Below are 55,559 nucleotides of genomic sequence, written 5' to 3' on the forward strand. Positions count from 1 at the left end.
CCGTCCTTGGCTTCGCCAACCATCTTGCCCATGGTGTAGGCAGTCTGGGCGGCGCTGAGGACGGGGGAGCTGACGGCGACCGTGAGGCCGCTTTGCTTGAATTCGTGGGTTTCGACGGTGCGGCGGACATCCTGACCGGGATCGATGAGGATGCGCTGGGCGCTGACGTTGAGATCCTGTCCGGCGACCAGGTCGCTGCCGCGGATCGTGGCATCCTTGCCGGCGCTGATCGTGAGGCTGCCATCGGTACTGCCGATCAGGCTGCGACTCTGGCTTTGGGTGGTGCCATCCTGGTTGTTCTTGTCGGTCTGCTGGCGCGAGCCGATGGTGAAGCCGATGCTGCCTCCGTTGCCCAGCAACCCCGATTCCTTCACATCCTTGACGTGGCTTTCGCTGTAGGTGTGGGTGGCCGCCTGAATGGTGACGTTGTTGCCGGCGTTGAGTTGGACGTCCTGTGTGCCGACGACGTTGCTGCCACGCACCGTGAGGTTGTTGCCGGTGGTAAGGGCGATGCTGTTGCCGCTGAGGGTACTGCCGACGGCGGTAGTGCCGTTGCTTTGGTCCTGGAGCGTGGTGGTCTTGCTGTTGAGGAAGCCCTTCTTGCTCTCCTGGAGGTTGTAGGTGGATTCATGCCGCTCGGCGGTTTCGGCGACCGTGATGTTGTTGCCGGCATTGAGGGCGATCTGGCCGTTGCTGGAGGTGACGGTGGCCGATTCGAGGAGGAGGTTGCCGCTCGGTGTCGGTCCTGCGCCTTCGCCGCTGGGGCCGGCGCTGAGGTGGATGGCGTTACCGGCGCTCAGCTGGCTGCCGACGACGGTTTCGTCGCGGCGGGTGCCGCCATAGCGGTAGTTGGAACCGGCGGTTTGGTAGCTTTGCGTCTGGTCGTCCTTGACGGCCTGGAGCTTGATGTCGCCTTGGGCCTGGAGGGTGAGGCTGTCGGTGGCGTTGAGGGCGGCGCCTTTTATGGTGGTGTCGCCGCCGCTTTGCAGGGTGAGGTTGTTGGCGTTGAGACTGCTGGTGGCGTTGACGGTGCGGGTGACGCTGCTGCTGAGTCCTTCGCGGCCGCCGGTGGCACTGGCGCGGGTTTCGAGGGCGCCGATGTCGAGGTTGCGGCCGGCCATCAGGGTGGCGTCGCCGGTTGCGTTGAGGTTGGCGCCGTTGATCGTGAGGTCGCGGCCGGTCTGGATGACGAGGTCGCTGCGCGAGGCGAGATTGCCGCGGCTGCCCAGGAGGGTGTTGCTGCCGCTGGCGTCGGCGAGCTGGATGGCTTGCGTGGTGTTGAGCAGGTCGCGTCCGGCCAGGAGGGCGACGCGCCCGCCGTTGACGGTGCCCGATTCGTTGACGATGTCCTGGTTGGCGACGATCAGGGTTTGTGTGCTGCCGTCGATGTTGCCGCCACGGTTGATGACGTCGTTGCCCTGGAGGGTCAGCGAGTTGCCGCGCAGGGTGCCGCTGTTGGTGAGCGTACCGCTGGTCTGGAGGGTGAGGTCGGCTGCGGCGATCAGGGCGCCGTTGGGTTTGAGGTCGTCGGCGTGGACGCGGGCGAGGTAGACGACGGGGGTGAGAACTTGCTGGTTGCTGCCGTCCGGGAGGGTGACGCTGCGCGATTCCAGCCAGACGAGGTCGCTGGTCAGGGCGGCGACCTGGGCGGCGGAGAGGCTGATGCCGGGGGTGAGGTTGTATTGCTGGGCCATGGTAACGCCCTGGTCCATGAGCGCCTTGAACTGGTCTTCGGCGCTGGCGTATTGGCCGAGGGTACGCCGGCCGGTGAGCTGGGCGATCTGGTCGAGAACGAGGCGTTGTTCGTAGAAGCCGTCACCGAGGCGTTTCTGGGTCTGTTCCGGATTGAGGTTGAGCCGGCTCAGCATGTAGTCGCTGCTGATGAAGTTGCCGAAGTTGGCGAAGCGCGGGTCGGTTTCGATCAGGTAGCGGGCGCCCGGTTCGGTGTGTCGGGTGTAGAGGGCGTTTTGCGGCAGGTTGAAGGCCGGGGCGCTCTGGCTGGCTGCGGAGGTGACGCCGCCATTGGGGGCACCGTGGTTCTGGCCGGCATCCAGCGTGCCCCCGTTGCCGCCAGCCGGGACGTTGGCGCTGAAGACGGTCTGGTTGTTGACGCTAGCCGTGTTGATGTTGATCGATTGCCCGGCAGTGATGCTGCCGGCAACCGTGCCGGTTACCGCAGTCTGTGTGCTGAGCGGGTCGGTCCGTTCGGCATAGCGCGGAACGTTGCCGGCCCAGGTCCAGTAACCGGAGGTGCCGCTGGTGGTCGTGGTGCGTACCAGTCCGCGCGAGACGTTGACGACGCTACCACCCGTCACGTCCCCCAAGGCGGTCGTGCTGCCGTTGATGTCGATATTAGCACCGGCGGCGATCTGTCCCTGTTCGTTGGTCAGGGTGCCGCCGAGCGAGACCTTGATGTTGTTGCCGGCCAAGATTCTGGAGTCGGCGCCCTGCTGCGTGACCTGTTCTTCCTGGGTACGGACTTGCTGGCGGCGCCAGGCTTCCCACAGTTCGCCGCGGTCGGTGAGGCCGGCGGAACGGATCTCGGAGGGGCGCATCATGTTCGGCCCCATGCCGGGGTAGAAGCTCAGCTGGTACTGGGTGCCGTTGTTGATAGGGGTCAGCGATTCGTAATAGATCGTGCCGGCATACCATTCCCAGGGCTTGGTCTGCGGCGTGGAGTTGTCATCGCTGAAGAGGTGGAACTGGTAGTCGCCGAAGAACAAGGGGGTCTTGAGCGTAAGCACCTTGTTCGTCGTGTCGTTGGTGTTGAGATTGCCGGCATCGATGGTCACCACCTTGGGGGCGGTGTATTGGCCACGGATGTTGAGCTGGCGGTTGACCCAGGTGTTGGTGCAATCCTGAAGGCCATTCTCGTCCCGAGTGCAACCCCACTCCCAGAGGATGACGTTGGATTTGTTGGCGGCAACTGTGCCGAGATCGGTGGTGCCGATCTGGACGGCGCGACGGTTGGTCAGGTTGGTGACGGCCACTTCCAGATTGCCATCGGTTTCGAGGGTGGACGAGTCGTTGAGGATCGTGGTGGTGCGATCTTGCAGGCGCCCGTTGCCGTCGCGCTGGCTGCTGGCGGCGATGCTCAGATCGCCCATGCTGTAAACGGTCGCGCCGTTCTGGTTGGTGAGCGTGTCGCGCACCCAGAGCTTGGTATTGCCGGTCGAGGCGATCAGTGCAGTAGCACCGTCGTTGGTCAGGCTGTTGGCCGTGACCGTCACATCCCCGCCAATGACCGTGCCGGTGTTGGTGAGGCTGGCGGCGCCGGCGTTGACGGTATTGCCTTCGATGCGCCCGGCGTTGGTCAGGTTGCCGGTGGCGGCCAGAGTGGTCTGGTTGGCATTGATGCCGGCCCCGGACTGGTTGTCGATATGCGTTGCATTCAGGTTGAGGTTATTGACGGCCTCCAGTTGGCCTCGGTTGATCAGGGTGCCGCCCGCCGTCAGCGTCATGTCGCGGTTGGCCTTGATCTGGTTGCCCGTGCCGTTGGTGAAGTCCCCCGCCACGTTCAGGCTCACATCCTGCGCTGCGATGATCTGGCCGGCGCCGGTCACGGTATCGGCAGACAGCGTGATGTTGCGGTCGCTGCCGATCTTGCCGGCACTGTTGGTCAGGGTGCTGGTTTGCAGGCGCAGATCGCTGCCGCTTCCCTGTTGGGTGCCGATTTCGCCGGCGCTGTTGTCGAGGCTGGCGGACGTCAGGCTCAAGGGGCCGGTCGCGGTGATGCTGCCGCTGTTTTGCGCGGCGCCGCTCAGGTTGAGGGTCATGCGGTCGCCGGAGACGATCTGGCCGTTCTGGGTATTGGCCAGGGAGCCGGCGTTGACCTCCAGCTCGCCGTTGCCGCCGATCATGCCCATGCCGTTCACATTGCCGGCATTGCTGTTGGCGATGCCCTGACTGCTGTTGATCGTGGTCTTGCGGGTGCCAATGTTGGCAATGCGGCCACCGGTGTTGTCGATGTCGCTGGCGCTGACCGTCATGGCGCTGGTCGTGCCATTGGCTTCGATGCGCCCGGCGACGTTGTTCAAGGCGCCTTGCGTGCTCAGGGTCAGGTCGCCGTCATAGCTTTTGAGCTGGCCTTGCCGGTTGTCGACGGGGCCGGAGACCTGCAGATTGGCATTCCCGGCGGCGAGCACCTGGCCGCTACGGTTGTCGAGGCTGGTGGCGGTGACGGCCACTTGCCCGTTGCCAGCGATCAGCCCCTGGTCGTTTTGCAGTGCGCCGGTCGTGACGGTGAGCTGTCCGGTCCCGGCGTGGGAGATCCGGCCTTGGCTGTTGGTCAGCGACCCGGCTTGTACGGTCAGGTTGTTGCCATTGCTGGCAAGGGTGCCGGCGGTATTGTCGAGCGCGCCGGTCACGGTAATGCGCGTATCGGCGGTGCCGCTCTGGCTGAGCGTCCCGCTCCGGCTGGAGAGGCTGGCGGCATCGACGGTGATGCGGCCGGCCTGTGTCTGGCCGTTATCATGGTTAACCGCGCCCGTTGCATTGAGCGCCAAGTCGCCGCCTGCGCTGGTCCGGCTACCGGAGAGATCGAGATCGCCGCTTTGCGCTGCGAGTTGCACGTTGCCGTTGGCGCTGGTTTGGCTGTTGGCCAGGTTGATGCCGGCGGCGGTCAGGCTGATATGGCCGCCCGCCACGTTCTGGCCGTTGGCCGTCAGTTGGCCGGAGGTGGTGACCGTCAGGTTGCCGCTGTTCCCGACCGTGCTGTCAGGCTGCACACCGCCCCCCAGTACGCCGCTCGACTGGACGCTGGCGGCCTGGATCGACAGGTCGCTGCCTGCGGCCAAGGTGCCGGTGTTCTGCACGTCGCCCGGCGTAGTCACCTGGACACCCTGTTGACCATAGGTTGTCCCCCCATGGCTGACGCCATCCCTGGCGGTCAGTTGCAGTACGCCGGTGGCGCTGGTGTTGCCGGTGAGCGTGATGCGCCCCTGGCTGTCGATGCTGAAGTCGCCGTTCTGCGCCGACAGCGTGCCGGCGTTGACCACGCCGACCCCCGCTTCCGTGCCGACCAGGCGGATTTTGTTGGCATACATGCCGCCCAGCGCGCCGACGTCGATGCTGACGCTCGGGGCATTGCCCATGCCGGCGATCTGTTGCGTGCTCAGGTTGGCATGGTTGACCTGGTTAGCGCCGGCGATGACGTTAAGCTGGTTGGCCCAGAGCTGGCCGTTGACTGCGACACTGCGGGCGATCAGGTCGAGCTGGTCGGTGCTGCTGCCGTAAAGGCCGGCGTTGTCGATGCGAATCTGCCCGCCGGTGACGCGGTAGGCGTTCAAACTGCCGTCGCCGCCGAAGACCGGGGTACCGGTCGTCAATACGCCCCGGCTGGTATTGATGAAGCCGCAGCCATTGCAAGTGATACCGTTGGGGTTGGCAAGCACTACTTCGGCGCGCGTGCCGGCGACTTCGACATGCCCCTGCAACAGGCTGGGATTGCTGGAGGTGACTTCGTTGAGAATGATCCGGGCCGTCCCCCCGGTCAGGTTCGGGTTGCCGGCGATATAGCCGCCCTGCTGGGTCTGGACGATCCCCTGGCTGTTGTTGAGTATCGCGCCGCGCGATTCGACATTGAATTGCTGGTATTGGTTGTGCGATACACCGTTCGAGTTGGGGGCGACGATCTGCACTACCGGTACACCGTTGAGGGCGGCTTCCACGCCGGGCTTTTTGCTTCCCGCATTCGGGTCCGCCACGATGGGGCTGGCCGCCAGCACCGGTTGCACCGTGCATGAAACCAGCGTGATCCACAGAACGATCTTTTGGAGTAACGAGGGGGCGCGGGTTTCGGTGGGCTCGTTGATGGCGAGGCGAAGAGAGTCGACTGATTTCATGACGGGGAACGGATCGATCAGAATTGGTAGGAGAACTGGAAGCCGGCGGCGGGCCGGCTGGTCGAGAGGGTTTGGGGCTTGTGCAGCGCCCAGCCGACGAAGGCGTCGAGCGAGGCTTTTTTGTATTCGCCGCGAATCCCGAGCACGGTGCCGGTCAATTGCCGTGCAGGCTGGGTTTCGGTGCCGCCGCCACGAATTTCGCCGTGGTCGAGTCCGACATAGGCCGACAGCGGCGTCTTGGGAATGCTGATTTCCACTTCGTTGCGCCAGTACCAGCCTTTGTCGGCGCTCAGCGGGCTGTCGCCGTCGTAGCCGCGCACGGTGTAGCGTCCGCCAATCGAGATCTGCTCGGAGCCGTACAGCCGGGTCTGGGCGGTTTGTCCGCGGAATGCGGCGATGTAGCGCATTGATTGCCCCGCGACCGCGAACGGCACGATCAGGCCAATATCGAGCGTTTGCAGGCGGTATTGCCGGGCGGGGTTGTCTGCGGTCTGGCCGGCCACGTCGCTTTGGCCGTTGAACCAGGTCAGGCCCTTGCGGTAGGCCAGCGTGGCGTCCAGCTGGGCTTTCCCAAAATACTGCCGGTGTATCAGCGCCAATTCACCGCTGGTGACGTTCTGCCGCTGGACTTCGATTTCGGTGTCGCTGATATAGCTCTTGCCGAAGCGCTTGGCGATGCGCGCCTGGACGGAGGTCTTGTTGTTCTGGGCACGATGGATCAGGCGCTGGATCTTGAAATCCAGGGTTTGGGATTCTCCGCTGGAGACGAAGGTCTGGTTCGATCCGTAGACGGTCTGGCGATAGCGGCTATCGCTTCCCGAAAAGGTAAAGGTCCAGTATTCCCAGGGGAATGAGTAATAGACGCTGTTGCCCTTGGTTCCCCGTTCGGAGCCATCCCGCATGACGTCGCTGTTGAGGCCGATGTTGAACAGGTCATTGATGCCGAAGAGGTTGTCGTAGGCGAGATTGATCCCGCTCTGCATCTTGCCGGTAGTGCGGGTGCCGGAGTCGTCAAGGGTGAGCGTGATTTTCCAGGGCTTGTCGCGCTTGAGCTTGATGACGACGTCGCTTTCGCCGGGCTCCTTGCCAGGGACGATTTCCATGTCCACGTCCTGGCTGGGTACCCGTTTCATCTGTTCCAGACCTTGTTCCAGGTCGCGGATGTTCAGCAGGTCGCCGGGACGGGCGGGGAAGGCGGTGCGCCAGGTGCCCCATAGCGCGGGATCGGCGAAGCGGATTTCGCGGATGGTCCCGGCGGTCAACAGGAGACGAAATTCCCGGCTGGAGAGGTTTTGTTCGGGGATGCCCAGCCGGGTGGTGACGTAACCTCGTTCCAGGATCTGGGCGGAGAGCCGGCGATGGATGAGGTTGATGCCATTGCGGCCGATGCAGCGACCGGCATATTGATTCAGGTAGTCTTGTGCCCAGCGAAATTCTTCCGTGCGCGCCCCCTCCAGACGGAGACGCTCAATCGGGAAGCACGGAGCTTCGGTCGGGAGGTCCAGTGCGTGCGAGTCAATGCCGGCCGCAGGTTCCAGTCGGACATCGGGGGCCTTTTGGCGAGCCTGGCGTTCTTCGAATTCGCGCTGGGTGCGGCGGCGTTGCTCTTCGGAGTCCTGCGTGGCGGTATCTGCCAAAGCTGACGACACTGACAAAATTGACAGGCCTAGCGCCAAACACCCTGCCGCAACCGGTTTGCTCAAACCGGCATGGTCTGTATTTCTTTCACACAAAGAGGGAGACGCTTGACTGAGTAACCGCAGAAGAAACACCACTACCACCCTGTTAAAATTACTAGGTTTATCTTTTATTTACAGGCTTTTACACGGCGGCGGAATTTAGTGCGGATGCGCGATACGAACAAGTGAATTAGCAATGGCTAATATTTACAAACGTAAGAATTAAAATAAAATCCGAAGAGAAATAGCGCGCACCACCCAGAACGATGAAGTGGAATAATTGGTCATAATTATTGACCAATAAAGCTTGGGCAGGCGCTGGGGGCAGGGAGGAAAACCACGACAAACCGCTTGAATGATAGGGTTTATCAAGTGCATATCCCAAAAGAGGGGCACCTCGAACGGTGTGGCGAGGCCCGAATCACGGAACGAAAATGACCCAGGTTGTCGATGTGCGCGAAATTTACACGAAAGAAACCAGGGTGATTATTACCAACAGCCCGGAAAATTTATGATGCAGTTACAACACTTTTACGCCATGGCGCACTTGGGAGGGGGTGTCGGGCACGCCATCATCGGCAGCAGGAACCCTTGATCATTCAGGTTTGAGAACTCTTCCAACGGGCAGTCGGGGCTGTCGACCAGCACGCCATTCCGCCAGATGTCTCCAATCCGGAGCATCGGCAAGGTACCAACGGAAACCCAAACCTTGCGCTGGAACTTGGCGGGATAGGTCGATTGGGGAGAAAGGAGAATTTCAGGGGTATCGAGAAAGCTGTCGTCAGTCAGCCGCGACAGATGCAGCAGCAAAGAAGGTTGTTTTCGGCGAATTGAGCGGTCCGGGAAGGCCAAATCGCCGAACCAGTCAACTCGCCAATAATTTTCATCCTTTTATAAGGGCTGAAATCGAAGTTAATTTATTGTTATACAATGGTTTTTACAAAAACACTGTCTCATTAACTTCTACTCGTTAACACCCACCCCTGCCTTGTGCGCCTGCTGATCCGCATGGTACGAACTGCGCACCATCGCCCCGACAGCAGCGTGCTTGAAGCCGATCTCGCCGGCGAATTCCTCGAAACGCTTGAACTGGTCCGGGTGCACGTAGCGCAGCACCGGCAGGTGGCCGTTGGAGGGTTGCAGGTACTGGCCGAGCGTGAGCATGTCGATGTCGTGCGCGCGCATGTCACGCAGCAGGTCGAAGATTTCCTCGTCGGTTTCGCCGAGCCCGACCATGATGCCGGACTTGGTCGGCACTTGCGGGTAACGCGCCTTGAAATCCTTGAGTAGCTGCAGCGAATGCGCGTAGTCGGCGCCGGGACGGGCCTGCCTGTAGAGGCGCGGCACGGTTTCCAGATTGTGGTTCATCACGTCCGGCAGCGCCTGGCCGAATATTTCCAGCGCGAGGTCTGCTCGGCCGCGAAAATCCGGCACCAGCACCTCGATCTGCGTCAGCGGGGAGAGTTCGCGGATTTTCTTGATGCAGTCGACGAAATGCTGTGCGCCGCCGTCGCGCAGGTCGTCGCGGTCGACCGAGGTGATGACCACGTACTTGAGCTTGAGTGCCGCCACCGTTTCGGCGAGGTGTTGCGGTTCGTTGGGGTCGAGCGGATTGGGCCGGCCATGACCGACGTCGCAGAACGGGCAACGGCGGGTGCAGATGTCGCCCATGATCATGAAGGTCGCCGTGCCCTTGCCAAAGCACTCGCCGATGTTCGGGCAGGTGGCCTCTTCGCAGACGGTGTGCAGCTTCTGGTTCCGGAGGATGTCCTTGATCTCGTAGAAGCGCCCGTTGAGTGACGGCGCCTGCACGCGTATCCATTCCGGCTTGCGCAGTTTCTGTTCCAGCGGCACCACCTTGATCGGGATGCGTGCGGTCTTGGCTTCACCCTTGAGTTTGACGCCCTGGAGGGCCGCGGTCGGCTTGCTGGAATCGCTCATTTCACTGCGCCTCAATGCTATTGAGAATCTTTATCGAAAGTTTAGCCGCAATAGAAGCCGGCGTCTCGTCAATATGACCAAAATCGGCCAGTTGGGTCACGGCCAGCCCGGCATAACCGCAGGGGTTGATGCGACTGAACGGCTCCAGGTCCATGTTCACGTTGAACGACAGGCCGTGATAGCTGTACCCGTTGCGGATGCGCAGCCCCAGCGCGGCAATCTTGGCCTCGACGCCCTCGCGCTGCACGTACACGCCGGGGGCATCGACCTTGCCGTACGACTCGATTCCATAATCGGCCAGAAGGTCGATCACGCTCTGCTCCATGCGCCGCACCAGATCGCGCACGCCGAGCTTGCGGCGCTTGAGGTCGAGCAGCAGGTAGGCAACCAACTGGCCGGGGCCGTGGTAGGTGACCTGCCCGCCACGGTCGATCTGCACGATGGGGATGGCGCCGGGGTTAAGCACATGCTCGGGCTTGCCGGCCTGGCCCTGCGTATACACAGGGGGATGCTCCAGCAGCCAGAGTTCGTCGGGCGTGGATTCATTGCGCGCTGCGGTAAAAGCTTGCATCGCCTGCCAGGTCGGGACGTAATCCACCAAGCCCTGCGGCTTGATCAAGGGCGAAGAATGCGAAGCGCGAAGTTGCGAAAACTCGTGGACAACCGAACTCCAATCCCCACTCCCCACACCCCGCTCCCGGCAATTCACAGCAACATCCTCACCAGCGGATGCGCCTTCAGCGCTTCGTCGAGCGCATAGAACTGCTCGATGTTCTGGAAGGTGACCGACAGCGTTGCGGAGTGATAATTGCCGCTGCTGCTGGCGCGCAGAGAGATCAGGGGCTCGGCGAAACCCGGCACGATGCGGGCGGTGAGGTCGAGCAGTTCGGCGCGGAATTGTGCCGCTTCAACACCTTTGTGGCTGATCGCCTTGATCGGCACCAGGGCCGGGAATTGCAACAAATCTTTTAACTTGGGGGTGTCCGTCATTTGGATCGCATCTCGGTGGTCTTGAAGACCTGGTAAAAATCGTACATGCGGCGATAGATGGGGCCGGGTACGCCATTTCCAACCGACCGTCCGTCCAGCTCGGTCACGGCGAGCACTTCCTTGCTTGATGACGAGATCCACATTTCATCCGCACCACGCGCCTCGCGCTCCTCTATTTCGCGCACCTCAAGTGCCATGCCATGGTGGCGAGCGAGCTCCAGCACCACGTCGTAGGTGATGCCGGTCAGCATCTGGTGGGAAGGCGGCGGAGCAAGGAGGGCACCGCGTTTGACCACGAAAACGTTGCTCGCTCCGCCCTCGACCAGGAAGCCGTCGCGGAACAGCACCACCTCGGCCGCGCCGGCTTCGGCGGCAACCTGTTTCAGCAGCACATTTCCAATCAGTGAGCAGGATTTGATATTGCAGCGCCCCCAGCGGATATCCGCGGCGGATACGGCCTTGATGCCGCGCTCGATCAACTCCTGCGCCGGCGGCAACAGCGGCTCGGCATAGCCGAAGACGGTCGGCGTGACCTCGTGCGGAAACGCATGGTTGCGCGGCCAAGCCGGCCCGCGCGATACCTGCAGGTAGACCGACTGATCGCCAAACTCGTGCCGCGCCACGATTTCTTCGACGATTGTTACCCACTCGTCGGTCGTGTGCGGATTGGCAATGCCGACCGCGCTCAGGCTGCGATCAAGACGCGCGAGGTGCTCCCGCAAGCGGAAAGGCCGCCGGTCGTACACCGGGACCAGCTCATAGACGCCATCGCCGAACAGGAATCCGCGGTCCAGCACTGAAACCTGCAACTCGGCCAGCGGGGCATAGCGGCCGTTGAGATAGCCCGTAATATCCGGAATCAGCATGCCATGCTCCTTGTCAGTTATTCTAAATTCAGTTGAACCACAGAGGCACAGAGAGAAACACCCCCCGTGATGCCCTGAGATTGCCAACACCCGACAGGTGAAGGGCGTTGGTCGGATAAGCTGCAGGTGCCATCCGACATGCAAACGTCGGAAGGCGCTACGCTTTTCCGACCTACCTGAACCACAAACGAATCGCGTCGATCAAGCGCCGGAAAAAGCCGCCCTGCTCGACACTTTGCAACGCCACCACCGGGTATTCGGCCAGCGGCTTGCCGTTCAGCGAGACCTTCATCTTGCCGATGATTTGCCCCTGCTGGATCGGAGCGATCAGCGGCTCGGAGAAGAGCAGTTCCTGCTTGAGCCCGGCAGCCTCACCTTTGCCCACCGTGACGTGCTGATCCTGCAGGAATCCGGCCTGAACCTGATCGGCAGCGCCCTTCCAGACACGCGGCGTCGCCAGCGACTGCCCTGCGGACGCGATCTTCGGCGCATCGAAGAACTGGATGCCCCAGCCCAGCAACCGCGCGGATTCCTTCGCCCGCGCTTCTTCGCCACCGGTGCCGACCACGACGGAAATCAGGCGGCGGTTATCGCGCTTGGTCGAAGCGATCAGATTGTAGCCGGCGCTGGCCGTATGGCCGGTCTTCAGCCCGTCGACGAAGGCGTCGCGGTACAGCAGCAGGTTGCGGTTGGGCTGCTTGATCGTCTTGCGGCCGTTGCTGTAAGTGAAGTCCTTCATCGAGTAGATCGGGTAGAACTGCGGGAAGTCGCGGATGATCGCGGCGGCGAGCTTCGCCAGATCGGCCGCGGTGGTGTAATGCTCGGGATCGGGCATGCCGGAACTATTGCGGAAACTGGTATTGGCCATACCCAGGCGCTTGGCCTCGGCCGTCATCATCTGCGCGAATATTTCTTCGCTGCCGGCAACGGCTTCGGCCAGCGTCACACAGGCATCGTTGCCCGAAACCACGATCATGCCCTTGATCAAATCGTCCACGCTGGCGGGCCTGTCCGGCTCCAGAAACATGGTGGAACCGCCAACCTTGTAGCCCTTCATCGAAACAGTGAACTGCTGGTCCAGTTTGATCTTGCCTTCCTTGAGCGACTTGAAGGTCAGATAGGCCGTCATCAGCTTGGTCAGCGAAGCGGGTTCGATGCGGGTTTCGGCATCGTGGGCCGTCAACACCTGCCCGCTCTGGTGATCGAGCAGAAGCCACGATTTGGCTGCCAGCGGCGTGATGGGCGGCGCATCGGCAAAAACCAGGGCCGAGGACAGGGCGGGGACGACAAGAAGCAGGGAGCGCAGATTCATGGTTGATGCAAAAAACTGGACTGGAAAGGTCAGATTATAAGTTCTCGCTCCTGCCGCGCGGCAGGAAATTGCAGCACCGCAACAATCAAGCGCAATTTGCACGCCGCGGGGGCGTATAATGCGCGTTTTTCGACGCTGTCTTTTTCACCCACAGATGATTCGCAAATTGATCGGCAAAGTATTGCGCCGCCCCGGCAAGCAGATTCTCCACGCCAAGCACTACGGCGTTCGCCGCGAGCTGATTCACTCCGCCGCGCTCAAGGTCTGCGACCGCCTGCAGGAAGCGGGCTTCGAAGCCTATATTGTCGGAGGCGCGGTACGCGACCTGATGCTGGGCAAGAGTCCCAAGGACTTCGACGTCGCCACCAGCGCCACGCCGGAACAGGTTCGCCACGTATTCCACCGTTCACGCATCATCGGCCGGCGTTTCCGTATCGTGCATGTGCCGTTCTACGACAGGCACGGCGAAGAGATCATTGAGGTCACCACCTTCCGCGGCAACTCCGACGCCCCGACCGACGAATCCGGTCGCATCATCCGCGACAACGTTTACGGCACGCTGGAAGAAGACGCGCTGCGCCGCGATTTCACGATCAACGCACTCTATTACGACCCGAACCGTGAGGAAATCCTCGACTTCCATCACGGAGAGGCCGACATCAAGGCCAAACGGCTGGCGATCCTCGGCGATCCGGAACAGCGCTACCGCGAAGATCCGGTACGCATGCTGCGCGCCATCCGCCTCTCGGCCAAACTGGGTCTGACACTGGCGCCGGCCACCAAGGCTCCGATCTCCAGCCTGGCCAAGCTGCTCGGCAATATCCCGTCGGCACGCCTGTTCGACGAAATGATGAAACTGCTGCTTTCCGGGCGCGCCTGGGATTGCGTGATGGCACTGCACGCCCACGGCCTGCACCGCGAGCTGTTCCCCATGCTCGACAAACTGCTGGCAAAACCCGATGCGCACCAATTCCTCAAGCAGGCGCTCGACAATACCGACGCCCGTCTGGCGCAAGACAAGCCCGTCTCGGCAGGCTTCCTGTTCGCCACATTGCTCTGGCATGAGGTCGAAGCCGACTGGCAAGCGCGCCAGGCAGCAGGCCAGCATGTTGTCCCGGCCCTGGTCGACGCCATGAACAGCGTGGAAACCATGGTCGAGAAACGGCTGGCCATTCCGAACCGCTACGGCGCAGCCATGAAGGAAATCTGGCTGCTGCAACCGCGCTTCGAGCAACGCGCCGGCAACCGCCCGTACCGGCTGCTGGAACAGCAGCGCTTCCGCGCCGCCTACGATTTCCTGTTGCTGCGCGCCGAATGCGGTCTCGTGGAAAAAGAACTTGCGCATTGGTGGCACGAGTTCCAGTATGGCGATGAAGACTCCCGTTCCGCGCTGATAGCGCGTGCAGCCCAGAAGCCGGGAGACGACAACGGCGCCAAGCGCAAGCGTCGCCGCAAACCCGCCAACCGGAAGAAAGCGGCCCCCGAAAAGGAGTGATGAAACGGTGAGCGTGCAGGCATTCATTGCACTGGGAGCCAACCTCGGCCAACCCGCCAAACAGCTCAGAAGGGCCATTGCCCTGATCTGCCTGCTGCCCAACACCCGGCTCGTCAGTTGCTCCAGCTTCTACTCTTCCGCGCCAGTGGGCTACACGGACCAACCCGACTTTATCAATGCGGTCGTGGAAATCACCACCAAGCTTTCGCCCCACGGATTGCTGGAAGCCCTGCTCGCCATCGAAAGCGCACTGGGCCGCGAGCGACATTTCTCCAACGGCCCGCGCACCATCGATCTGGATCTGATCCTGTACAGCAACCTTGCCATCAACAACGAAGCGCTGACCGTTCCCCATCCGCGCATGAGCGAACGCGCTTTCGTGCTGGTTCCCCTCCTGGAAATAGCCCCGAACATCATCATCCCCGGACAGGGCCGGGCAGAGGAACTGCTGCCCCGAGTCACCGATCAACAACTGCACCGAATTGCCTGATTTTATGTCACAAGCCAATCTTTACGGCGCCACCAGCGCCCCGTCTTCACCACGCCATGGATTACCCGCCATGAAAATCACACTATCCACCCTGAACAAAATGAAGCGCGACGGGCAGAAGATCGCGATGCTCACCTGCTATGACGCCACGTTCGCCGCCATCGAAGCCGCCGCCGGAGTCGACATCCTGCTGATCGGCGATTCGCTCGGCAACGTCGTCCAGGGGCATGCCTCGACCCTGCCCGTCACGCTGGAAGACATGATCTACCACACCGCCGCCGTCGCACGCGGCGCCGGCCCGGCACTGGTATTGGCCGACATGCCGTTCGGCAGTTCGCAGGTCTCGCCGGAAAAAACCTTCGAGAACGCGGCACGGCTCATGGCTGCCGGCGCGGAAATGGTCAAGATCGAAGGCGGCGAAGTCATGATCGAAACCGTGCGCTTCCTTGCCAGTCGCGGCATTCCGGTCTGCGCCCATATCGGCCTGCAGCCGCAATCGGTCAACGTCTACGGCGGCTACAAGATTCAGGGCAAGAGCGAAGACGAGGCCGAAACGCTGCGCCGCGATGCGCTCGCCCTGCAGGAAGCCGGCGCGGCCATGGTGCTGATGGAGCTGGTTCCCGCTGCCGTCGCACAGACCGTGACCGAAGCGCTCTCGATCCCGACCATCGGCATTGGCGCCGGAGCGGGAACGGACGGCCAGGTGCTGGTGCTGCACGACATGCTGGGCCTGTGCCCCGGCAAGAAGCGTTTCCTGCGCAACTTCATGACCGGCAGCTCCTGCATCCAGACCGCCATCGAGACTTACGTCAACGCGGTCAAGAGTGGCGAATTTCCGGCAGCCGAACACTGTTTCTGAACCAACGCGAATTACCCCAATGAAGATCATCCATACCATCGAGGAACTGCGCGCCTGGCGCAAAACGGTCGGCAAAGTTGCTTTCGTGCCGACCATGGGCAACCTGCACGAAGGCCACATGGCGCTGGTACGCGAGGCGCGAAAGCATGCCGATCATGTCGTCGTGAGCATTTTCGTCAACCGTCTGCAATTCGGCCAGGGCGAGGATTTCGACCGCTACCCGCGCACGCTGCAGGCTGACGCCGCGCTGCTGGAAAAGGAAGGCGCAGAAGTGGTTTTCGCGCCGGACGAAAAAGAGCTCTACCCGCGCGTGGTCCAGCAGTACAAGGTCGATCCGCCGGCCATTCAGGACGAGCTTTGCGGCGCCTTCCGTCCCGGACATTTCGGCGGCGTTGCGACCGTCGTCACCAAGCTCTTCAATATCGTGCAGGCCGAGGCCGCCTGTTTCGGCAAGAAGGATTACCAGCAGCTCTTCGTCATCAAGAGCATGGTCGACGATCTCAACATGCCGGTCGAAATCGTTCCGGTCGATACCGGCCGTGCAGCCGACGGACTGGCGCTCTCGTCGCGCAACGGCTATCTCTCCGCCGTCGAGCGCGCCGAGGCGCCGCGCCTCTACCAACACCTGACCCGCATGAAAGCCGCCATCGAAGCTGGGGAGCGCGACTTCGCCAAGCTATGCGAGGAAACGCAAGCCGACCTGACGCCGCGCGGCTGGCAGGTGGATTATGTGGAAGTGCGCCATGCCGGCACCCTGAAACCGGCGATGCACACCGACCACGACCTCGTTATCCTGATCGCAGCGCGCATCGGCCACACACGCCTGATCGACAACATCGAGATCAAGGTTTAACCGGAAGACGGGTGAAGAAAAAGGGCGCCACAGCTTGGGCGCCCTTTTTCATGCAGCAAGTGATTCAAGCGGGTAGCCCGGATGCAGCACAGCGGAATCCGGGAACGCGGGCTCAAAAACAAACCCGGATTGTAGCCCCCCAACGAAAGCCCCGGATTTCACGTTGTTTCATCCGTGCTACGCCCTTTTTCATTCCGCTGGCGAATCGAACCAAGCCTGCAATATCTGCATCGCCGCAACCTGATCCAGCGCCGGTTTCTGGCGACGGCCTTTAAGCCCGGCTTCGTCGAGCGCGGAGGATGCGGCGGCAGAAGTGAAGCGTTCATCGACCAGATGCACCGGCAAATTGAAGCGCCCGTTGAGGCGGTTGGCGAACTTGCGTGCCAGCCGGGTCATTTCATGCTCTCCGCCATCGGGCGAAAGCGGCAAGCCGACGACCAGCGCGCCCGGCTGCCACTGCGCAACCAGCTCGCCAATGCGGGCAAAACGCTTGTCGTTACCCTCGGCGGCAATGGTTTCCAGCGGATGGGGAATGCCCAGCTCGGTCGTACCGACCGCAACACCGATGCGCGCTTCGCCGAAATCGAAAGCGAGCAGCGTGCTCATGCGTGGCCGGCTTCCTCGGAAAGCATGGCCAGATCGATGCCCAGCAATTTGAGCGCGGCATCGTAGCGCTCGTCGGGAGGAAGATCGAAAATGACTTTCGGATCGGCTTCCACAGTCAGCCAGTCGTTGCGGGAAATCTCGGTTTCGAGTTGCCCGGCTTCCCAGCCGGCGTAGCCCAGCGAGACGAACATCCGTTGCGGCCCGCCGCCGTCGCCCACCGCCAACAACACGTCCTTGGACGTGGTCAGCCCCATTTCGTCGGATACCGTGAGCGTGGATTGCCAGTTTCCCAATGGTTCGTGCAACACGAAACCGCGGTCGGTTTGCACCGGGCCACCGAAACAGACCGGCAGATCTGCAACGTCCGGACGGTGCAAAGGCACATCAATCTGCTCGAAGAGGGTGGAAAGCGTCATCCCCAAAGGGCGGTTAACAATCACACCCATGGCGCCGCGTTCGCTGTGCTCGCAAACGAAGGCCAGCGCCCGGGAAAAAATCGGGTCACTGAGATGGGGCATGGCGATGAGAAAATGGCGGGATAGATTCAGGTCCATGGCCTGATTATCGCACAGGAAAAGACGAATACCACCTTCCGGCGCACCGGTTGTAATATCCTGCCATGACTACCGCTCTCGTCTGGCTGCGCCGCGATCTGCGCCTTTCCGACCATGCCGCGCTTTCCGTTGCGCTGCAGGAACATGGCCGCGTGATTCCCGTGTTTGTCTTTGACCGCACGATTCTCGATCCACTGCCGCCCACGGACCGGCGAGTCGCTTTCATCCTGGAAAGCCTGAAGGAAATCCAGGCCAGGTTGCGCGAATATGGCAGCGGCTTGGTGGTTCGCATTGGCGATCCGCGCACGGAAATTCCCGGACTGGCCCACGAGTTTCAGGCTTCGGCAGTCTACGCCAACCGGGATTACGAACCCGCCGCCATTGCACGCGACACGGCCATCGCACAGTCGCTGGCCGGGCAAGGCATCCAGTGGGTCGACGTCAAGGACCAGGTAATTTTCGAACGCGATGAAATCCTCTCCCGGCAAGGGACTCCGTTTCAGGTATTCACCCCCTATTGGCGCAGCTGGCTGCAGAAACTGACGCCAGTCGCCATGGCCGAATATCCGGTCACGCCTTATTGCCGGAACCTGGCCCGCCTGCCTGCCGTACCACTGCCTTCGCTTGAAGAACTGGGTTTTGCCCCCAACGACGAAACGCCTTTTACCCTCACTGTCGGCGAGAGCGGCGCTGCAACCTTGCTCGCCGACTTTGCCCGGCGCATCGAACACTATCATGTCCTGCGCGATTATCCGGCCAGAAAAGGCCCTTCATACCTTTCAACCCATCTGCGCTTTGGCACCGTCTCTATCCGCCAGCTCGTTCGGCTGGCGCTTGCGAATCCGGGAGAAGGCGCAGAATGCTGGCTGAAGGAACTCTGCTGGCGCGAGTTCTACCAGCAACTGCTATGGCACCGGCCCGATCTTGTCGAACACACGTTCCGTCCCGAGTTCGACCGGCTCCCTTTCCCCAACCGCGAAGACTGGTTCGCGGCGTGGTGCGCCGGCCGGACCGGCTATCCGCTGGTCGATGCCGGCATGCGCCAACTCAACCAGACCGGCTGGATGCATAACCGCCTGCGCATGATCACCGCCAGTTTTCTGGTCAAGGATTTGCTGATCGACTGGCGCCGGGGCGAGCGTTACTTCGCGGAAAAACTGCTCGATTTCGATCTCGCCAGCAACAACGGTGGCTGGCAGTGGGCAGCCTCGGTCGGCTGCGATGCCCAACCCTGGTTCCGTATCTTCAACCCCGTCACCCAGTCCCGGAAGTTCGACCCGGCAGGCCACTTCATTCGCCGCTATTGCCCCGAACTGGCGAGACTGCCCGATTCAGCCATCCATGCGCCATGGCTTGCCGCGCCACTTGAACTGGAATCCGCCGGCATCCGGCAAGGACAAGACTACCCCCATCCGCTGGTCGATCACGCCAGCCAGCGCCAAGCCGCTTTGGCCTTATTCAAGGCCGCATCCGGACGTTAACCCGTCTGCAAAAATGCGGCGCCATACGCGCCGCACTGCCGCATGAAAAGGCATTGTTCATGGCAGGCGATTCACTATTCCGCCACCATCGAAGCCGCCCGCGCGGGGGGCAGGGCGCGGCTTTGCCGTGGTAGCCGATGAAGTCAGAAAACTGGCCGAGAGCACGCGCCAATCGACCGAAAGCATCGTGGGCGTGGTGGGAGGAATCCAGGAGCAGCCGCCTACGGAACGTAAAAAGGGCGGCCCGGATCCCCGGACCGCCCTCTCTCCTCCTCCCTCTACCGGGGAGTGCTTCTTACTTGTACATCGCCGCCATTTTTTCCAGCGGAATCGCCTTGATCTTGTCGGCTTGACCGGCAGCACCGAAAGCCAGGTAGCGAGCTTCGCACACTGCTCGCATCGCGGCAATGGCCGGCTTGAGGTAGGTGCGCGGATCGAATTCGGACGGCTTTTCCGCCATCGTCTTGCGGATCGCACCGGTCATGGCCAGACGCAGGTCGGTATCGATGTTGATCTTGCGCACGCCGAACTGGATAGCGCGTTGCATTTCTTCCACCGGCACACCCCAAGTCGGCTTCAGGGCACCGCCGTACTGGCGAATGATGTCCTGCAGGTCTTGCGGCACGCTGGAAGCGCCGTGCATCACGAGGTGGGTATTCGGAATCGCTTCATGGATCTCGCGCACGCGGTCGATCGCCAGCACTTCGCCGGTGGGCGGCGAGGTGAACTTGTAGGCGCCATGGCTGGTGCCGATGGCGATCGCCAGGGCATCCACGCCGGTCGCATCGACGAAGCGTTTGGCTTCGGCCGGGTCGGTCAGCATTTCGTCGCGGCTCAGCGCGCGGTGGGAGCCGATGCCGTCCTCGGCTTCGCCGTGGCCGGTTTCCAGGCTGCCCAGACAGCCAAGTTCGCCTTCTACGGAAACACCACAGGCATGCGCCAGCTTGACCACTTCGCGCGAGACATTGACGTTGTAGTCGAAATCGGACGGGGTCTTGCCGTCTTCACGCAGCGAACCGTCCATCATGACGCTGGAAAAACCGAAACGGATCGCCGAAATGCACACCGCCGGGCTAACGCCGTGGTCCTGGTGCATGACGATGGGCAGATGCGGGTAGCTGGCCAGCGCGCCTTCGATCAGGTTCTTGAGGAACTGCTCGCCGGCATACTTGCGGGCACCGGCGGAAGCTTGAAGGATGACCGGGCTATTGGTCGCGTCGGCGGCCTGCAGGATGGCCTGGATCTGCTCCAGATTGTTGACGTTGAAAGCCGGAACGCCGTAACCGTTTTCGGCGGCGTGATCCAGAACCTGACGCATGGACACCAAAGGCATGGGAAGTCTCCAATCAAGGAAGGTTTATGTTCGACTCAAGAACGGTAAATTATACCGGAATCTGCGGGACAGATTCGCGCCTGCCCCGCCGATTGCTTACCCAGATCAAACTGCGCGCTGTTCGAGAATCTCGACAGCCGGCAGGGTCTTGCCTTCGAGGAACTCCAGGAAAGCGCCACCGCCGGTGGAAATGTAGCTCACCTGCTCGGTGATGCCATACTTGGCTACGGCGGCCAGCGTATCTCCGCCGCCGGCAATCGAGAAACCGCTGGAAGCGGCAATCGCGCGGGCAATCGCTTCCGTGCCCTTGCCGAACTGGTCGAACTCGAACACGCCCACCGGGCCGTTCCAGACAATGGTGCCGGCGGTCTTGAGGATTTCGGCGAGCTTGGCGGCGGAATCCGGGCCGATGTCGAAGATCATGTCATCGGCTTCGACGGCAGCCAGCGGCTTGGTCACGGCCGGCTCATCGGCAGCGAACTTTTTGCCCACGACCACGTCGGTCGGCAGCGGCACGTCGCCGCCGCGCGCGCGGATCTTGGCGATGACCGACTTGGCATTACCCACCAGATCGGCTTCGGCCAGGGACTTGCCGACCTGCTGGCCTTCGGCGAGCAGGAAGGTGTTGGCGATGCCGCCGCCGACGATCAGTTGATCGACCTTGTCGGCCAGCGATTCGAGGATGGTGAGCTTGGTCGAGACCTTCGAACCGGCCACAATCGCCACCAGCGGCTTGGCCGGGGCCTTGAGCGCCTTGCCCAGCGCGTCGAGTTCGGCGGCCATCAGCAGACCGGCACCGGCTTCCTTGGCAAACTTGGCCACGGCATGGGTGGACGCTTCGGCGCGGTGCGCGGTGCCGAAGGCATCGTTCAGGAATACATCGCACAACGCGGCATACTTCTGGCCGAGTTCGTCGCTGTTCTTCTTCTCGCCCTTGTTGCAGCGCACGTTCTCCAGCAGCACCACTTCGCCGACCTTGGCCTGATAACCTTCCCAGGCAGCGATGACCTTGACTTCCTTGCCCAGCACTTCGGACAGGCGCGCAGCTACCGGTACCAGAGAATCTTCCGGCTTGAATTCGCCTTCAGTCGGGCGCCCCAGGTGCGACATCACGATCACGGCCGCGCCGGCTTTGAGCGCAGCTTCGATGGTCGGAGCGCTGGCGCGGATACGGGTATCGTCGCCGATCTTGCCGTCGGCCACCGGTACATTGAGGTCAGCACGAATCAGGACACGCTTGCCGGCAAGCGCGATGTCGGTCATTTTGCGAAAGGCCATGATGGGATTCCTTCTAGGGGAGAATCAGACTGGAAAAACGCCGCCCGGTCTTGCGGGCGGCGTTTCTTTAATTCCGGTTACAGCAGCGACTTGGCGCGGGCGATGACGTTTTCCACCGAGAAGCCAAAGTGCTTGAACAGCGTGCCGGCCGGGGCGGATTCACCGAAGCGGTCGATACCGATCACACCGCCTTCAAGGCCGACATACTTGTACCAGAAGTCGGATACGCCGGCTTCGATCGCCAGACGCTTGACGCCCTTGGGCAGCACGGCATCGCGGTATTTGGCATCCTGCTTGTCGAAGACGTTGGTACACGGCATCGAAACGACACGCACCTGCACGCCTTCGGCAGCAAGCTGCTCGGCCGCCTTCACCGCCAGATCGACTTCGGAACCGGTCGCGATCAGCACCAGTTGCGGCGCACCGGCGCAATCGCGCAGCACGTAACCGCCCTTGGCAATCGCGGCCACCTGCTCGGCAGAGCGTGCCTGGAACGCCAGGTTCTGTCGCGACAGGATCAGCGAAGACGGGGTATGCGCCTGCTCAACGGCATGCGCCCAGGCGGCCATGGTTTCCACGGTGTCGGCCGGACGCCAGACGTTCATGTTCGGGATGAGGCGCAGGGTTGCGACCTGCTCGATGGGCTGGTGCGTCGGGCCGTCTTCGCCGAGACCGATCGAATCGTGGGTAAAGACGAAGATCGAGTTGACCTTCATCAGCGCTGCCATGCGCAGGGCATTACGCGCGTATTCGGAGAACACGAGGAAGGTGCCGCCGAACGGACGGTAGCCGCCGTGCAGGCCGACGCCGTTCATGATCGCCGCCATGCCGAACTCGCGCACACCGTAGGAAATGTAGTTGCCGCCGTCCTTGGTCAACTGGGTACAGCCCTTCCAGTTGGTGAGGTTGGAGCCGGTCAGGTCGGCGGAACCGCCGAGGAATTCGGGCAAGTTCGGCGCCAGCAGGTTGATGGCATTTTGCGAAGCCTTGCGGGTTGCCACGGTTTCGGCCTTGGCTACGGTCTCCGCCACGGCCTTTTCTGCCACCTCGGCAAAGTTGGCGGGCAGTTCATTGGCCATGCGGCGCTTGAATTCGGCAGCGAGTTCCGGGAATTCGGCGGCATAAGCAGAGAATTTCTGGTTCCACGCCACTTCCGTGGTAGCGCCAAACGCCTTCTTGCTCCAGCCGGCATAGACTTCGGCCGGAATCACGAACGGTTCGTGGTTCCAGCCGATGGCCGCACGCGTGGCCGCAATTTCGGCATCGCCGAGCGGTGCGCCGTGGCAGTCGTGCCCGCCGGCCTTGTTGGGCGAGCCCTGACCGATCACGGTACGGCAGCAGATCAGGGTCGGCTTGTTGGTTTCGGCCTTGGCGGCCTCGATCGCGGCATTGAGTGCATCGACGTCGTGACCGTCCACGTTGCGCACCACATGCCAGCCGTAGGCTTCGAAACGCGCTGGCGTATCGTCGGTGAACCATCCTTCGACGTGGCCATCGATGGAAATACCGTTGTCGTCCCAGAAGGCGACCAGTTTGCCCAAGCCCCAAGTACCGGCCAGCGCACAGACTTCATGCGAGATGCCTTCCATCATGCAGCCGTCGCCCATGAACACCCAGGTATGGTGATCGACGATTTCGTGACCGGGGCGGTTGAATTCCTTGGCCAGCAGTTTTTCCGCGAGCGCCATGCCCACGGCATTGGCGATGCCCTGCCCCAGCGGGCCGGTCGTGGTTTCGATGCCCGGCGTGTAGCCGTACTCGGGGTGGCCCGGGGTACGCGAGTGGAACTGGCGGAACTGCTTCAGGTCTTCGATCGAAAGGTCGTAGCCGGTCAGGTGCAGCAGGGCATAGTGCAGCATCGAGCCGTGGCCGTTGGAAATGACGAACCGGTCGCGGTTGATCCATTTCGGGTTGGCCGGATTGTGGCGGTAGTGGTTGTTGCCCCACAGCGCAACGGCGATTTCCGCCATGCCCATCGGCATGCCCGGGTGCCCCGAGTTGGCTTTCTGAACCGCATCCATGGCAAGAGCACGAATGGCGTTGGCAAGTTCTGTTCGCGTGACCATGGACAGACTATCCCTTTCTTTGAAAACGTGGATTTCGGGCCGAAAACTCCAACCCGCTGAAATAGCGCGCATTATCCGGGAAGCGACGGGGTCAAGACAACCGTAAAACATGCCTGTCCGACAAAAAACAGGGGCGAACCAAGGTTCGCCCCACATCAGTCTTACACAAACATTTTATTCAACAACGTATTTGCCCGGCGCGGCCCCTTGATTGGGATGAGCCCGGCTGGAAAGCTTCGGCTTGACCTGGTTGCCGGACAGCCCGCGCAGCCACTCGACCCAGTTGGGCCACCACGATCCGGCCACGTTTTCCTGCCGCTCCAGCCATTCTTCGGCAGTCTCGCCCGGCTGGGCCTCGCCCTGCCAGTAGGTACGCTTGCACTTGGGGCCGGGCGGATTGATGATGCCGATGATGTGCCCGGAGGACGACAGCGTGAACTTGACCGGACCGCCCGTGCGGTGAACCAGCGAGTAGGTCTGCTTCCACGGTGCGATGTGGTCTTCTTCGGCGCTGACCATGTAGATCGGCTGCCTGATCTTGGCCAGATTGATCGACTGCCCCGCCACCTTGATCGCATCGGGCTCGACCAGCTTGTTCTTCCAGTACAGTTCGCGCAGGTAGAAGCGGTGCATTTTCTCCGGCATGCGCGTGGTGTCCATGTTCCAGAAAAGGATATCGAACGCCATCGGCGTTTCGCCGAGCAGGTAGTTGCCGATCCAGTAGTTCCAGATCAGGCTGTTGGGACGCAGCATGCGAAAACTCGACGCCATTTCCTTGCCGTCCAGGTAGCCTTTGCGCGCCATCAGGTTTTCAATGAAGGAAAGACCTTCTTCGTCGATGAACACCTCAATATCGCCCGGGCGCTTGAAGTCGGTCAGCGTGGTCAGCAGGGTCGCCGAATTGACCGGCACGTTGTCCGGATCGTTGCGGTTGGCCCAGGCCAGATAGGTCGTGACCAGCGTACCGCCGATGCAGTATCCGGCCAGATTGACCTTGTCGGAACCGGAGATTTCCTTGGCCACCTCGACGATCTTCGCCACGCCTTCGGTCAGGTATTCATCGAAGCCGATATCGCGCATCGAGCTGTCCGGGTTCTTCCAGCTCGTGATGAACACGGAGAATCCCTGATCGGTCAGGTATTTGACCAGGCTCTTTTGCGGATTGAGGTCAAGCACGTAGAACTTGTTGATCCACGGAGAAACGATCACCAGCGGCACTTTGTGCACGGTTGGCGTAGTGGCTTCGTAATGGATCACTTCCAGCAGCTTGCCGCGATAGACCACCGCACCCGGCGTCGTGGCGAGATTCTCGCCGACCTTGAACGCGGAAAGGTCGGTCATGCTGATATCGCCATTGGCGACATCCTGGGAAAAATTCTTGAACCCGGCGAACAGGCTCTCGCCCTTGCTGGACAGCGCTTTGGCGATCGCCATCGGGTTACTGAAGAAGAAGTTGGTTGGCGCAACCGCGTTGAGCCATTGCCGCAGCCAGAATGCCGAGCGACTGCGCTCCTGATCCGACAGCCCCGGCGTTTCGTACAAGGCATCCTGCAGCCAGCGGGTGTTGAGCAGGTACCATTCCTTGAGCGAATCCCAGAACGGCACTTCATCCCAGACCGGATCGGCAAAACGGGTATCTTCCGGGTTGGGCGGGAAGACGTCGGTATCCGGCTCCCCGAGAAAACGATCCATCGCGAACTGCTGCCAGCGCGCCACATCGCTGGTATAGCGGCCCATGGCGGAAGCCAGTGCATCGGGATTCAATAGCCAGGCCTGTTGCGCCTTGAACCAGATGGAAACCATGCCGAACGGGTCAAAGGCCTGACGCAATTCGTGCTGGAGTGACGCATTGCGCACCGCCTGTTCTTCAAAAAAATGTTTGACCGACATTTTGCCTCCCGTTTCTTTCTGTAAAAAATGCATGTATCCCGAAATATTCAGCTTAGGCGGCAAGCGGTCAAAAAACAAATCACATTCCAGCCAGAAACGGGGGCACCAGCTGAAAAATCAAAGCGTTACCGCAAGCTTACGGGCAATCTCCAGCCGTTCGCTGGTGCCGACGTCCAGCCACAGTCCGTCAAAACGCTCGGCACTCACGCGCCCCAATGCCATCGCAGCCCTGAGCAGGGGGCCAAGCTTGGCGGGTCGATCGGGAGCAATGCCCAGAAAGAGATCGGGGTGATAAAGCCCGATGCCACTGAAAGTCAGCCGGTCCTCACCTTCCATCGCCGCCATGCCGTCTTGCCGCAGCACGAAATCGCCGTCGGGGTGATGATCCGGGTTGGAAACGAGCACGAGATGCGCCAGTCTGGAAGAATCGCGCTGCATTGCTTCGGCCATCGGCAGGATGCGGCCAAAGTCGTAGTCGCAAAAAACGTCGCCATTGACCACGAGAAACGGTTCGCTCCCCAGCAAAGGCAAGGCGCGCGCAATGCCACCTGCGGTTTCCAGCGCCTCGCCCTCGGCGGAATAGGCAAGCTCGACGTCGTAATCCTCGCCGCCCTTGAGTGCCTCCTCGATCATCAAGCCCAGCCAGGCATGGTTGATGACAATCTCGCGAATGCCCGCTGCGGCCAGCCGTTTCAGATGCCAGCCGATCAGCGGGGTGCCCGCCACGTCCAGCAAGGGCTTGGGGCAGGCATCGGTCAGCGGGCGCATGCGTTCGCCGCGCCCCGCAGCAAGGATCATGGCGCGCATCAGAAGGTATACCCCGTGGCCAGTTGTTCGTCATGGACCGCTGCGAGCAGTTTTCGCAAGGCACCGAGCTCGGCATAACGCTCGCACACCTTGCGCACGTACCCCAGTACGCGCGGGATGTCGGCCTGGTACTGTTCCTTGCCGTCGCGGTATTTCAGGCGAGCGAAGATGCCGAGCACCTTGAGGTGGCGCTGCAAGCCCTGCCACTCGAAATCGCGGTAGAACTCGGCAAAGTCGTCGGCCACTGGCAAGCCGGCTTCGCGCGCCTTCTGCCAGTAGCGGATCGCCAGATCCAGCACGAAGGCTTCGTCCCACTCGATGTAGGCATCGCGCAACAGGGAAACCAGGTCGTAGCTGATCGGGCCATGCAACGCATCCTGATAATCGATCAAGCGCAAACGCCCGTCCTTCACCATCAGGTTGCGCGAATGATAGTCGCGGTGCACGAACACCGCGGGTTGCGAAAGGTTGCGCGCCACGATCAGCGCACAACTGCGCTCCCACGCCGCCAAAGCCTCGTCCTCCAGCGTTATGCCCAGTTGCTGGCCGAAATACCATTCGCGGCAGATGTCCAGTTCACGGCGCAGGAAGGCCGCGTCGTAAGGCGCCATCCCTTGAGAATCGACGCTCTTCTGCATCGAGACCAGCAGGTCGATCGCCCGCAGGTACCAGTTGCCGGCGGCTTCCTCCGTCAGCAGCGGCGTGAGGATGCTGTCGCCCAAGTCTTCGAGCAGGGCAAAACCCTGGTCGGCATCGAAGTCCAGAAGCTGCGGAACCGGCGCACCGGCACGTTCCAGAAGCCGGTGCTGCATCAGGAAAGCGTTGAATGCGAACCCTTCTGGAGGCGCGTCCATCACGATATGCGACTTGCCTTTTACGGCGACACGCCAGTAGCTGCGCACGCTGGCATCCGCCGCAGCCGGAACGATCGCCGACACGCCGGCGGGGAAAATCTGCTTCAACCAGTCCGTCATCTGCCGGGAACGGAGGGAACTCACAGGGTTGGTCATGTCTCTATCCGGTCAATTGCTGCTAGAATCCGCGCATTGTACCAAGTGAGCCGCTGCGGCCCCATGCCTGCGTTCAAACCCTGCCCCTTTCGTCTGTCCCTGCTGGCCGCGCTGCTGGCAGGCCTGTCTGCGCCCGTACTCGCCAATCCCGGGGAAAAGCCGGAGCCCCCCACCTTCATCCAGTCCGACGAAGCCAGCGCACGGGAAGGCGAGTTCGCCGAAGCGCGCGGCAACGTCGTCGTCACGCGTGAAAAACTCAAGGTCGAAGGCGACTGGGCGCACTACACGATCCAGGACGACCGCCTGCGCGCCGGCGACAAAGTCACGATGAACAAGGATGGCGACGTACTGACAGGAACAAAGCTCGACATGCTGGTCGAGCCGCGCAAGGGCGACCTGCTCGATCCCACGTTCCAGATGGCAAAAGGCGCGGCACGCGGCGATGCCGTCAAGCTGCTATTCGAAGGCCCGGACCGTTACGCCATCAAACAAGGGCGAATGACCACCTGCGCGCCGGGCAACAACGACTGGTACCTGCATTCGAGCACGCTCGACCTCGACTACAACGCCAACCGGGGGCAAGCCTGGAACGGCTGGGTCGAGTTCAAGGGCACGCCGATCTTCTACTACCCCTGGCTGGATTTCTCGCTCGACCACTCGCGCAAGAGCGGCTTCCTCGCGCCGTCGCTCGGCATGAACAGCAAGAACGGCCTGCAGGTCCAGACACCCTATTACCTCAACCTGGCACCCAATTACGATGCCACGATCTACCCGCGCTACATGAGCCGGCGCGGCATGATGGTCGGAGGCGAGTTCCGTTATCTGGATCTGGATTACACCGGGGTGTTCCGCGCTGAAGGCATCCAGGACCGCATCGACGACAAGAGCCGCACCAGCGTACTGTTCCAGCATGCGCAGAAGATCAATCCAAACCTTGGATTAAGCCTGAACATCCAGAAGGTTTCTGACAACAACTATTTCTCCGACTTCGGCGAAAGACTGTCTGTTTCGTCGCAAAGCAATTTACCACGCGAAGGTACGCTGACCTATTCGCAGGAAACCTGGAACGGCTTCATGCGCTGGCAGCGCTACCAGACGCTCAGCACGCTCACCAACCCGGTCGACAAGCCCTACGACCGCATGCCGCAGTTCTATTTCACTGGCCAACCGCAAATCAAGCCCTGGCTAGCCACAAACATCAGCGGAGAACTGACCGACTTCAACCATCCGGACAAGATCAGCGGCTTGCGCAGCTGGGCCTATCCCAGCATGGCGCTACCTTACAACGAATCCTGGGGCTTCATCACGCCCAAGGTTGGCGTACATGCGACGTCGTACAATCTGCATCAAACCAACGCTGCCAACGCAAACTACACGCGAACATTGCCCATCGCCAGCCTCGACAGCGGCCTGTTTTTCGAGCGCGAGTTAAAGATCGGCAACGGCAATTTCCTGCAAACCTTCGAGCCGCGCGCCTATTACGTCTACATCCCTTATCGCAAGCAATCGAACCTGCCCATATTCGATTCGGGCGAAACCGATCTTTCGTTCACCCAGCTTTTCAGCGAGAACCAGTACTCCGGACAGGACCGCATCAACGACGCCAACCAGGTTACGCTCGCGGTCACCAGCCGACTGTTTGAATCGGATAACGGCATCGAACGACTGAACGTTACCGTCGGCCAGCGTCTTTACTTCGCCAACCAGCGCGTAACACTGACAACAACTGAAAATACTGAAAGCCCGAGTCGCTCCGACTGGTTGCTCACCGTGGGTGCGCGTTTCTGGAAAGACTTGTCCGCCAACTACGGCATGCAGTACAACCAGGCAGACTCCAGCCTGCGCCGTTCCGACCTGACCATGACCTGGCGGCCGGGAGACTACCGCACGCTGAACCTGCGCTATTCGATCAACCGCATCTCCGACACCCGCTCCGCCGACATTTCCGGCCAGTGGCCGATGGGCAACGGCTGGTACGCGCTGGGCCGCTACAATTACTCGATCAAGGACAGCCGCGCACTGGAAACCTTGGGCGGCGTCGAATACAACGCCGGCTGCTGGGCTTTGCGCCTGGCGGCACAGCGTTATGTGACCAGCGTCACTGACACCACGACGTCCTTCTTTGCATTGCTGCAACTGGGCGGCATCGCGGGTATCGGCAGCAACCCGCTCGATACCATCCGGCAGTCCATTCCGGGCTACAGCAACACCTATGCCCCTCCGCGTTTTTGAGTGAGAGACCGACATGAAGCCTTTGCAACACACCCTCGCCATCGCCGCGCTTGCCATCCCGCTTTTCGCCAGCGCAGCCGTCGTCACCGCCGACCGCGTGGTCGCAGTGGTCAACCGCAGCGTCATTACCAAGCTTGAACTCGACGAACGGGTGAAATCGATCCGCCAGAACCTCGCCCGTAGCGGCACACAAGCTCCGCCCGCCAGCGTTCTTGAGCAGGAAGCGCTGGACCGCATGGTGACCGAACAGGTTTTGCTGGAGCAGGCCAAGACATTGGGCATCCAGGTCGACGATACCCAGCTCGAACAGGCGCTGGCCCGCATCGCGCAAAACAACAAACTGACCCTGCCGGAATTGCGCAAGCAACTGGAAAAGGATGGCATCAACTGGAAGCGCTTCGGCGCCGAGATTCGCCAAGAAATGACGCTGGCCTTCCTGCGCGAGCGTGAAATCGACAACAAGGTCATCGTGACCGACTCCGAGGTTGCCGACTACCTGCACCTGAACGCCAACAAGCCGCAGCGCGAATACCGTCTGGCGCAGATCATGGTCAGCCTGCCGGAAAACGCGACCCCCGAGCAAATCCAGGCCAAACGCGCACGCATCCTCGCGGCCCGCCAAGAGCTCGCCGAAGGCAAGGATTTCAACGCAGTTGCAGCGATCTACTCCAATGCCCCCGATGCAGCCAATGGCGGCGTGCTGGGCTGGCGCCCCGCCGGCAGCCTGGCGCCGGCCTTCGTCGAGCTTCTGGACCAGATGCCGGCCGGCGGCATGACCGACATCGTGCGCAGCGCGTCCGGCCTGCATCTCTTCAAGCTGCTCGACAAGCGCGAACAGTCCGACAAGATGGTCATCCGCCAGACCCATGCCCGGCACATCCTGATCCGTACCAACGAGATCGTCTCCGAAACGGACGCCCAGCAAAAGCTGGCCCAGATCCGCGCCCGCCTGCAGCACAACGAAAAATTCGAGGAACTGGCTCGCCTGTACTCCGACGACACCAGCGCCGCAAAAGGCGGCGAACTGGGCTGGATCTCGCCAGGCGAAACCGTTCCCGATTTCGAGCAGGCCATGAACCGCCTCCAGCCGGGCGAGATCAGCCCCCCGGTCAAGAGCCCGTTCGGCTTCCACCTGATCCAGGTGCTGGAGCGCCGCGACCAGGACGTCACGCAGGAGAACCGGCGCATGAAGGTCCGCCTGGAGCTCAAGCAGCGCAAGGCCGAAGAAAGCTATGAAGACTGGGTACGCCAATTGCGCGACAAAGCCTATATTTCCATCCGCCTGAAAGACGAGTAACCCCCATGCCCGAGCGACCTTGGCCCGTTCTGGCCCTCACCACCGGCGAACCTGCCGGCGTGGGGCCGGAACTGGCGTCCCTCCTTGTCCATACCGCTTATCCCGCCCGACTGGTTCTGCTGGGCGACCGCGATTTGATCCGGCAACGCGCGGGCCATGCGGCAGAAGCCTGGCCCGATTACCGCCCCGGAACCGAGGCGCCGGTCTCGATCCTGCACATCCCGCTGACCGTGCCCGCCTGCCCCGGCCAGCTCGATACGCGCAATGCCGGCTACGTACTGGCCTTGCTCGACCGCGCCACGGAAGGGTGTCTCGCCGGCGAATTCGACGCCATGGTCACCGCACCAATCCACAAGGGCGTGATCAACGACGCGTTCCCCGAGCGGCATTTCTACGGTCATACCGAGTATCTCGCTGACAAATGCGGCGTCGACCTGGTCGTCATGATGCTCGCTGGCGGCACGCTGCGCGTGGCGCTGGCGACGACGCACCTGCCGCTCAAGGAAGTCCCGGCGGCGATCACATCCGAATCGCTGACCCGCATCTTGCGCATCCTGCACACCGACCTGCGCGACAAGTTCGGCTTCGCTACGCCGCGCATCCTCGTGGCGGGGCTCAACCCGCATGCCGGCGAAGGCGGACACATGGGGCGCGAGGAAATCGACGTCATCGCGCCGGTACTGGAACACCTGCGCGCCGAGGGCATGCACCTCGTTGGTCCGCTGCCCGCCGACACGCTGTTCACGCCGCGCCAACTGGAACAGGGCGATGCCGTGCTCGCGATGTACCACGATCAGGGACTGCCGGTGCTGAAATACGCCACCTTCGGCCAGGGCATCAACATCACGCTCGGCCTGCCCATCATCCGCACCTCGGTCGACCACGGCACCGCGCTCGACCTGGCCGGCACCGGCCGTGCCGACCCCGGCAGCCTGCATGCCGCCATCACGCTGGCCGCAGAGCTCGCCGCAAGGAAAAAATCATGAAATCGCATATCCCCCGCAAACGCTTCGGCCAGAACTTCCTGCAGGATCAGGGTGTCATCGCCGACATCCTCAATGCCGTTTCGCCAGAATCGACGGACGTCATCGTCGAAATCGGTCCGGGGCTCGCCGCGCTGACCCAACCGCTGCTCGAACGCGTCCCGCACTTGCACGCCGTGGAAATCGACCGCGACATCGTGGCACGCCTGAACGAACGCTTCACGCCGCAACGCCTGACCCTTCACAACGCCGATGCGCTGAATTTCGACTTCGGCGCACTGGCACGCGAAATCGCGCCGGGTGGCAAGATTCGCCTCGTCGGCAACCTGCCCTACAACATCTCCACGCCGTTGCTCTTCCATCTGGCGAGCTTCGCCGACGTCATCGACGACATGCACTTCATGCTGCAGAAGGAAGTCGTCGACCGCATGGTTGCCTCCCCCGGCACCACCGATTACGGGCGTCTCGGCATCATGCTGCAATACCGTTTCGTCATGGACCGCGTGCTCGACGTCCCGCCCGCCGCATTCAACCCGCCGCCCAAGGTCGATTCCGCAGTCGTGCGCATGATTCCCTGGCCCAACCTGCCGCACCGGGCACAGGACGAAGCCCTGTTCGAGGAAGTCGTACAGACCGCCTTTGCCCAGCGCCGCAAAACGCTGCGCAACAACCTCAAGGGCGTGGTGACGGACGACGATCTGGCGACACTGGCGATTGATCCGGGCTGCCGCCCGGAAAACGTCACGGTGGCGCAATATGTCGCGCTCGCCAACCATCTGGCGCAACACATGTCGTAAAAACCTGTTCGCGATCGGCCGTGAGAAGCCGTCAGCGGGGTGAAGAGCGGCGCAAAAACCGGGGTGTACAAGGAGTACATGAGGATTTTGAGCAGCGCATGAGCCCCGATCACGGTTTCGCAGCAAGATTGTGAACAGGTTCTAAGCTTGTTTCCCGGGCAAATTAAACGTAGCCTGAGAGAGTTCACCGCCGGAATACCGTCATGCTTCTGCTCGAGCCGCTCTGGCGCCCCGATGGCACCTGCTCCGCGCTGCTGGCCCACCTGCCGGCAGCGGAATTGCCCCGTCTCGCCTCGGCGCTGGAGGAAACACCGCTGTTCGGCGCCCCCTGCTACTGGCCCGCGCCGGCAGGCAGCCTGCCGCCCGGGTTGCCGGCCATTCACTCGCTGGAAGCGGTCGGGCCCGCTGGCTGCGATGCGCCGGATACGCCGCGCTGTCTCGTACCGTTCGGTGCCCCTCTGCCTGAGCAGCCCTTCATCCTGACCGGGCTGGGCGATCCGGGCCAGCTGTCCACCCTGCAAGGTCGCGATGCCCTGGTTTGCGGCCCCTGGATCACCGCACCCCTGCCACGCGCCACCCCCAACCCCGCCCAGCCAGTCCTGCTGGAATTGCTGGGGCTGATCGTGCGCGATGCCGAAGTAGCCGAACTGGAGCGCATTTTCGCCAAGGCACCCCAGCTCACGATCAACCTGCTGCGGCTCGTCAACTCGGTCGCCATGAGCTCGCATCGCCATACCGAAAGCCTGCGCCAGGCCATCGCCCTGCTGGGCCGCCGCCAACTGCAGCGCTGGCTGCAGTTGCTGCTTTACGCCGAGCAATACGGCGCAGAAGCTGCTTTGCCCCCTCTTTTCACGGCCGCCGCATTGCGCGCCAAACGCATGGAATCCTGGGCGCTGGCCGGCTGGCTTCCGGGGCTCTCACCAGATACGGCTTTCCTGGCCGGCATGCTCTCGCTCATGGATCGCCTGTTCGGCATGCCCCTGGCCGAGGTACTGGCCTCGCTGCCGTTGCCGAAGGGGCTGCAGGACGGTCTTCTGCGCGGCACAGGCGAAGTCGGCGAAGCGCTGGAATGCATGGTGTCATGCGAAGCCGGCAACGTACAGGCACTCGGGGAACGCATGATCGACAGGATTGACAGCCACGAACACTGGATGGATTGCGAGGTCGACGCTGTTTCCTGGGCGCTGTCGCTTCACGGAAAGGTCGGGCGATGATCTCCAACGAACTCCAGTACGGCGAACAGTTGCTGGCCGAAATCGGCGCCTCTATCGTCACGCTCGATCTCCAGGGCTACATCACTGGCTGGAACGCCGGTGCCGAACAATTGTTCGGTTACAGCGCACCAGAGGCGCTGGGGCGGCATATCCTGATGCTCTATGCCGACGAAAACGAAGACGACGCCGATCTCTTCAACACTGTCATGCGCCAGGGCCGCGGCGAAATGGAAGTCACCCGCCGCAAGAAAAACGGCGAGGTCTTCTGGGCCAGCATCTATTTCGCGCTGGCGCGGGACAGCGAGGGCCGCCCCTCGCGCATGGTCGGCTTCCTGCGCGACATCACCGACCGCATGCAGGCAGAAGAAAAAGCCCGCCTCTACACGCGCATCTTCGATTCCGCCAACGACGCCATCATCGTCACCGATCCGGAAAACAGGATCATCAGCGCCAATCCGGCCTATTGCCGCATCACGGGCTTTTGCAACGAAGAGGCGGTCGGGCAGGTTCCCGGCTTCCTGTGCGAAGAAGGACCGGACCCCGAACAAGCGCGGCAAATCGTCGCTACGCTCTCTGCTACCGGTCACTGGGAAGGCGAGCTGTGGAGCAAGCGCAAGGACGGCGAGGCTTTCCCTGCCTGGGGCATCATCAGCGCGGTGCGCAATGAAACCGGCAAGGTCATCCATAATTTCTGCGTCTTTTCCGACCTGACGGAACGCAAGAACGCCGAGGCACAGATCCACCGCCTCGCCTATTACGACCAGCTCACCAGCCTGCCCAACCGGGCGCTGCTTTTTTCGCTGCTGGAACAGGCGCTTGCGGAATCGCGCCGGCACGGAAAAAAGGGCGCGCTGCTCTGTTTCAATGTGGCAGGCTTCAAGCACATCAACGACTCGTTCGGCCACCGGGCAGCAGACCGCCTGCTGATCGAGCTGGCGCAGCGCCTCCGGGACGTACTGCGCGAAGCGGACGTCGTGGCGCGCTCCAGCGCCGACGAATTCTTCATCGGGATCTTCGACATCCGTCATCGCGAAGATGCCGCCATCGTCGCCCGCCGCCTGCTTGATGCCTTGTCGCGCCCCTTCTTCATCAAGAAACAGGAAGTGCTGCTGTCATCGCACGTCGGCGCCGCCGTATTTCCCGGCGACGGACGCGATGCCGAAACGCTCATCAACAAATCCGCCGTGGCACTCTACCGGGCACGGGAAAGCGGCCAGGATTTCCTGTTTTATTCGGCGGAAATGAACCGGCGTTCGCTGGCGAGGGTGATGCTGGACACAGAGCTGCGCTACGCGCTGGAACGCAACGAATTCCTGCTGCATTACCAGCCGCAATACCACCAGCAGACCGGCCGGATCGTCGGCGCGGAAGCACTGGTGCGCTGGAAACATCCCCGCCGCGGGCTGGTTCCGCCCTCGGAATTCATCCCCTTTGCCGAGGAAACCGGCCTGATTCTGCTCATCGGAGAATGGATCGCCCAGGAAGTCATCCGCCAGGTCGGCGAATGGAACCGGCAAGGACTGTCGCTGCCCCGCCTGTCCCTCAACCTCTCGGCCAAGCAGTTCAGGCCCGGTCTGGTGGAGCGACTGCAAGCGCTCTGCGAGCAGCATGGCGTCAGGACCGAGCAGCTTGAACTGGAAGTCACCGAAACGCTGCTCATGCACGGCGATGCCCAGACGACCGACCTGATCCATGCCCTGAGCGAAGCCGGCTTCGCGCTGGCGCTGGACGATTTCGGCTCGGGGTATTCCAACCTTGCCTACCTGCACCGCTTCCCGTTCGACACGCTGAAAATCGACCGTTCCTTCGTATCGGGCCTGCCGGGCAACAACAGCAACGCGGCGCTGGTGCGCGCCATTCTCGGCATTGCGGAGAGTCTTGGCATCGAACCGATTGCCGAGGGCGTGGAAACCGCGGAGGAAGCGCACTTCCTGCTGCAACACGGTTGCCCGCGCTATCAGGGCTTCCTGTTCTCCCGGCCGCTGCCATTGGACGGCTTCGTCAGCCTGCTGGATGCACAGCCGTAGGCATTTCTGAACGCCCAGAGCGTAGATCAAATAAACCACAATCGTCGGAAAGCGCTTTGCTTTTCCGATCTGCTCGCCTTCGCCGCCCTTCGCGGATTACATCCGCTCCCACATATTCTCGCCACGGCAGACGACTTTCTTTATCCCCTCGGCCTGCGCCGAGAAAGCGGAGCGAGACCCGGGCTCGCGACCGACCGAGGGTAGCCCGGAGGGCCGCAAGGCGGGGTCGCTCTTTTGGTTTCTTTTCTTGACGAAGCAAAAAAAGAAACTCGCCCGCCGGGGAGAACTCCCGGCATCAAACACTACGCGCCACAGGCGCTTAAAGCAGCCTCAGGCATTCCTGAACGCCCAGAAACGGCTGCCGGCGAAGTTCCAGATCAGGCCGATGCCGGTCGTCACCACCTGCGCCAGGAAGTATTGCCAGCCCCAGTGATGCACCATGAGGGTCATCAGCCCGGTGTTGATGCACCAGCCGATGCCGAGCACCGCGTAGTACTTGCTCGCCGTTTCGACATGGGACTTGCCGCTCTTGAACGTGAAGAAATAATTCAGGAAATAATTGACCACCGACCCCAGCACATAGCCCACCGCCGAGGCCGCTGCGGCCGGCGCGCCGGCATATTCCACCCCGGCCCACAGCACCACATACTGCACGGCGGTGCCGCACAGACCCACTGCGGCGAAATGAAGGAACTGGCGGCGAATCGACATGCTGGATACCCGAAAATCAATCTGGCGCCATGATACGCAGGATGGGCCGGGGACGCGAGTCAGGCCGCGCTTGCATCCGTGGAATCGATCCGGTCCAATGACGGCATGAACCCGACACCGATTCCCTGCCGCCCCGACTGCGGCGCCTGCTGCACTGCGCCCTCCATCTCCAGCCCCATCCCCGGCATGGAAAACGGCAAACCCGCCGGCGTGCGCTGCATCCAGCTCACCGCGGCGAACCTGTGCGCCATTTTCGGCCAGGCGGAACGCCCCGCCTGTTGCTCGGGACTCAACCCTTCCGAAGAAATGTGCGGAACCTCGCGGGAAGAAGCGCTGCTCTGGCTGACGCAGCTGGAGCGCGCCACCCGGCCATGAGCGGGCGCTGTCGCACGCGCTCTTTCCTCCCAAAGACTACCGGCTCCTGCCGTTGCCAATCGCCGGCTCGATTTTTGCGAACAGAGCCATGCCCGCCAGCATGGCCGCGACAAAAACCAGCACTTTCCCCGCCCCCGCTCCCAGCAACACCAGTGCCGGTCCCGGACAGATACCGGCCAGCCCCCAGCCCGCACCGAACAACAGGCCGCCGAAAACCAGACGCTGGTCAAGATTGCGCGTATTCGGCAACTGGATGGAATGCCCCAGAAAGGATGCCCCTCTGCGCTTTGCCAAGGCAAAGGCAACAGCGCTGACCGGAATCGCGCCGCCCATGACGAACGCGAGCGAAGGATCCCAGCGGCCGGTCAGGTCAAGAAAAGCCAGCACTTTGGCCGGATCTCCCATGCCGGCAACAATCAAGCCCATCCCGAACAGCAAACCTGCAATCAACGAAAAAACCGTAGGCATGATGGAATCCTTACCTCAGAAAATGACGAACCGCGAAGACGGTCGCGAAACCCATGAACATGAAAGATGCCGTTGCCACCATCGAGCGCGGCGACAGGCGCGACAATCCGCACACGCCATGGCCGCTGGTGCAGCCCGAGCCATAGCGCGTACCGAATCCAACCAGCAAACCGGCCAGTATCAGCGTTGGCCAGCTCGCCTCGATCCGGCTTGCCGGCAGGTCGCCGAACAGAAGGTAGAGCATCGGAGCAAGCAACAACCCCAGCACGAACGCCGCGCGCCACAAGACATCGCCACGCTTCGGTTGCAGCAAACCGCTCACGACCCCGCTAATCCCTGCGATTCGCCCGTTCGTGAGCAACAGGATGGCGATGGCCAATCCGATCAATCCGCCACCGGCCAGTGACAAATACGGGGTAAAACCATTCCAGTCGATCATCATTGCTTTTCACTCTCCCAAACCGGGCAATACAGCCCGTACAAGGTTTTCAGCATCGCCAGTATCTTTTGATCGGCGATGGAATAATAGATTCGTTTGCCATCACGCCGAGTGGCCACCATCTCTTCCGTACGCAACACACCGAGCTGCTGCGACAAAGTCGGTTGATGCACATCCAGCAACGCCTCCAGCTCGCTCACCGATTTTTCACCCTGACTGAGCTGACAAAGAATCTGCAGGCGGTCTTCATTCGCCAGCGCTTTCAACAAAGCCGTGGCCGCACGCGCTGCGCCACGCATCTGCGTTACATCGAGCATCACATCTTCCATAAGGTTACCGCTCAACGAATTATTTTTGCATATTATGTTTTTATGTATAATATAAGTCAAGAGATTCAACTTCACGGCATGAACCCATGCCTCGCCAACCACAAAGAGGATCACATGAAAGCATTGCAGGTACTGGTCATTGGCGGCGTCGCAGCAGGCGCTTCGTTTGCCGCCCGCGCGCGCAGACTGAGCGAATCGGCGCAAATCACCGTCATTGAGCGCGGCCCCGATGTTTCGTTCGCCAACTGCGGCCTGCCCTACCACATCGGCGGGGAGATTCCGGTGCGCGACGTATTGGCCATGCAAACGCCCGCCTCGCTCAAGGCGCTGTTGAACGTCGACGTACGCACCCGCAGCGAAGCCGTGCGCATCGACCGGCAAAACAAGCGCGTGCGGGTCCATGACCTGCAAACCGGACAAAGCGAATGGTTGCCCTACGACAAGCTAATGCTGGCACCGGGCGCTGCACCCCGCATTCCCGCCATTCCGGGCATCAAGGATTCGCGCATCCATGCGCTTCGCAACCTGGCCGACATGGACCGCATCGCCGCAGCCACGGAATCCGGTATGCGCGCCGTGGTGGTCGGCGCCGGGTTCATCGGTCTGGAAATGGCGGAACAACTGCACCGCAAGGGATTGACGGTCGAGGTCGTGCAATCGGGGCCGCAGGTGCTGTCGCAGATCGATGCGAAGATGGCAATGCTGCTGGGAAACGAATTGGCGCATCACGACATCAAGCTGCACCTGAACGAGCAGATCGTGCGCTTCGAAGGCCAGGACGACGTATTGCATTGCCACCTGGCATCGGGCGGCAAGCTGGACGCCGATTTCGTGGTCATGTCCATCGGCGTCGAGCCGGATTCCCCGCTTGCGCGCGAAGCCGGCTTGGCGCTCGGCGCGCGCGGTCATATCGTAGTCAACGATTTCATGCAGACTTCCGACGCGGATATCTATGCCGCCGGCGATGTCATTGAAACGGCGGATCGTGTGTTCGGCGATCAGGTTTCCGTACCGCTCGGCGGACCGGCCAACCGGCAAGGTCGCGTCGCTGCGGATCATCTGTTCCTCAAAGAGCGCGCCCGCCCCTATCCGGGCTCGCTCGGCACCGCCATCGTGCGCGTATTCGAAGTGGCCGCAGGCGCCACCGGCTGGACCGAAAAACGGCTGAAAACGGCCGGTCGCGCTTACAGCATCACCACCGTCAACGATCTTCATCACGCCAGCTATTTCCCCGGCGCCAAACCGCTGACCGTATCGATTCTCTGGGAACCGGAAACCGGCGTGCTGCTCGGTGCACAGGCCGCCGGTTATGAAGGCGTCGACAAGCGGCTCGACGTGCTGGCCACCGCCATCAGCGCCAAAATGACCGTTGAAGACCTCTGCCATCTGGAGCTGGCCTATGCGCCGCCTTTCGGCTCGGCCAAAGACATCATCAACCTCGCCGGCTTTGCCGCCTGCAACCAGCGCGACGGGCTGGTCAGTACCGTCTCCGAACTGCCGGCCGATTCCAGCGTGCAGATCGTGGACGTACGCGGCAAGGCGCTTGCCGATGCCAACCCGGTTCCCGGCGCCATCAACATCCCGATGCCCATGCTGCGCGGCAATCTGGACAAACTCGACAGCAGCCGCCCGGTCGTCACCGTGTGCGCCTTGGGCAAGAACAGCTATTTTGCCTCTCGCGTGCTCAGGCAAAACGGCTTCGACGTGAAGAGCCTGGGCGGCGGGCTCAAGGTGCTGATGAACGCGCGCAACCCGGAAAAACAATAAACCGGGCTGAAATTTCGTGATGTTTGACTACCTTTAAAGTTGTTTCCGCATCAACCTAGCAAGGAGGGCGCAACATGAAACTCGAATCGAAAGACGGCGGCTGGAGCCCCTATCTCGCGGGTGGTCTGGTCGGAATACTGGCGGTGGTATCGGCCTACGCCACCACCATCCTGATGGGGAAAACCAATTTTCTCGGCGCTTCGACGACATTCGTGCGCGCGGCGGGCTTCATCGAGAAGCTGTTCGCCGAATCGCACGTCGCCAGCAACCTGTACTTCATCAAGGAAAAGGTCGCGCTCGACTGGCAGTTCCTGCTCATCATCGGCATCTTCATCGGCGCGCTGATCGCCTCGCTGGCCGACAGGAGCTTCAAGCTGGAAAGCGTTCCCCCGGCCTGGGCCGAGCGGTTTGGCCCGTCGGTGGGCAAGCGCGCCATCGGCGCATTCCTCGGCGGCATCGTCGCCATGTTCGGCGCCCGCCTGGCCGACGGCTGCCCGAGCGGACATGGCCTGAGCGGACTGATGCAGCTGTCGGTCAGCGGCATCGTTGCACTCTGCCTGTTCTTTGGCATCGGCATGCTCGTCGCCCATCTCGTCTACCGGAGGAAATCATGAGCACTGCACAATGGTTGGGTCTGTTGACCGGTATCGGCTTTGGCTTCCTGCTGCAGAAGGGGCGCGTACTGCGCTTCGACAAGCAGCTCGGGGCCATGTTGCTCAAGGACATGACAATCATCAAGTTCATGCTCTCGGCCATCCTGGTCGGCATGATCGGTGTCATCGCGCTATCCAGCGCCGGGATCATCGCACTGGCGCACAAGCCCATGAACGTCGGCGCCATCCTGCTTGGCGGCGCGCTGTTCGGCGGCGGCTGGGCAATCATGGGCTTCTGCCCCGGCACCTCGGTGGGTGCACTGGGCGAGGGGCGCTGGCATGCGATCTTTGCCATCGCCGGCATGATTGCCGGGGCGGCGCTCTACGCGGAACTGTATCCGTTCCTCAAGGCCACCGTCCTGGCCTGGGCCGACTACGGCAAGATCGGCCTGCCCGACGTGCTCGGCATTTCGCCCTGGGCTATCGTGATCGCCTTCTGGGCAGGCAGCATCCCGCTGTTCGTCTGGTTCGAGAAAAAAGGGCTGTAGGCCCCTGATGACAGGCATATCGGCGCTCAAGGAGCGCCGATATGCCAGACGAGAAACAGCTCGTCATCCAAAGCCTCCGGTTACCAGAATCCTTTGTGGTACTGCACTGCCAAACTGGTGCTGGCCACGCAAATCCAGACCAGCAAGCCCAGCACCACGGGCTTGATCCCCGTTTGCCGCATCTTGCTCAGATCTGTGGACAGCCCGATGGCCGCCAAGGCCCCCGTGATCATGAAGTGCGCCGCAGTTTGTGCCACTTCAACAATGATCGCCGGAAGAAAACTGCCGGCTCCTGATGCCAGAAGAAACCCGACGATAAACCATGGCACCTGCACACGGATCGATTGCATGGAATCGCCATCACTCTTGCGTTGCTGCCACCCGGAAACCGCTCCGATCAACAGGGTCACGGGAACAATCAACATGGCACGGGTGAGCTTGACGATGGTGGCATATTCGCCGGCATCCCTGCTCCATGAATAGGCTGCAGCCACAACAGACGAGGTGTCATTGATCGCCGTTCCCGCCCACAGGCCAAATCCCTGATCGCTGAGCCCAAGAAAATGGCCGAATTGCGGGAACACCAGCACGGCTACGACATTGAACAAAAAAATGGTTGCGAGCGAGAAGGTGATTTCGTGTTCGCTTGGCTTGAGCACCGGCACGATCGCCGAAATGGCCGAGCCGCCGCAGATGGCCGTTCCCGTTCCGATCAAGACACACAACTTGGCCGGGATTTTCAGCAATCGCCCGAAACACAGAGCGCTTAGAAATGCTGCGCTGATGGTCGCCAATGTCACGAACAGGGTACTCACGCCGGTTCTTGCAACCTCGGCAATCGGCAGGCAAGCTCCCAGCGCAATGATCGAATACTGCAAAACTTGCTTCGAAGAAAACCGGACTCCCGGAAGGCACTGAAGCGGTAACGGGATAAAACTGCGAACCGCGATGCCCAGCAACATGCCAATCACCGCACCGCCCGCGGCCGGAAACATCTTTCCGAGCCATGTCGCCACGACAGTCAATACCAGAACAAGACCGGCACCTGGCAATAACGATCTACAAAAATGCACCTCACGCCTCGCCACATATACCCAATAGCAATAACCATATCCATAAAAGTTATATAATAAAAATGGATTTTTCTGGTTATCCACATCGAAAAAATCGATAAGGAATGCTCAGTGCTGAAAATTACATTCAGAGAGCTGGAGGTTTTCGCGGCGATTCACCGCACGGGCGGCATCACTACTGCTGGCGTGGAACTGGGCTTGTCGCAATCCGCCACCAGCAGCGCCATTGCCGAGCTTGAGCGCCGCCTGGGCGTCAATCTGTTTGACCGAGTCGGACGACGAGTCCTGTTGAATGAGCATGGCCGCTATTTCCTGCCCAAGGCGCTGGACATCCTGCGGCAAGCCGGAGATCTGGAGCTGATTTACGCCAACGGCGCACCGAGCCGGCTCAAGATTGCGGCCAGCCTGACCATCGGCAACTACATTCTGCCTACACTGCTGGCGCGACTCAGGATCGAAAACCCTGCTGCCCGTTATGAGGCCACCATTGGCAACTCACAATCCGTGGTCGCCTCGCTTCTGGAATGCCGTGCCGATATCGGCCTGATCGAATCCTCGCTCGTGGATAGTCATCTGGCATCCGAATTGTGGCTGCGGGATGAAATGGTGATCTATTGCCGGGCAGACCACCCATTTACCAGAAAAACTCCGAGTTATCATGAGCTTGCCAGCGCTCCCTGGATACTGCGGGAAAAAGGCTCGGGTGTGCGCCAATCGCTTGAAACCATGCTGTTGCCGGCGCTGGGCAGCTTCAACGTCAATCTGGAACTGGGCAGCGGTGAGGCCATCCGGGAAGCCGTCAGGCAAGGTGCGGGAATTGCATGTGCATCACGCAGGGCCGTTCAAAGGGAGCTTGAATCGGGTGAATTTGCCACGATTACGCTGGGGAACGTCAATCTTGAAAGGCGCTTCTTTATTGCCTGGCATGCCGAAAAAAGCCTGACTACGGGCGCAGAACAATTCCGCGCGGCCTGCCGGGAATGGAAAAAGCGGGAAGAGTCCATGAGAGGCTCTTAGCCTCCACCGCAAAACCTTCGCCCCGTCGAATCAATTCAATCCGTAGTTTTTGCACAGCAGAGCCAGCGTCGCTTCCGGCACCAACTGGCGAAGCCGTGCCACATCCCCGGCCTGCAACGCCCGCCGCACTTCCGAGGCGGAAATGGCCCGGCCGCCAGCTTCGGTGCGCGGCAGCTCGACCACTTCGAGCGCAGGGCTGCGCGAGGGCGCATCCTGCAGCCAGTGGCGCATGTCGAGGTTGTACTGGCAGGTGGTTTCGCAGAACGGTTCGCTGCCGACAAAACGGTGCGTCACGCCCAGTGCCGGAGCGATGTACTCGCGGAACAGCAAGAGGTCGATGCCGGTGAAACAGGCGCCCACCTTGCCTTTTTCCTTGAAGAAGTAATCCGGGAAGGTCGCACGCGAGATCATGTACTTCGATCCCTTGTGCAGCGTAACTTTGGGAATGCCGGCAATCCCGGCTTCGACCAGCGCGAAGCGTTCCCTGAACGGGAACTGCGATGCGTCTTCGCGCACCAGAAATACGTGCAGCCAGTCGCACTGCGCGGCGGCGGTGCGAACCAGGTATTGATGCCCGAGCGTGAACGGGTTGGCGTTCATGACGATGCAGCCGATCTTGCTGCCCGGCTGGCGCAGTTGCTGCAATTCCTCGCAGTAACGCCGGATGCCGAACGGCGTGCTTTCCAGCAGGGTGACGTAGTCGGGCACTTCCACCAGCGGATAGAAGCCGCAGCCCTGAAAAAACAACTTGTTCTTCGGGTGGGTGTAGAGGAAGAGATGCGTGTGGCCGCGCTCGTAGGCCACGTTCACCACTTCGGTCATCAGCTTGAGGCTGACCGATTCGCCGCGAAATTCCGGCGCGAGCGCCACGCACTTGACCACGTTGCCGTCCAGCCCGGCACAGGCCTTGACCTGCCCCTGCTCGGCGGCGATGACAAAAGTCTGGATGCCTTCGTCAAAGCCCAGCTCATAACCGGACAACAGCGCCCTGATCTGCTCGCGCTCGTTCAGGTCAAAGCGGGGATCGATGCAGCGGAATTCGTAGTCATTCATGGAAATAGCGTAGCCCTGTGATTGAACTGCCCATGCCGTTCACCTCTGAATTTTTATTGGCATAAGACAGCATCGAATGTAGCATATGCCACATTAGCGCTCCGCTTTTTTAATGTATTTTTCCGGGATTGTTCATGTCACTGACCATCACGCCTGCAGCCCGTTATGCCTTCATTCTGGCGCTGCAACAGCGCGGCAAAGGGAACATCCGCCTGTGCATCCACACGTCGGGCTGCACGGGGTTGTCATACTCGCTGGAATTTGCGGATGAAATAACGGACGCCGACACCGTACTTTCGTTCGGCAAGGTGGCCGTACAGGTCGAAACGAGCCACCTGCCCCATCTGCCGGGGCTCGTTATCGACTATGTCAGGGACAAAACGGGGGAAGGATTCAAGATTGAAGGCCGGGCCGGAGTAGCTGCGCCATGCAACAGTTGCTGTTGCAATTAACCCATTGCCCAGCCCAACCCCAGCCGCAGCACGACGCCCAGCGGAAGAACCCAATGCATGGGCCATTTGAACCGGGCCAATGCCAGCCAGACGATTCCCGCCACGCCGGCATCGGAAATCTGCCGGACACCGTTCGCGACCATGAACCACGCCACGCTGGCGACCATGCCGCAGAACACCACCATCGCGCCGTGTATGCCTCCCTTGATCCAGGCTTTGTGGCGGATATGCGCGAACAGCTCTGCAAACACGAGCGTCATCACGAAACTGGGCGCAAAGATGGCGAACGTGGCCATCAGGCCGCCGCTCCAGTCGGCAACGACATAGCCGGTGAAAGTGGCCGCATTCAGGATCGGCCCCGGCGTGATCTGACTGAATGCGATGGCGGTGCCGAGCTGGGAAGGCGTCAGCCAGCCGTTGGCGAGCACGGCATCGCGCAAAAGGGGGAGGATGGTCACGCCGTTGCCGAAAGCCACCGAGCCGACATGGGCAAAGGCAAGATACAGGCGACCAAGATCGGACGGCACAAACAGGGCGAACCCCGCCCCGGCCAGCAGACCGGCCGCCATCAGCAAGGCGGCGCGGAATCGGGCGAAGTTCAAGCGGTGCCTGTCTGCGGCTGCGTTTTCATCCTTGCGGCGCAGGTACATTCCGATTCCGGCGCCGGCCAGGACCAGCAAGCTCAAATTGGCGCCCAGGATCGCCAGCGCCGCCACGCAGGCGGCCAAGCCCCATTCCAGTCTGCGCTTCAGTTGCCTGCGGCTGAAATCCAGCGTGAGATGCAGCATCACGCCAGCCATCACGACATCGAGCCCTCTCAGGATCGTTCCGGCCGCGGGCGCTGCGCCGTAATTCCGGTACAGCGCGGCCAGGATCAGCATCAACACCGTGCAGGGCGCGATGAAACCGAGCAACGCCAGCACGGCGCCGACAATCCCTCCCCGCAGGTAGCCGAAATACGCGGCCAGATTGGCCATGACCGGGCCGGGATACAACTGCACCAGCGCCAGCCCTTCGGCCAGCTCGTGCTCCGTGGCCATGCGCCGTTTCAGCAGGGTTTCGCGCAGGCTTTGCAGCATGCCCATGCCAAAGGCCGTTGCCCCGACATGCATGAAAAGCAGAAAAATCCGCCCCGGTCCGGGCGCCGGGCACTCAGGCACGGCGGGATTGCTGCTGTCGTCGCTGGCCGGCTTCATGCCTGACTGCGGCAGCCGCACTGCCCGGCACCGTGGCCGTGCCCATGTCCGCATTCGTGCTCATCGCCGCGTTCATGCCGGCCGCAGCACTCGTGCTCGCCCTCTTCATGCCCGTGCCCTCCGCAGCATTCGTGATCATCATCCGCATGCCCCGTTCCGCCGCAACAGCCGCCGCCATGCGCATGTTCGTGACGATGGCTGTGACCGTGCCCGTGCCGTCCGCAACCCGCTGCGGCTGAGACCGGCTCCAGCGCCCCATTTTCAAATTCGGCAATGGCCTGTTCGGCGGTTGCCGCATCCGTGCCGTAAATCTGGATCCCCTGGCTCAGCAGGCCGATGAACTGGCGACGGCCGATGCTGCCGCACAGCATGGCATCCACGTCGAGGGATTGGGCATCCTCCACGGCAAGAACGACATGCTGGCGGGTATCGGTATCGAATACCAGCAGCGACGTGGCATGGGGCAGACGCAGCTCCAGTTCGGAACCCAAGCCAATATTTTCTGTGACCGGCATGCAAAGCTTCATTGATTTCTCCTTTTCGTATCATGGTGTATGGAAGATTGCCCGGAACCGGCTCGCCCCCGCCGTGCCGCCAGGCACGCGCTGCGCTCGATCCCGGGCAGCGCGCCATCCCGCCAGAGTTGCAGCGATTCCTGGATGTCCGCAGTTTTGGACTGAAAAACTGCAATGCCTTGTTTGCGCAGAGCCAGCAACGCCCGATGCCCGATTGCCTGGCAGATCACCGCGTCAAACGCCATTCCGGAGCCATCCGGAAGATGGCAACGGCACGGGCCGCGACAGGTTGAAGGCAGCGCCGGGCAGGCCATTCCATCCCGGACGCGCTCGTCCCAGACCCAGAACACCCCGGAATCGCCAAAATGCGCAGATTGCGAAGGCACAGGGTTCAGCAGACTATTGACCGAAAAACATACTCGCACGGATCGCGTCCCCGCCTAACTAGCATAAGCCACATATTAAACTGGCATATGCCATCAATCAACAGCCATGAACATCGGAACGCCCCGATCGCAAAAACTACCGGGTCGGCATGCCGGCAATTTTTCCGCCCAAGATGCCAACCTGCGCCGACTGCCTCATAATTGCGCGAGAACCGAACCTGATTGAGAGAGATGCAATGGCCCGCCCCATGAAATGCCGCAAGGTTGCATGCAACGTCGCAACGGCCTATTTCAAGCCGCAAGGCATTCCCATGCGCGATCTGGAAGAGGTGCAACTGGAACTGGACGAAATTGAGGCGATACGCCTGGCTGACCTTGAGGAGCTCTATCAGGCGGATGCCGCAGCCCGGATGGGCGTTTCGCGCCAGACCTTTGGCAACATCATCGCCAGGGCCCACAAAAAAGTGGCGCAAGCGCTGCTCGAAGGGAAAGCGCTGCGCATCGCCACCGCCAGCGACAACATCGAGCAGCTTCAAGCATCGGCACAGGCGCCCGCCCCTGCCGAGCCTGTCGCCGGATAAGCACCGCCCGCACCCAAACAAATCAAGGCCCGACGCGATGAGCCGCAGCATGCCTCCGGAAGATTACGACGCCTGGTACGAAACAGCGCGCGGCCGCTGGATCGGCGACACCGAATACCGGCAGCTTCACCGGCTGCTGGGGGCGCAGCGGAACGACAGCATCCTCGACGCCGGCTGCGGCACCGGCTGGTTCACGCGCCGGTTTTCCACACATTCCGGCCTGGAGGTGACAGGCGTCGACCTGAACGCCAACTGGCTTGCCCATGCCCGCTCCCGAGACCCGCAAGGGCATTACGTCTGCGCCGACGCCTGCCTGCTGCCGTTTGCCGACGACAGCTTCGAGCGCACGCTCTCCATGACCGCCCTGTGTTTCATCGAAGACTGGCCCCGCGCCATGCGGGAAATCGTCCGGGTAACGCGCTCAAGATTTGTGATCGGCTTGCTCAACAGGCATGGCCTGTTGTGGCGCGAGAAGGGACAGGACGACCCGAACAGCAGCTACTGCGGCGCCCACTGGCATTCCGTGCCGGAAGTGCGGTCCACCCTAGCCGCCCTGCCCGTGCGCGGCGTTCAATTCCATTCGGCCGTCTTCCTGCCTTCGGCTTCGGCCATGGCCCGGATGGCCGAGCAGGTATTGCCCAACTCCCTGACTTGGGGAAGCTGCCTGTTCGTGTCCGGCAACGTGAAGGCCGGCTGATGCGGAATCGGGCAACGATCTGATTGCCCTTTCTGGTACTTGACCAGCGGAAGTTGACCCGATGTTTGCAAAAGGTCTACTCTTTTCCAGCAACAGTCATTCCACCCATCGATTGACTGGCGCAATCTTCGATTCAGCGTGTCGGCGTATCCCGGATTAAAAGACAGGGATAGCTGCGGCAAGCAACAGAAACACTGGATGATCGGGATGTCATGTGTCCTGTTGTTGTGGGATTAACGACAGTGACGTTTTATTTGAATACGCCACCAATGGTGGCTACACCACGTTAGATTTTTCCGACATGATCGACACACTTCGTCCTTATCTTGAGTTGCTTTATTTCATAACCGGTGGACCTGTACTGGCTGTTTTTGCGTTCTTGGCGCTGAAGCAGATCACCGTTGCCAAACAAAATGCTCGTACTGCTTCTCAGCGAGAGGCATATCGCATTGCTGCTGAGCAGGTTAAATGTTATGCGCATGAAGTTATCCCTCTACTTAACGAGCTAGATAAATTAATCGATGAAAAGGCGATCAATGTGTTTTCCAACGCACAAATCGAAGTTGAAGACTCCGGTGTTCGCGTTAAAAATAAGTGGAACGATGGCGATTTAGACAAACTTGTCGAAATCGCACCAACGCTGGTTTCAGCACTAAATAGGCTCGAAGTTTTTGCTCTTTTCTTCACCTCTCGTGTTGCATCAGAACAAATCGCCTACTCCTCCATAGGCACTACATACGTTCGATCTGTGAAAAAGCTTTTGCCCGCCTTTATCGGCCTAGCGAACAAAAACAGCTACGAAAATATTCTGAAACTGTTCTTGCTGTGGCATCAAAGAAAGGAAAGTGAGCGACTGGAACAAGAAAAGGCCGACATTCAAAAACGCCTTCGCAAAATCGGTGACAAAAAGATTGAAGCAATTGGCACCAATGACTAATAAGCAATCTAACCCGGCGCTCAACCTCGCTCCCTTCGGTCGCTGGATGCTGCGCGATAAAGCCGCGCAGCGCCGGTTAGCTCTACGTTGGTGATTATCTCCAACAAAATCCGCCCGATTCCAAAAAACGATTTTTATCGGCAGCGCTCGCGGCCTGCCGCGCATGAAAAACCCCGCCTCGAAAGAGTGCGGGGTTGTGCCGACACCGGAAGCGCTCAGGCCGTAATGGACAGCGAGCCCAATCCGGATGCGCCATACAGGCTGGATTCGCTGTCGAACCCGCGGTAGGAATCCATCAGCTGCATGATGCGTTTCAGAACCGCAGCCTCACTGCTGGTCGAGCTGGTCGTCTCGGTGGAGGTGCTGCTCTGGCTGGCGGAAGCCACCTTTTGCGACTCCTGATAGGCCATGGCCTCCTTGCCCGTTACCTTGCCGTCGCCGTCGGCATCGGCCGCGTCGAAATTGGCCGCGACGCTGGACATCAGCGCGGAGAGATTGCTGTCCGACGATGCCACTTCGCTCGCCTTGGCGGTCAATTCGTCAGCGGTGTATCCCTCATCCTCTTCGGCGGCGCCGGGCGGCGGGGGCGGCGGCGGCATTCCGCCGGCGCCCTGCGGCCCGCCCGAGGTGCGCATGTTGTTGAAGCCGCTGTCGAGTTGCTCGGCCAGTTGCTTCAGGCTGGACGTCATTTCCTGTTCGGTGATCTTGCCGTCGCTGTCGCTGTCGAGCGTGGAAAAAATATCGCTGATGCTGGTACTGCTGCTACTGCTGCTGTCCGAAGAAGAAATCTGGCCGAACGCGGTTTCCAGATCGCTTATTTCGAGATAACCCTGGTTGTTGGTATCGAGTTTGGAAAAAAGATTGCTGACCATCTGCGAGGGATCGGGGCGTTGCATCGCCCACGATGAGGTCGAACTACCAATACTGCTGACCATGATTGGCTCCTTCATGAAAAATTTGTCCCGATGACGAAGCGAAATCCGCCTCCGCCAACACCGTATGCATGTCGGGCCGGCAACCTGTCCTGCGAACCGGGCTTGCGCGCCCGATTGCAAACAGACCCATACCCCACATGCGGCAACACGCCATAAGCAAGTTATCGTCCTGATTCGCAATAACTTCCCGGCAAGACCGGTTAAGCGAGGTAAAAGTTTGTTAAGGGAAACGCGATCAAGAGCGTCACAGACCTCCCTTGCGACTTTCTCCCGGGACGAAAACCGTTTTTGCACGCCCTGCCGGGGTCAGCCGGGCCAACCCTCGGCAAATAATTGCCCAAGCAAAAACTGCAAAAACGGTTTTTGCCATTTCAAACAACAACGCCAACTCGTTGATATTCATGAACTTTGTCTCTTTACTGCCCTGTACTGAACAGCACCACCCCAGAATTGGGCCATGGTTGGCGGCAAAGATTGCCGTCATCGCGGTCCGGATCGAGGCATCGACACCGCAGGCGCGCCGAAGCATTCGTGGGGCAGCGCGGGCGGCTTCAGTTCCGTCTTCGATTTCTCCAGTTGCTCGCGCTGCTCGGCAGTCAGAAGCGCATAAATCATCTGGTCGGCACGCGCGCGCAGCAGGGCCAGCTCCGCGGTATCCCTTGCCATCGCTTCTGACAACGCCCGCGCCCTGGCCTCGTCGAAACGGCTGGACAGCGCAAGGGCGCGCAAGGCATCCCGGTTTGCATGGAGCGACTTCATTTTCTGGCGAATGGTCGGGGCCTGTTCGTGCAGGATATTGAACACCTCGTCACGCTGGACTTCATTGAGATGCAGCCCGCGCAGCATGTCCGATGCCGGTGAGCCGGGCGGCTCCGCCATCTGCCGGGATGGCGCGGGCATTTTTTCTCCGGCCTGGGCTGGCATGGCCAGCGGCCCGGCCAGCGCACCGGCGAGCAGCAGCGACTTGATGATGGAATTGATCGGCTTCATGGTTTTTCCCTCTCGTTGACACGACATTCGCGACGAAGCCATTCTTGACCGCGGCAGGGTTAATTGCAGTTAACGCCCGGTAAAGTTCGGAAAAGCCCGCGACGGGTTTCAGGCAAGCTGTAAAGCCATGTAAAAACAGCCCTTTCTACAGTGAATCCGGCCCGATGATTCGTTATCATCCCGTGGACGAGACAAGATGGAATGCAGTGAAATGACCCACGTTCTGCTGGCCGATGACGACGTTGAGCTTGCCGGCATGCTCAAGGATTATCTGGAACAGGAAGGCTTCAGCGTCACCGTGATGCACGATGGCGAATCCGGCGCACAAGAAGCGCTCTCCGGGCAATATGCGATTGCCGTTCTGGATGTCATGATGCCGAACATGAACGGCATCGAGGCCTTGCGGCGCATCCGCACCAAAAGCACGATGCCGGTCCTGATGCTGACCGCGCGCGGCGACGATACCGACCGCATCGTCGGGCTGGAACTGGGCGCGGACGACTACGTGCCCAAACCCTGCACGCCGCGCGAACTGACTGCGCGCATCCGCGCCATCCTGCGCCGCACCCAGAATACCGAACCCGACAATGCGCCGACTGCCCCGATCATCGTCGGCGCGTTGACCATTCGCCCCGAACAACGCCGCGCGGAATGGGATGGGAAACCGCTGGATCTGACCAGTACGGAATTCAACTTGCTTGAGATACTGGCCCGTAACGCGGGGCGCCCCGTCAACAAGGCCGTGCTTTCGGAACAGGGGCTGGGCCGGCCGCTGGCGCGCTTCGACCGCAGTATCGACGTGCACCTGTCCAGCATCCGCCACAAGCTCGGCACGCTGCCCGACGGGCGCTCCTACATCCAGACCGTCTACCGGCAGGGCTACCAGTTCATCCGGGACGAACAAGCCTGATGGGCCGGCTGTTCTGGAAATTCTTCTTTTTCATCTGGCTGGCGCAGCTCACCGCCACGCTGGGCATCGGCGCCACGTTCTGGTGGCGGGATCGCAACCGGGACATGCAGCAGGCCATGATCGATGCCAGCCCGCCCGCCACCATCAGCGTCGAACTGGCGGCCAAAACGCTCCAGTACGAAGGCGTGGAAGCACTGAAGCCGCTACTGGAAAGAGACGGCCGGCATCCGGTGCTGGCCATCGATGCGCAGGGGCGCGAACTGCTGAACCGGCCCGTCGATCCGGCCACGCTGGCCCGGGCCAGACAGGCCCTCGCATCGAACTCCGGCTCGCAGGCAATCCGCGAAGCCCAGGATACTGCCGGCGCCCGTTTTCTGCTGTTTGTCGCCCGGGAAGCCCGCCCGTTGCCAGGCATGAAACCGCCGCCACCGGGCATGCCCGGCCCACACCCCCGCCCGCAGGACGAAAGCTTTCTGCCCCTGATTCCGGCCACGGCGACCCTCGTTGCCAGCCTGATCTTCGCCGTGCTGCTGGCGTGGTATTTCGCCAAGCCGATCCGCAATCTGCGCACGGCATTCGATGCGCTGGCCAAAGGCAACCTGGGAGCGCGCGTGGCATCGGCCATGGGGCACCGCCGGGATGAGTTGAACGATCTGGGCAAGGATTTCGACCAGATGGCTTCGCGCCTGCAAAGCCTGGTGGATGGCCAGCGCCGCCTGCTGCACGACGTTTCGCATGAAATGCGCTCGCCGCTCGCGCGCCTGCAGGTCGCCATCGGGCTGGCGCGGCTGCAACCGGGAAAATTCGAGGAAACCATGCAGCGACTGGAACGCGAAAGCGAGCGCATGGACAAGCTGGTGGGCGAACTCCTCACGCTCTCGCGCCTTGAAGCCGGCGTGGGCTGCGCCAGGCCGGAAGAGGTTTCCATGAAGCAACTGGTCGAAGACGTGGTCGAAGACGCGCACTTCGAAGCCGAAGTGCTGGGCAAACAGGTTCAGGCCGGGCAACTGGCCGATGCGACCATCACCGGACAGGCGGAATTGCTGCACCGTGCGCTGGAAAACGTGGTCCGCAACGCCATCCGCTACACCCCGCAGGGGGGATGCGTGACCGTGGAAACGCGCATCGACAAGGCCGCCGGAAAGCTGTTCCTGACCGTGCTGGACCAAGGCTGCGGAGTCGCGGAATCCGAACTCGAAGCCATCTTCGAACCCTTCAACCGCGGGGGGAAAAGCGCCGGCGCGGACGGCCACGGCCTGGGGCTCGCCATCGCCCGCCGGGTGCTGGAAGCCCACGGCGGCAGCATCCGCGCCTTCAACCGCAACGAAGGGGGCTTTGGCGTGGAAATGGCGCTGCCGCTGGACATGCCGGCGGGTCGCTGATCAACGCAGGGCAATCGCACTATCCCGGGTTTCCCCTCGCCCCTTGCGGGAGAGGGGCAGGGGTGAGGGGAAAATGTATCAACCATGCGCTGATCTTGACCCATTTCACCCTCTCCCCAGCCCTCCCCCATCAAGGGGGAGGGAGAAAAAACGATGCCTTCGCATACTGCGTTCAAAGGCCGTCGGCGGCTTCTCAGCGCATCCGGCCAAACACCCCGGTACTGCCCATGATCGAGTTATGGTCAGCGCCGGGAACGACTTCCAGACTCGCCACGCCGCTGGCAAATGTCCGATGCAAGGCCCGCGTTCGCTCGGCAGCGATGATCTCGTCGCGTTCAGCCATCAGGATCAGGGTCCGGGCCTTGACTGCAGGCGCCCAGCGCACCGATTCGAACCGGTCCTTGAGCAGCCAGCCCACCGGCAACCACGGAAACTGCTCCCGACCGACATTGACGATGCTGTCATACGGGGTGATCAGAACCAGGCGTTCCACGGGGTTTTCCGCAGCCAGCCTGACCGCCACGCCGCTTCCCAGACTGCGCCCGACCAGCATCACTCTGGAGTGCCTGCTTTTGACGAGATCCAGCAACACCTTGGCATCCCGGTGCAAAGCGGCTTCAGACGGGGCTCCCGTGCTTCCGCCGTATCCACGGTAATGCAGCATGTAAATGGCATGATCGGGGAACGCCTGCGCATAATCGTCCAGGCTGCGGGTTACGTCTTCGGCATTGCCCCCGAAATACACCAGCGCATCGGCACCTTCCCGATTCCGGACCGACACCCTGACGCGGACGTCGTCCACCCGCAGGTCCAGGATTCTCTCCGGTCCGCTGGAGCCGGTTGCCGGTTGCGGGAAGTACAGGAAAGACCGCTGCGTCCAGTACATGATTCCGCATAGCGCCAGATAGGTCAGCATCAGGATCAGCGCCATGCGTCGAAGCCGCTTCATCGACCGGCCGTTATCCCTTGGCACGCAAGGTCGTCACCGCCCAGGTCGCGCGCGGGTCGTGCATGTCGAGCCGGTCAACCTGCAAATGGCTGATCAGGCGTTCGTATTCGGCTTTCTTGGCTGTATCCATGACCGGATCGGGGTCGGAAGGAATCCACGGGTGCAGGTAGACCACGCGCGCGATCTGGGCTTGCAGCATTTCCTTGGCGCAGCCGAAGCACGGCTGCATGGTGGTATAGAGCGTCGCGCCCTCGACCGCGATGCCGAAACGCGCCGCCGAGAGCAGCGCATTCTGTTCGGCATGCACGCAGATGCACAGGTCGTAACCGGTTCCCGACTTGAACTGCCCGCCCGGATTCCGGCAACGCAGGCAGCCGCCGTCCAGACAATTGGGCATGCCTTCCGGCACCCCGTTGTAGCCGGTCGAAATCACGCGGTTATCCTTGACGATCACCGCGCCGACGCGGTTGCCGGTGCAATTGGCTTTCTCCCGCACCGCGAAAGCGATGCCCATGTAATAGGTATCCCAATCGGGCAATTTTTCTGGGGCGTGGCTCATGGGCAATCCTGAAAATCGACAATAGCCGTCATCATAACCGACTCAATCCTGACGAGACAGGTGGCGGATGCGGACGAGGCCCAGCAGCAAAGGCAAGACGAAAGCGAAGAGGTGCAGCAGCCAGAGCCGGAAATTGACGTCCTGCGGGCCGGACATCGGAACGACCCATGCCACCGCGAGATAAAACAGGCCGGACACGATCAGGCACCAGGCCCCGGAGCGGTTGATGCGGTACCAGGCGGCATCGTCCGCCAGCGCCCGGCGCGTACGGATTCCGTAGAAACGGTTGCGCGGAACCCAGCCCAGCGCCAGTGGAATGGCAAACAACACCAGAAGGATTGCGGGAGTAAAAAACGGCTGCTGGATCATGCCGATGCCCAGAGAGCCATCAACGCCGCTTTGATTCTCTCAGCAGCGGATTCAAGCGGTCGATATCGGCCTGAACCTGCTCGCGGCTGCGCTCGTAGATGATTTCCCGCCCCATCACTTTCCCGACATAAAGCAGCCCGTTACGGGAGGGCGACAGATCGCATTTGACGCTGTGCACGCCTTCGCCGATCACCACCTCGATATGGTCGGCGCGCTTGCTGAGCACCACGACCTCCAGGGTTTTACCGCTTTCAGGTTGGCGCACGGTAATCTTTTCGGTCTGCATGGCGGTCGACTCCTTCGGGGCTTAAAGGCTGATATTTGCCAGTATGGCCCGAGCCAGTCGATCTGGCGAGATCAACGCCCTTTGGGAGGAACCAGCTCCTTGGCCTTGTAATCGCACAAATCGTTGACCACGCAGTTCC

General features: G+C 61.3%; 55 protein-coding genes and 1 pseudogene (1 of these 56 running past the window's edge). 23 read left to right on the forward strand and 33 right to left on the reverse strand.

Annotated elements, in window-relative coordinates; translation table 11 throughout:
* The 8 genes from BMZ36_RS09165 to BMZ36_RS09200 form a co-directional block, all read right to left on the reverse strand.
* A partial coding sequence (locus BMZ36_RS09165; RefSeq protein WP_143086014.1) for a two-partner secretion domain-containing protein occupies positions 1 to 5,843 on the reverse strand: 5,843 nt, incomplete at its 3' end.
* 17 nt (positions 5,844 to 5,860) lie between these two features.
* The gene (locus BMZ36_RS09170) at positions 5,861 to 7,480 is read right to left on the reverse strand and encodes a ShlB/FhaC/HecB family hemolysin secretion/activation protein (protein WP_218142685.1); all 1,620 of its coding nucleotides are present in this window, start codon (positions 7,478 to 7,480) and stop codon (positions 5,861 to 5,863) included.
* Between the two features lie 573 nt (positions 7,481 to 8,053).
* Positions 8,054 to 8,374, reverse strand: a complete 321-nt coding sequence (locus BMZ36_RS09175) for a hypothetical protein (protein ID WP_143086015.1) — start codon at positions 8,372 to 8,374, stop codon at positions 8,054 to 8,056.
* 111 nt (positions 8,375 to 8,485) lie between these two features.
* Entirely contained in the window at positions 8,486 to 9,463 is a 978-nt protein-coding gene (gene lipA, locus BMZ36_RS09180) for a lipoyl synthase (protein ID WP_091194968.1), read from the reverse strand.
* 1 nt (position 9,464) lies between these two features.
* Positions 9,465 to 10,172 carry a lipoyl(octanoyl) transferase LipB gene (gene lipB, locus BMZ36_RS09185; RefSeq protein WP_308417369.1) on the reverse strand — a complete coding sequence of 236 codons (708 nt, stop codon included), beginning with the start codon at positions 10,170 to 10,172 and terminating at the stop codon, positions 9,465 to 9,467.
* Entirely contained in the window at positions 10,169 to 10,453 is a 285-nt protein-coding gene (locus BMZ36_RS09190) for a YbeD family protein (protein ID WP_091194973.1), read from the reverse strand. Before BMZ36_RS09190 ends, lipB begins: the two co-directional genes overlap by 4 nt.
* Positions 10,450 to 11,319, reverse strand: coding sequence for a D-amino acid aminotransferase (locus tag BMZ36_RS09195; RefSeq protein WP_091194975.1), 870 nt, complete (start codon positions 11,317 to 11,319; stop codon positions 10,450 to 10,452). The genes BMZ36_RS09190 and BMZ36_RS09195 overlap by 4 nt, the downstream gene beginning before the upstream one ends.
* 172 nt (positions 11,320 to 11,491) lie before the next feature.
* Complete coding sequence (locus tag BMZ36_RS09200; RefSeq protein WP_091194977.1) at positions 11,492 to 12,631, reverse strand: D-alanyl-D-alanine carboxypeptidase family protein; 1,140 nt, start codon at positions 12,629 to 12,631, stop codon at positions 11,492 to 11,494.
* A 154-nt stretch (positions 12,632 to 12,785) separates the two neighbouring features.
* On the opposite strand from BMZ36_RS09200, the gene pcnB reads away from it, so the two are divergent.
* The 4 genes from pcnB to panC all read left to right on the forward strand — a co-directional run bounded on the left by pcnB (position 12,786) and on the right by panC (position 16,328).
* Positions 12,786 to 14,126 (forward strand): polynucleotide adenylyltransferase PcnB, encoded by a 1,341-nt coding sequence (gene pcnB, locus BMZ36_RS09205; protein WP_091194979.1) that lies wholly within the window; start codon positions 12,786 to 12,788, stop codon positions 14,124 to 14,126.
* A 7-nt stretch (positions 14,127 to 14,133) separates the two neighbouring features.
* Entirely contained in the window at positions 14,134 to 14,616 is a 483-nt protein-coding gene (folK, locus tag BMZ36_RS09210) for a 2-amino-4-hydroxy-6-hydroxymethyldihydropteridine diphosphokinase (protein WP_091194981.1), read from the forward strand.
* A 70-nt stretch (positions 14,617 to 14,686) separates the two neighbouring features.
* Positions 14,687 to 15,475: a 3-methyl-2-oxobutanoate hydroxymethyltransferase gene (gene panB / locus BMZ36_RS09215; RefSeq protein ID WP_091194983.1), complete on the forward strand. Its 789-nt coding sequence runs from the start codon at positions 14,687 to 14,689 to the stop codon at positions 15,473 to 15,475.
* A gap of 19 nt (positions 15,476 to 15,494) precedes the next feature.
* Positions 15,495 to 16,328, forward strand: a complete 834-nt coding sequence (gene panC / locus BMZ36_RS09220) for a pantoate--beta-alanine ligase (protein WP_091194985.1) — start codon at positions 15,495 to 15,497, stop codon at positions 16,326 to 16,328.
* 189 nt (positions 16,329 to 16,517) lie between these two features.
* Here the strand turns inward: panC and ruvX are convergent, their stop codons facing one another.
* Positions 16,518 to 16,934: a Holliday junction resolvase RuvX gene (gene ruvX, locus BMZ36_RS09225; protein ID WP_091194987.1), complete on the reverse strand. Its 417-nt coding sequence runs from the start codon at positions 16,932 to 16,934 to the stop codon at positions 16,518 to 16,520.
* A complete protein-coding gene (locus BMZ36_RS09230) occupies positions 16,931 to 17,488 on the reverse strand; it encodes a YqgE/AlgH family protein (protein WP_091194989.1) in 558 nt (185 codons plus the stop codon). Before BMZ36_RS09230 ends, ruvX begins: the two co-directional genes overlap by 4 nt.
* Before the next feature lie 65 nt (positions 17,489 to 17,553).
* Here BMZ36_RS09230 and BMZ36_RS09235 point away from each other — a divergent pair, with 65 nt between their 5' ends.
* Together BMZ36_RS09235 and BMZ36_RS14340 are read left to right on the forward strand one after the other, a co-directional pair.
* Positions 17,554 to 18,969, forward strand: coding sequence for a cryptochrome/photolyase family protein (locus BMZ36_RS09235; protein WP_091194991.1), 1,416 nt, complete (start codon positions 17,554 to 17,556; stop codon positions 18,967 to 18,969).
* Between the two features lie 78 nt (positions 18,970 to 19,047).
* Positions 19,048 to 19,180: pseudogene (locus tag BMZ36_RS14340) on the forward strand (methyl-accepting chemotaxis protein); the annotation flags it as partial.
* An 84-nt stretch (positions 19,181 to 19,264) separates the two neighbouring features.
* On the opposite strand, the gene fba reads toward BMZ36_RS14340, so the two are convergent.
* The 6 genes from fba to BMZ36_RS09265 form a co-directional block, all read right to left on the reverse strand.
* Positions 19,265 to 20,302: a class II fructose-bisphosphate aldolase gene (gene fba / locus BMZ36_RS09240; RefSeq protein ID WP_091194993.1), complete on the reverse strand. Its 1,038-nt coding sequence runs from the start codon at positions 20,300 to 20,302 to the stop codon at positions 19,265 to 19,267.
* A 105-nt stretch (positions 20,303 to 20,407) separates the two neighbouring features.
* Positions 20,408 to 21,580 (reverse strand): phosphoglycerate kinase, encoded by a 1,173-nt coding sequence (locus BMZ36_RS09245; RefSeq protein ID WP_091194995.1) that lies wholly within the window; start codon positions 21,578 to 21,580, stop codon positions 20,408 to 20,410.
* Positions 21,581 to 21,657: 77 nt separating this feature from the next.
* Entirely contained in the window at positions 21,658 to 23,646 is a 1,989-nt protein-coding gene (tkt, locus tag BMZ36_RS09250; protein WP_091194997.1) for a transketolase, read from the reverse strand.
* A gap of 174 nt (positions 23,647 to 23,820) precedes the next feature.
* Entirely contained in the window at positions 23,821 to 25,536 is a 1,716-nt protein-coding gene (locus BMZ36_RS09255; RefSeq protein WP_091195242.1) for a PHA/PHB synthase family protein, read from the reverse strand.
* 117 nt (positions 25,537 to 25,653) lie between these two features.
* The gene (murU, locus tag BMZ36_RS09260; RefSeq protein WP_091194999.1) at positions 25,654 to 26,343 is read right to left on the reverse strand and encodes an N-acetylmuramate alpha-1-phosphate uridylyltransferase MurU; all 690 of its coding nucleotides are present in this window, start codon (positions 26,341 to 26,343) and stop codon (positions 25,654 to 25,656) included.
* Positions 26,343 to 27,353 (reverse strand): aminoglycoside phosphotransferase family protein, encoded by a 1,011-nt coding sequence (locus BMZ36_RS09265; protein WP_091195002.1) that lies wholly within the window; start codon positions 27,351 to 27,353, stop codon positions 26,343 to 26,345. The genes murU and BMZ36_RS09265 overlap by 1 nt, the downstream gene beginning before the upstream one ends.
* Positions 27,354 to 27,416: 63 nt before the next feature.
* On the opposite strand from BMZ36_RS09265, the gene BMZ36_RS09270 reads away from it, so the two are divergent.
* The 6 genes from BMZ36_RS09270 to BMZ36_RS09295 all read left to right on the forward strand — a co-directional run bounded on the left by BMZ36_RS09270 (position 27,417) and on the right by BMZ36_RS09295 (position 35,903).
* Positions 27,417 to 29,585: an LPS-assembly protein LptD gene (locus tag BMZ36_RS09270; protein ID WP_091195004.1), complete on the forward strand. Its 2,169-nt coding sequence runs from the start codon at positions 27,417 to 27,419 to the stop codon at positions 29,583 to 29,585.
* 13 nt (positions 29,586 to 29,598) lie between these two features.
* Entirely contained in the window at positions 29,599 to 30,882 is a 1,284-nt protein-coding gene (locus BMZ36_RS09275) for a peptidylprolyl isomerase (protein WP_091195006.1), read from the forward strand.
* Positions 30,883 to 30,887: 5 nt separating this feature from the next.
* Positions 30,888 to 31,868: a 4-hydroxythreonine-4-phosphate dehydrogenase PdxA gene (gene pdxA, locus BMZ36_RS09280; protein WP_091195008.1), complete on the forward strand. Its 981-nt coding sequence runs from the start codon at positions 30,888 to 30,890 to the stop codon at positions 31,866 to 31,868.
* Entirely contained in the window at positions 31,865 to 32,662 is a 798-nt protein-coding gene (rsmA, locus tag BMZ36_RS09285) for a 16S rRNA (adenine(1518)-N(6)/adenine(1519)-N(6))-dimethyltransferase RsmA (protein ID WP_091195010.1), read from the forward strand. Before pdxA ends, rsmA begins: the two co-directional genes overlap by 4 nt.
* 203 nt (positions 32,663 to 32,865) lie before the next feature.
* Complete coding sequence (locus tag BMZ36_RS09290) at positions 32,866 to 33,876, forward strand: HDOD domain-containing protein (protein WP_091195013.1); 1,011 nt, start codon at positions 32,866 to 32,868, stop codon at positions 33,874 to 33,876.
* Positions 33,873 to 35,903 carry a putative bifunctional diguanylate cyclase/phosphodiesterase gene (locus BMZ36_RS09295; protein ID WP_091195016.1) on the forward strand — a complete coding sequence of 677 codons (2,031 nt, stop codon included), beginning with the start codon at positions 33,873 to 33,875 and terminating at the stop codon, positions 35,901 to 35,903. The genes BMZ36_RS09290 and BMZ36_RS09295 overlap by 4 nt, the downstream gene beginning before the upstream one ends.
* A gap of 330 nt (positions 35,904 to 36,233) precedes the next feature.
* Here the strand turns inward: BMZ36_RS09295 and BMZ36_RS09300 are convergent, their stop codons facing one another.
* Positions 36,234 to 36,614 (reverse strand): GtrA family protein, encoded by a 381-nt coding sequence (locus tag BMZ36_RS09300; RefSeq protein WP_091195019.1) that lies wholly within the window; start codon positions 36,612 to 36,614, stop codon positions 36,234 to 36,236.
* 105 nt (positions 36,615 to 36,719) lie between these two features.
* On the opposite strand from BMZ36_RS09300, the gene BMZ36_RS14345 reads away from it, so the two are divergent.
* Positions 36,720 to 36,989: a YkgJ family cysteine cluster protein gene (locus tag BMZ36_RS14345; RefSeq protein WP_143086018.1), complete on the forward strand. Its 270-nt coding sequence runs from the start codon at positions 36,720 to 36,722 to the stop codon at positions 36,987 to 36,989.
* 36 nt (positions 36,990 to 37,025) lie between these two features.
* On the opposite strand, the gene BMZ36_RS09310 is transcribed toward BMZ36_RS14345, so the two are convergent.
* The 3 genes from BMZ36_RS09310 to BMZ36_RS09320 are packed head-to-tail and all read right to left on the reverse strand — an operon-like array spanning position 37,026 to position 38,213.
* The gene (locus BMZ36_RS09310) at positions 37,026 to 37,457 is read right to left on the reverse strand and encodes a DUF6691 family protein (protein ID WP_177187838.1); all 432 of its coding nucleotides are present in this window, start codon (positions 37,455 to 37,457) and stop codon (positions 37,026 to 37,028) included.
* A 10-nt stretch (positions 37,458 to 37,467) separates the two neighbouring features.
* Positions 37,468 to 37,899, reverse strand: a complete 432-nt coding sequence (locus BMZ36_RS09315) for a YeeE/YedE family protein (RefSeq protein WP_091195024.1) — start codon at positions 37,897 to 37,899, stop codon at positions 37,468 to 37,470.
* On the reverse strand, positions 37,896 to 38,213 hold the full coding sequence (locus BMZ36_RS09320) for an ArsR/SmtB family transcription factor (RefSeq protein WP_218142686.1): 318 nt from the start codon (positions 38,211 to 38,213) through the stop codon (positions 37,896 to 37,898). The genes BMZ36_RS09315 and BMZ36_RS09320 overlap by 4 nt, the downstream gene beginning before the upstream one ends.
* 126 nt (positions 38,214 to 38,339) lie before the next feature.
* Here BMZ36_RS09320 and BMZ36_RS09325 point away from each other — a divergent pair, with 126 nt between their 5' ends.
* The 3 genes from BMZ36_RS09325 to BMZ36_RS09335 all read left to right on the forward strand — a co-directional run bounded on the left by BMZ36_RS09325 (position 38,340) and on the right by BMZ36_RS09335 (position 41,133).
* Entirely contained in the window at positions 38,340 to 39,992 is a 1,653-nt protein-coding gene (locus BMZ36_RS09325) for an FAD-dependent oxidoreductase (RefSeq protein ID WP_091195253.1), read from the forward strand.
* Positions 39,993 to 40,066: 74 nt separating this feature from the next.
* Positions 40,067 to 40,606 (forward strand): YeeE/YedE thiosulfate transporter family protein, encoded by a 540-nt coding sequence (locus BMZ36_RS09330; protein ID WP_091195027.1) that lies wholly within the window; start codon positions 40,067 to 40,069, stop codon positions 40,604 to 40,606.
* Positions 40,603 to 41,133, forward strand: a complete 531-nt coding sequence (locus tag BMZ36_RS09335) for a YeeE/YedE thiosulfate transporter family protein (RefSeq protein ID WP_091195029.1) — start codon at positions 40,603 to 40,605, stop codon at positions 41,131 to 41,133. Before BMZ36_RS09330 ends, BMZ36_RS09335 begins: the two co-directional genes overlap by 4 nt.
* 80 nt (positions 41,134 to 41,213) lie before the next feature.
* On the opposite strand, the gene BMZ36_RS09340 is transcribed toward BMZ36_RS09335, so the two are convergent.
* Positions 41,214 to 42,290, reverse strand: coding sequence for a YeiH family protein (locus tag BMZ36_RS09340; RefSeq protein ID WP_218142687.1), 1,077 nt, complete (start codon positions 42,288 to 42,290; stop codon positions 41,214 to 41,216).
* Between the two features lie 27 nt (positions 42,291 to 42,317).
* Here BMZ36_RS09340 and BMZ36_RS09345 point away from each other — a divergent pair, with 27 nt between their 5' ends.
* Positions 42,318 to 43,223, forward strand: coding sequence for a LysR family transcriptional regulator (locus BMZ36_RS09345; protein WP_177187839.1), 906 nt, complete (start codon positions 42,318 to 42,320; stop codon positions 43,221 to 43,223).
* A 30-nt stretch (positions 43,224 to 43,253) separates the two neighbouring features.
* Here the strand turns inward: BMZ36_RS09345 and citC are convergent, their stop codons facing one another.
* Positions 43,254 to 44,276: a [citrate (pro-3S)-lyase] ligase gene (gene citC / locus BMZ36_RS09350; protein WP_091195039.1), complete on the reverse strand. Its 1,023-nt coding sequence runs from the start codon at positions 44,274 to 44,276 to the stop codon at positions 43,254 to 43,256.
* A 134-nt stretch (positions 44,277 to 44,410) separates the two neighbouring features.
* Between citC and BMZ36_RS09355 the strand changes: the two genes are divergently transcribed.
* Positions 44,411 to 44,728, forward strand: coding sequence for a HesB/IscA family protein (locus BMZ36_RS09355; RefSeq protein WP_091195045.1), 318 nt, complete (start codon positions 44,411 to 44,413; stop codon positions 44,726 to 44,728).
* Here BMZ36_RS09355 and chrA read toward each other — a convergent pair.
* The 3 genes from chrA to BMZ36_RS09370 are packed head-to-tail and all read right to left on the reverse strand — an operon-like array spanning position 44,725 to position 46,864.
* A complete protein-coding gene (chrA, locus tag BMZ36_RS09360; protein WP_177187840.1) occupies positions 44,725 to 45,924 on the reverse strand; it encodes a chromate efflux transporter in 1,200 nt (399 codons plus the stop codon). The two genes, BMZ36_RS09355 and chrA, sit on opposite strands and share 4 nt — an antisense overlap.
* Positions 45,921 to 46,451 (reverse strand): NifB/NifX family molybdenum-iron cluster-binding protein, encoded by a 531-nt coding sequence (locus tag BMZ36_RS09365; protein WP_091195058.1) that lies wholly within the window; start codon positions 46,449 to 46,451, stop codon positions 45,921 to 45,923. The genes chrA and BMZ36_RS09365 overlap by 4 nt, the downstream gene beginning before the upstream one ends.
* Positions 46,448 to 46,864: a NifB/NifX family molybdenum-iron cluster-binding protein gene (locus BMZ36_RS09370; protein WP_091195063.1), complete on the reverse strand. Its 417-nt coding sequence runs from the start codon at positions 46,862 to 46,864 to the stop codon at positions 46,448 to 46,450. The genes BMZ36_RS09365 and BMZ36_RS09370 overlap by 4 nt, the downstream gene beginning before the upstream one ends.
* A 197-nt stretch (positions 46,865 to 47,061) precedes the next feature.
* Here BMZ36_RS09370 and BMZ36_RS09375 point away from each other — a divergent pair, with 197 nt between their 5' ends.
* From BMZ36_RS09375 to BMZ36_RS09385, 3 genes are all read left to right on the forward strand, one after another.
* Positions 47,062 to 47,406 carry a DUF134 domain-containing protein gene (locus BMZ36_RS09375; RefSeq protein ID WP_091195066.1) on the forward strand — a complete coding sequence of 115 codons (345 nt, stop codon included), beginning with the start codon at positions 47,062 to 47,064 and terminating at the stop codon, positions 47,404 to 47,406.
* 49 nt (positions 47,407 to 47,455) lie between these two features.
* A complete protein-coding gene (locus BMZ36_RS09380; RefSeq protein WP_091195259.1) occupies positions 47,456 to 48,103 on the forward strand; it encodes a class I SAM-dependent methyltransferase in 648 nt (215 codons plus the stop codon).
* A 301-nt stretch (positions 48,104 to 48,404) separates the two neighbouring features.
* Positions 48,405 to 49,040 (forward strand): hypothetical protein, encoded by a 636-nt coding sequence (locus BMZ36_RS09385; RefSeq protein ID WP_091195069.1) that lies wholly within the window; start codon positions 48,405 to 48,407, stop codon positions 49,038 to 49,040.
* Between the two features lie 215 nt (positions 49,041 to 49,255).
* Here BMZ36_RS09385 and BMZ36_RS09390 read toward each other — a convergent pair whose 3' ends face one another.
* The 3 genes from BMZ36_RS09390 to BMZ36_RS09395 all read right to left on the reverse strand — a co-directional run bounded on the left by BMZ36_RS09390 (position 49,256) and on the right by BMZ36_RS09395 (position 50,965).
* Entirely contained in the window at positions 49,256 to 49,975 is a 720-nt protein-coding gene (locus BMZ36_RS09390) for an EF-hand domain-containing protein (RefSeq protein ID WP_218142688.1), read from the reverse strand.
* Between the two features lie 244 nt (positions 49,976 to 50,219).
* Positions 50,220 to 50,378 carry a hypothetical protein gene (locus BMZ36_RS14540; protein ID WP_177187842.1) on the reverse strand — a complete coding sequence of 53 codons (159 nt, stop codon included), beginning with the start codon at positions 50,376 to 50,378 and terminating at the stop codon, positions 50,220 to 50,222.
* Between the two features lie 77 nt (positions 50,379 to 50,455).
* Positions 50,456 to 50,965: a Spy/CpxP family protein refolding chaperone gene (locus BMZ36_RS09395; protein ID WP_177187843.1), complete on the reverse strand. Its 510-nt coding sequence runs from the start codon at positions 50,963 to 50,965 to the stop codon at positions 50,456 to 50,458.
* Between the two features lie 211 nt (positions 50,966 to 51,176).
* Here BMZ36_RS09395 and BMZ36_RS09400 point away from each other — a divergent pair, with 211 nt between their 5' ends.
* Positions 51,177 to 51,875 (forward strand): response regulator transcription factor, encoded by a 699-nt coding sequence (locus tag BMZ36_RS09400; protein WP_091195264.1) that lies wholly within the window; start codon positions 51,177 to 51,179, stop codon positions 51,873 to 51,875.
* On the forward strand, positions 51,875 to 53,257 hold the full coding sequence (locus BMZ36_RS09405) for an ATP-binding protein (protein ID WP_091195080.1): 1,383 nt from the start codon (positions 51,875 to 51,877) through the stop codon (positions 53,255 to 53,257). The genes BMZ36_RS09400 and BMZ36_RS09405 overlap by 1 nt, the downstream gene beginning before the upstream one ends.
* Positions 53,258 to 53,450: 193 nt before the next feature.
* Here BMZ36_RS09405 and BMZ36_RS09410 read toward each other — a convergent pair whose 3' ends face one another.
* The 5 genes from BMZ36_RS09410 to nth form a co-directional block, all read right to left on the reverse strand.
* Positions 53,451 to 54,206, reverse strand: coding sequence for an alpha/beta hydrolase (locus BMZ36_RS09410; protein WP_091195084.1), 756 nt, complete (start codon positions 54,204 to 54,206; stop codon positions 53,451 to 53,453).
* Between the two features lie 10 nt (positions 54,207 to 54,216).
* A complete protein-coding gene (locus BMZ36_RS09415) occupies positions 54,217 to 54,765 on the reverse strand; it encodes a deoxycytidylate deaminase (protein WP_091195088.1) in 549 nt (182 codons plus the stop codon).
* A gap of 42 nt (positions 54,766 to 54,807) precedes the next feature.
* Positions 54,808 to 55,134 (reverse strand): SdpI family protein, encoded by a 327-nt coding sequence (locus BMZ36_RS09420; RefSeq protein ID WP_091195092.1) that lies wholly within the window; start codon positions 55,132 to 55,134, stop codon positions 54,808 to 54,810.
* Between the two features lie 19 nt (positions 55,135 to 55,153).
* Complete coding sequence (locus BMZ36_RS09425) at positions 55,154 to 55,420, reverse strand: hypothetical protein (protein WP_091195095.1); 267 nt, start codon at positions 55,418 to 55,420, stop codon at positions 55,154 to 55,156.
* Positions 55,421 to 55,491: 71 nt separating this feature from the next.
* Positions 55,492 to 55,559, reverse strand: the 3' portion of a protein-coding gene (gene nth / locus BMZ36_RS09430; RefSeq protein ID WP_091195098.1) for an endonuclease III. Its footprint extends 583 nt past the window's final position; only the last 68 of its 651 coding nucleotides appear in the window; the start codon falls outside the window, past its right edge; its stop codon occupies positions 55,492 to 55,494.

Source organism: Formivibrio citricus, assembly GCF_900115065.1.
Lineage (GTDB): Bacteria > Pseudomonadota > Gammaproteobacteria > Burkholderiales > Chitinibacteraceae > Formivibrio > Formivibrio citricus.

What these genes read in the sequence shown, in the direction of transcription:
- BMZ36_RS09255 (WP_091195242.1), bottom strand. Translation starts at nt 25,536, where the DNA reads ATGTCGGTCAAACATTTTTTTGAAGAACAGGCGGTGCGCAATGCGTCA.
- BMZ36_RS09355 (WP_091195045.1), top strand. Translation starts at nt 44,411, where the DNA reads ATGTCACTGACCATCACGCCTGCAGCCCGTTATGCCTTCATTCTGGCG.
- panC (WP_091194985.1), top strand. Translation starts at nt 15,495, where the DNA reads ATGAAGATCATCCATACCATCGAGGAACTGCGCGCCTGGCGCAAAACG.
- BMZ36_RS09295 (WP_091195016.1), top strand. Translation starts at nt 33,873, where the DNA reads ATGATCTCCAACGAACTCCAGTACGGCGAACAGTTGCTGGCCGAAATC.
- BMZ36_RS09195 (WP_091194975.1), bottom strand. Translation starts at nt 11,319, where the DNA reads ATGCTGATTCCGGATATTACGGGCTATCTCAACGGCCGCTATGCCCCG.
- BMZ36_RS09310 (WP_177187838.1), bottom strand. Translation starts at nt 37,457, where the DNA reads ATGCCTACGGTTTTTTCGTTGATTGCAGGTTTGCTGTTCGGGATGGGC.
- murU (WP_091194999.1), bottom strand. Translation starts at nt 26,343, where the DNA reads ATGCGCGCCATGATCCTTGCTGCGGGGCGCGGCGAACGCATGCGCCCG.
- lipA (WP_091194968.1), bottom strand. Translation starts at nt 9,463, where the DNA reads ATGAGCGATTCCAGCAAGCCGACCGCGGCCCTCCAGGGCGTCAAACTC.
- BMZ36_RS09400 (WP_091195264.1), top strand. Translation starts at nt 51,177, where the DNA reads ATGACCCACGTTCTGCTGGCCGATGACGACGTTGAGCTTGCCGGCATG.
- BMZ36_RS09275 (WP_091195006.1), top strand. Translation starts at nt 29,599, where the DNA reads ATGAAGCCTTTGCAACACACCCTCGCCATCGCCGCGCTTGCCATCCCG.
- chrA (WP_177187840.1), bottom strand. Translation starts at nt 45,924, where the DNA reads ATGAAGCCGGCCAGCGACGACAGCAGCAATCCCGCCGTGCCTGAGTGC.
- BMZ36_RS09415 (WP_091195088.1), bottom strand. Translation starts at nt 54,765, where the DNA reads ATGAGCCACGCCCCAGAAAAATTGCCCGATTGGGATACCTATTACATG.
- BMZ36_RS09420 (WP_091195092.1), bottom strand. Translation starts at nt 55,134, where the DNA reads ATGATCCAGCAGCCGTTTTTTACTCCCGCAATCCTTCTGGTGTTGTTT.
- BMZ36_RS09385 (WP_091195069.1), top strand. Translation starts at nt 48,405, where the DNA reads ATGATCGACACACTTCGTCCTTATCTTGAGTTGCTTTATTTCATAACC.
- pdxA (WP_091195008.1), top strand. Translation starts at nt 30,888, where the DNA reads ATGCCCGAGCGACCTTGGCCCGTTCTGGCCCTCACCACCGGCGAACCT.
- BMZ36_RS09320 (WP_218142686.1), bottom strand. Translation starts at nt 38,213, where the DNA reads ATGCTCGATGTAACGCAGATGCGTGGCGCAGCGCGTGCGGCCACGGCT.
- BMZ36_RS09270 (WP_091195004.1), top strand. Translation starts at nt 27,417, where the DNA reads ATGCCTGCGTTCAAACCCTGCCCCTTTCGTCTGTCCCTGCTGGCCGCG.
- rsmA (WP_091195010.1), top strand. Translation starts at nt 31,865, where the DNA reads ATGAAATCGCATATCCCCCGCAAACGCTTCGGCCAGAACTTCCTGCAG.
- BMZ36_RS09425 (WP_091195095.1), bottom strand. Translation starts at nt 55,420, where the DNA reads ATGCAGACCGAAAAGATTACCGTGCGCCAACCTGAAAGCGGTAAAACC.
- BMZ36_RS09315 (WP_091195024.1), bottom strand. Translation starts at nt 37,899, where the DNA reads ATGATGATCGACTGGAATGGTTTTACCCCGTATTTGTCACTGGCCGGT.
- panB (WP_091194983.1), top strand. Translation starts at nt 14,687, where the DNA reads ATGAAAATCACACTATCCACCCTGAACAAAATGAAGCGCGACGGGCAG.
- BMZ36_RS09190 (WP_091194973.1), bottom strand. Translation starts at nt 10,453, where the DNA reads ATGACGGACACCCCCAAGTTAAAAGATTTGTTGCAATTCCCGGCCCTG.
- BMZ36_RS09365 (WP_091195058.1), bottom strand. Translation starts at nt 46,451, where the DNA reads ATGAAGCTTTGCATGCCGGTCACAGAAAATATTGGCTTGGGTTCCGAA.
- BMZ36_RS09265 (WP_091195002.1), bottom strand. Translation starts at nt 27,353, where the DNA reads ATGACCAACCCTGTGAGTTCCCTCCGTTCCCGGCAGATGACGGACTGG.
- BMZ36_RS09235 (WP_091194991.1), top strand. Translation starts at nt 17,554, where the DNA reads ATGACTACCGCTCTCGTCTGGCTGCGCCGCGATCTGCGCCTTTCCGAC.
- tkt (WP_091194997.1), bottom strand. Translation starts at nt 23,646, where the DNA reads ATGGTCACGCGAACAGAACTTGCCAACGCCATTCGTGCTCTTGCCATG.
- BMZ36_RS09325 (WP_091195253.1), top strand. Translation starts at nt 38,340, where the DNA reads ATGAAAGCATTGCAGGTACTGGTCATTGGCGGCGTCGCAGCAGGCGCT.
- fba (WP_091194993.1), bottom strand. Translation starts at nt 20,302, where the DNA reads ATGCCTTTGGTGTCCATGCGTCAGGTTCTGGATCACGCCGCCGAAAAC.
- BMZ36_RS09200 (WP_091194977.1), bottom strand. Translation starts at nt 12,631, where the DNA reads ATGAATCTGCGCTCCCTGCTTCTTGTCGTCCCCGCCCTGTCCTCGGCC.
- BMZ36_RS14540 (WP_177187842.1), bottom strand. Translation starts at nt 50,378, where the DNA reads ATGAATATCAACGAGTTGGCGTTGTTGTTTGAAATGGCAAAAACCGTT.
- pcnB (WP_091194979.1), top strand. Translation starts at nt 12,786, where the DNA reads ATGATTCGCAAATTGATCGGCAAAGTATTGCGCCGCCCCGGCAAGCAG.
- BMZ36_RS14345 (WP_143086018.1), top strand. Translation starts at nt 36,720, where the DNA reads ATGAACCCGACACCGATTCCCTGCCGCCCCGACTGCGGCGCCTGCTGC.
- citC (WP_091195039.1), bottom strand. Translation starts at nt 44,276, where the DNA reads ATGAATGACTACGAATTCCGCTGCATCGATCCCCGCTTTGACCTGAAC.
- BMZ36_RS09380 (WP_091195259.1), top strand. Translation starts at nt 47,456, where the DNA reads ATGCCTCCGGAAGATTACGACGCCTGGTACGAAACAGCGCGCGGCCGC.
- BMZ36_RS09300 (WP_091195019.1), bottom strand. Translation starts at nt 36,614, where the DNA reads ATGTCGATTCGCCGCCAGTTCCTTCATTTCGCCGCAGTGGGTCTGTGC.
- BMZ36_RS09230 (WP_091194989.1), bottom strand. Translation starts at nt 17,488, where the DNA reads ATGGACCTGAATCTATCCCGCCATTTTCTCATCGCCATGCCCCATCTC.
- BMZ36_RS09335 (WP_091195029.1), top strand. Translation starts at nt 40,603, where the DNA reads ATGAGCACTGCACAATGGTTGGGTCTGTTGACCGGTATCGGCTTTGGC.
- BMZ36_RS09375 (WP_091195066.1), top strand. Translation starts at nt 47,062, where the DNA reads ATGGCCCGCCCCATGAAATGCCGCAAGGTTGCATGCAACGTCGCAACG.
- BMZ36_RS09405 (WP_091195080.1), top strand. Translation starts at nt 51,875, where the DNA reads ATGGGCCGGCTGTTCTGGAAATTCTTCTTTTTCATCTGGCTGGCGCAG.
- BMZ36_RS09290 (WP_091195013.1), top strand. Translation starts at nt 32,866, where the DNA reads ATGCTTCTGCTCGAGCCGCTCTGGCGCCCCGATGGCACCTGCTCCGCG.
- ruvX (WP_091194987.1), bottom strand. Translation starts at nt 16,934, where the DNA reads ATGAGCACGCTGCTCGCTTTCGATTTCGGCGAAGCGCGCATCGGTGTT.
- BMZ36_RS09410 (WP_091195084.1), bottom strand. Translation starts at nt 54,206, where the DNA reads ATGAAGCGGCTTCGACGCATGGCGCTGATCCTGATGCTGACCTATCTG.
- BMZ36_RS09330 (WP_091195027.1), top strand. Translation starts at nt 40,067, where the DNA reads ATGAAACTCGAATCGAAAGACGGCGGCTGGAGCCCCTATCTCGCGGGT.
- BMZ36_RS09390 (WP_218142688.1), bottom strand. Translation starts at nt 49,975, where the DNA reads ATGGTCAGCAGTATTGGTAGTTCGACCTCATCGTGGGCGATGCAACGC.
- BMZ36_RS09395 (WP_177187843.1), bottom strand. Translation starts at nt 50,965, where the DNA reads ATGAAGCCGATCAATTCCATCATCAAGTCGCTGCTGCTCGCCGGTGCG.
- BMZ36_RS09245 (WP_091194995.1), bottom strand. Translation starts at nt 21,580, where the DNA reads ATGGCCTTTCGCAAAATGACCGACATCGCGCTTGCCGGCAAGCGTGTC.